This window comes from Paenibacillus sp. FSL H8-0317 (assembly GCF_045040685.1).
GTDB lineage: Bacteria > Bacillota > Bacilli > Paenibacillales > Paenibacillaceae > Paenibacillus.
In genome coordinates this window covers 6631000-6688670 of the sequence record NZ_CP150294.1, presented here as the reverse complement: position 1 = coordinate 6688670, position 57671 = coordinate 6631000, and the positions used below count along the sequence as shown (strand labels likewise).

Here is a 57671-nt window from a genome sequence, read left to right as displayed (position 1 = left end):
TTCAGTGTAGATCCAAAACACTCCGAGCCAGGTCGTCCGGTATTTAACAGGGTCGTACCCCTGAAAAGCTCGTTCCAACTGCCAAAGGCATAAGGTAAAGTCAAGGCGTAGGATCAATGCTACAAGTTAAAGCTATAAGCCTAACCAGTAGACTTAAATTTATAAATGTAAAAGGCGTCTCCATGGCAACAACCCATGGAGACGCCTTTCTCTTTACCTGCACCTATGCTTAATCTTTTGTCTGAATGTTTGAACGTTTTATTTACATCATAACGGAGAGGACAGAAGAAAGCTGGAGAAGCGGAGCGGTCGCCTTTATCCCCGGATTTTATCCTTTGAAAAGGGAATCAAAAAAATTCGGGGATAACAGCGATCGAAAGATTCTTCTGTCATCGGAGTGCTCCAGTGGAAATCTCTTTCAACTTTTTCAAACAAAAGATTATCTGTCCTCATCCAAATTACCCATCTCCGTCAATACAACCGGCTGATAGCCGTTACGTCGATTCGATAACCACATGATGCTAAATCCAACAGCGCCGATGAGCGAGAAGAATACGCCAATGCTATACATGATTTCTGCACCGAAGCTCTGGAACAACCAGCCGCCGAACAGACCCGCAATAACGCCCGAGAGACCGCCCCAGGCCATCGTATATACCGCTTGACCGGAGGAACGATAAGGTCTTGGAATAAACAGCATGGTTAGCTGCGTACCCACATAGAAGTACCCACCAAACGTAATGGAGTGCATCAATTGAATGAATACAATCTCCAGTGGGTTGTTAGCCAGTGCCATGAGCTGCCAGCGAAGTGCAAACAGCACACTGATCAGAATGAGAGATGCTAAGAGCATGCTCATTTTACGCTTGAGCAAGCGGTCGAGCAGCAGGAATACGCCGACTTCGAGAATGGATGAGGTGAAGATGGCCCAGCCGACCATCTGTTTGTCACCACCCATTTCTACAATATATAGTGACATAAACGTACTGTTCATGGCATTAGGCACCGATACGAGTACACCCAGGCCGATAAATGCCATAAAATACGGATTGAACATGACTTTGCCAAACCGCCGAAAAGTAACCACGGGTGTATCCGAAGCGATCGGCTGTCTGGGTAGAAATACGGATAATACAAAGGCGGTGGCAATCATGCATGCAAATATAATGGATACACTGCCGATGCCAAAACGGTCAATGAGCGGTCCGGCTGCGACGGCAGTCAGTGCCCAACCGAGTGAACCCCAGAGCCGGAATGACCCGAATTTTTGGGTTGTACCATCGATATATCCGAGAATCAGACTGTTCGTTTGAGCAAATAATGGACTTTGAAAAAAATAAAAGAAAATCATGGCTACATAAATCCATGTATAAGTGGGCGCATAGAACACACCCTGGGCGAGCACAAATGTACCTCCCATCATAATCATCAGAATGATGCGAATGTTGCGAGATTTATCGCTCCAGAAACCCCAGAACGGGTTGGCAAACAAGGATACAAAAGGTCCAATCGCCATGAGACTGCCAATCTCCAGTTTGGTCATGCCAATCTCTTGCAGGTAAAGCTGCAGGAATCCGGCGAAGATCGAGATGGCTCCATATATGAAAAAGTTATATAGTTTCAGATAAACCAATGAGGGATTGCCTCTTGAAGGTGCAGGTCTGTCCAATTAAGCCATTCCTTTCAAATGCATATTGTTCAATGTATCATTTGTTGAAAGGGGATTCAATGCATAGCGAACGTTTTGAAATTGATGCGGTCATACACATATCGTGATCTGAGGGAGGATAACAACATGAACACGAGGGAATGGACAGGCATCATATTGGCAGGAGGTTTATCCAGCCGCATGGGGACCAACAAGGCCATGCTGGAACTGAACGGTTCCCTAGTACTGCAACATGTTACAAAGGCCATGAGGCCCGCCGTATCCCGTATCATCGTGGCTGCCGGACCCAATGTGACAACCTACGGTGCAATGGGCTACGACTGCGTTCAGGATCACTATCCGGGGAAGGGGCCACTCGCCGGTCTCCACGCGGCGCTGGAAGCTTCCGATACAGACTGGAATCTGGTATGTGCCTGCGATATGCCGCTCCTGCAAACGTCTTTCTTTGATGGAATAAAAAAACTGGTCGAGTCGCATAACTCTTATTCTGCTATCGTTCCACGCGTGGATGGACATGTCCACCCTCTTGCAGGGGCTTACCACATACGAGTGCTCCCTGATCTGGAGCAGCGCCTGATACAGGATCATCTTCGAGTTATGCGATGGCTTGAAGAGATCGGTTGCTGTTATGTCGAAGCAGAAGAGCTTGAGAGAGCGGGCGTTCATCAAGTAGCGATGCAAATGAGTAATATGAACACGCCGGAAGAGTACGAACGTATCCGTAATCAAGATTCTGGACTCGATTCAGATCTGTAAGATACAGGATCACCTGATGATTCTGCATGATGATTGCGATATTGAAGCGGGCTTTGGCCTGTCCAGCGTTTGAATTGTCTGCTGAAATGGGACAGATGGGTGTAACCGAGCTTCCACGCAATTTCCCCGAGCGACAGCTCTGGCTGTTCGATCAATACTTTGGCCTCCTGCAACTTCAAGCTGGACAGGTAAGCCCTGGGCGAACGCCCGTACACCTTGCGAAAGACCTGTAGACCATATCCCGGGCTGATGCCAAACGAGGATATAATCTGCTCTACTTTGACCGTGGATACACTGCTTTCCTTGGTTCGAAGCTGGGCATGGAATGCTTGCTTGATTGCCTCCGCTATAGCTCCCGCATAATGCATGGCTGTTGGAGCTGGTGCATGTGAAGCAGCAACGGAAGTTGTGGATTCCGGTTCATTGTCAGCGGCTTGGGACAACAGGGCGAACAGTTCAAACATGCGGGCCTGCATGATCATTTTGTCAGTGGACGTGTAGGCCTCAGATATGTTAATCATGCCCATCCAGCTCTCCAGCACAACGCGCATCTTCCTATTATCTGCCGTACCTGCTGCGTAGATTCGGCTGTGCTGTGACATCAGCTTCAGGGTGAAGACGGGATCATCCACATTAAAGTGAGCGCTAAAATAAGTCATGCCTTCCGTGGATACACATTGATTTGTATGTTTGAACCCGGGAGGAATGAGAAGAATGGAACCTTCCTCCACGGTATAGGTATAACCATGAATCACACTCTCCTGCGTACCTTCCATGATCAACATAATCTCAAAGCCCGGATGTGATTCCTCCGGCATCGCCCATCCATAGGGTACTTGTTGGCTGTGAGCACCATAAAATTTGATGTTACAGTCGATAATAGGCAGCCAGTGGGCCAACGTATGGTGAGGCATTTCTCGGAGCTGTGATCGGATATCCATCATATTCACCTCGGAAAAGGGTAAAAACAACTTGCCTTATACAATCGGCACCCGTAGTATACTTCATTATAATCAGTTTAACGCAAGGATGGACAATCCATGGAATACATCAGCGTTTGAAGTGGTTGCTGAAAAATTCAAGTTCTTCGACCTATAATAATGTAAACGCTACCATTACGGATTGGAATATGTCAACTCTTGCACACGTCAAGAACATTATATTTTCCACCTAAAAAGGAGATTAAATCATGGACAAATTATTATATGGCGTAGCTTACTATGATGAATATATGCCTTACGAAAGATTGGACAAGGACATTCAGATGATGAAGGATGCAGGCATCAACGTGGTCCGTATTGCAGAATCAACCTGGAGTACCCATGAACCGCAGAATGGCGTATTTGACTTTTCTTCCGTAGACCGTGTGCTGGATGCCATGCATGAAGCGGGAATTCAGGTTATCGTCGGGACACCAACGTATGCTGTTCCAACATGGATGGTCAAGGAACATCCGGACGTGCTGGCTACCACCTCTCAGGGACCTGGTAAATACGGTGCAAGACAGATCATGGATATTACACACCCAACCTATCTATTCTATGCCGAACGGATCATTCGCAAGCTAATCTCTCGGGTAAGCACACATCCAGCGGTCATCGGTTATCAGACAGATAACGAGACAAAGCATTACAATACGGCCGGAGATAATGTGCAACTGCAATTCGTCAAATATATGCGGAACAAGTTCAGCTCCCTGGATGAACTCAACAAGGAATTTGGCCTCGATTACTGGAGCAATCGGATCAATAGCTGGGAGGACTTCCCGTCTGTGGTAGGAACGATCAACGGCAGTCTGGGCGCTGAATTTGCCAAGTTCCAGCGGCAGCTGGTAACCAACTTTTTGGCTTGGCAAGTGGGGATCGTGAATGAATACAAACAGGCAGGACAGTTTGTTACCCAGAACTTTGACTTCGATTGGCGTGGATATTCCTACGGCATTCAAGGGGATGTGGATCATTTTGCCGCATCGAAACCTTTTGACATCACCAGTGTGGACATCTACCATCCTTCCCAGGATGATCTGACCGGCATTGAAATTTCATTCGGCGGAGATGTGGCGCGTTCCACCAAACAATCGAACTATCTGGTACTGGAGACTGAAGCGCAGGCGTTCTGGCATTGGGTTCCGTATCCGGGACAGCTGCGTTTGCAGGCATTCAGTCATCTGGCATCAGGAGCGAACATGGTCGCTTACTGGCACTGGCATTCGTTGCACAATTCGTTTGAGACGTACTGGAAAGGATTGCTCAGTCATGACTTTGAACCGAATCCGGTGTATAACGAAGCGAAGACCATTGGCAGGGATTTTGCCCGTCTCAGTCCGAAGCTTGTGAATCTGAAGAAAAAAAATCGGGTGGCGGTGCTGTTCAGCAATGAGGCCCTGACATCCATCAAGTGGTTTGGTTTTAACTTCACCAGTGACAAGAACTACAATGACGTGGTGCGCTGGATGTACGATGAATTGTATAAAATGAACATTGGCTGTGACCTCATCGACCCATCGGTTGAGAGTTATGCGGAGTATGACGTGCTCGTTGTACCTGCTCTGTATGCTGCTTCGGATGCATTGCTGGAAAAATTAAATCAATTCGTAGAGGATGGCGGACATATTGTCTATTCGTTCAAAAGCGGATTCGCAAATGAGCATATCAAGGTACGCTCTACCCGCCAGCCCGGGCTAATTAGTGAGGCATGCGGGATCAGCTATAACCTTTTTGTAGAGCCAAAACATGTTTCGCTGCGCGATGATCCATTCGAGGTTGGTGAGGAGCAGAACCGAGTTCACACCTGGATGGAACTGATTACGCCGACAACGGCTGAAGTACTCGCTTGGTATGATCATCCACATTGGGGTGAGTATGCGGCAATTACCCAGAATGCCTATGGAAAAGGCAAAGCAACCTATGTCGGCTGTTATACCAGTTCTGCGGTGATCCGTAAGGTGTTGGAACGTGTCATGAAGGAAGCGGGCGTATGGGGAGCTGATCAGGAGCTGGCTTTTCCTATCATTGTGAAGACAGGTGTGAACGATCAAGGGAACACGATTCGCTACTATTTCAATTATGCGGATGAGGCAACATCCTTGGTGAATGCTTATGGAGAAGGGACTGAACTTCTGGCAGGAACCCCGATTGCTGCGGGAGAGAAGATCGAACTGGAACCATGGGGCACACGGATTATTGAACAATAATAGAGTAGGCAATGGATGTTGAACTATAAATTTACACAAAAACGGAGATGACAGAAATAACCTAACGAAGCGAAGCGTGCGCCTTTATCCCCGGATTTTCCCTTTTCAAAAAGGGAATCAGAAAAAATCTGGGGATAACAGCGATCGAAGGTTGTTCTGTCATCGAAGTGTTCGTGTAAATAGCATTAGTTGTAACATTTCCAATCGAATATAAAGACCAAAGCGCCCTCGGCTTCCATGCTGGGGCGTTTGTCTATTTTAGCTCAGGAGTGGATGCGCTGTGTTTACCGAATGTTATCGGAAGCTGATAGATCCTTTCAAACGCAGCATTCGCAATAAATTGATTCTTACCATGACGCTGCTGGCCGTTGTGCCCGTCATTGCCATGACCGCTATGGCAGCTGAGAATACCCGCTCTTCCATGGAAGAGGAGATTATGGAGACCAACCGGGCGAATATGAACTGGGCCTCCATCTATCTGGGTGAACAGTTCGCCCGCATGAACAATATTATCTATTCGATTCAGATCAGTGACGAATTGCATCAATATCTGGCGTTGAACGAGGAAGCACCGGCGGCCAGCCGATTCGATGAACAGAAGGCCATGTTCAATATGCTCAACAGTGTATACTATTCGGCTGGCAATTATGTATTTGGCGTTGAACTCTATCTGAAGGAATTGGACACCCTGTTCACCTTCAACTCCATGGATTCGCGCATCAAGGCGGTATCGGAAATACCGGAAGGATATCATGAGCTTTTTGCACAACATAAAGATTTTACAATTATCAATGATCCGGACGATCCGCAAAAGTTTCATATGACCCGCAGCATGAACCGCTTCGAGGATCAGGCACAGATCGGGGCCATCAGTCTGGAGGTCAAGTGGGCTGAGTTCAACCAGACCCTGGAGCTGCTGGATAGCCGGGGTGACTATGCGGTATACATTGCTGATAGTACGGGCAGTCCGGTCTATCAGCCAAACCAAGAGATTCAGCCGTCTGCGGAAGCACTGGAGAAATTGGCAGGCACAAAAGAAAGTTCGGGCTTCATCCGGACAGCCAAAGAATATGTATTCTTTCACTCCATTGAGCCGTCAGGACTGCGTGTGATCAAGATTGTACCTGCCCATGTCATTAACGAAAGTGCCTTGGACACGATGAAATATGGACTGGTCGTGGGTGGCCTGGCAACCGTCATTTCTGTGGGACTGGCTGCGCTGGTGGCTTGGCGTACATCGAAGCCCATTGTCAGATTGGCAAATTCCATGAAGGGTATTCAGCTGATCAAGGACAGGGAAGTGGTACGAAGCTGCCGGGTAGATGAGATTGGTCTGCTGGAGAAAAATCTGCACGGCATGGCTAGTCGTATTCGGGAACATATTCGCGACAACTACCTGATGAATCTGGAGAAGCAGACGGCCGAGCTCAAAGCACTACAATCCCAGATTCATCCGCATTTCCTGCAAAATACGTTGCAGATGATTGGTGGCATGGTCTACTCGCAAAAACCGGCAGATAGTTACAAGGTCATTCGAGCCTTAAGCGAGATGTTTCGTTATATTGTGCGAGCGCCGGATGGACTTGTTCCTCTACAGTCTGAACTCGATCAGTTGGAGCATTATATGCTGATTCAGAAGCAACGTTTTGCCGGCAGGCTTGAATATACACTGGAGATTACCGGAGAACTTCGGGCGTGTTATATCCCCAAGTTGTCTTTGCAACCCATTGTGGAGAATGCATTTTTGCATGGTCTGGAGAAGAAACAGGGCGAATGGAAGCTGGGTATTGAGGTCGTCTGTGAACCTACAGATGTAACCATTCGAATTCGTGATAACGGTATGGGAATGGATGCTAAGAAACTAATGGAGATGCAGTCCAGACTGGAGCGGTTTACCCGGCAGGCAGATCGGGTGTGGAGTTCAGGTACAAGTATTGGACTGGTCAATGCGGCCTCGCGAATTATAATGCATTTTGGACCTGAGTACGGGATGAGCATGGAAAGTGAATATGGACAGGGGACAAGCGTTACGGTACGAATTCCCTGCAATACAGGAGGCGAAGCCTTGTGAACAAGGAACTGTACAGAGTGCTGCTGGTAGATGATGAACCGTGGAACCGGGATATTCTGCGCAACCTGGGAGATTGGAATGAACTTGGCATGACCGTTGCAGGTGAGGCAGAGGATGGTGAGCAGGCCATACAACTGGTCAAGCAGCATCAACCTCACATTATCATTACGGACATGCGCATGCCCGGCACAGACGGTGTGGAGCTGCTACAAACGTTGAGCGGACAATACCCTCGGATCAAGGTAATCGTAGTGAGCGGGTATGATGACTTCAATTATGCCAAACATGCGATTCGCCATCGGGCTGCAGATTATCTGCTCAAACCGGTGAATCCGGATGAACTGAATGGTGTACTTGCCAAATGTGCAAAAGAATTGGAGAAGGTGGAATCTGCGCCTGAATCATGGGAATCGTATCCCTCTGCGTTTGCTGGTGAGTTTTCTTTGTTTCAGCAGCAGGCTCGCCTGCGGTTTAATGACCTGAACGTTCAGAGTCTGCGGGAATGGTTCCAGCAATTACAGCAGAAGCTGGAACGATGCGAGATTAACAGACCTCGGCAGCTTGGGCGGGTGGCTCATGAATTACAGGCTTTGCTGGATGAGTTGTGCGTCTCCAACGGCTTGTACGAGCGGCCAGTGGCAACAGCGCTGCCTCCTGCGGCTGCACTAACATCTATATCTGCTGCAGTGGAGTGGATATCTGCGCCTTACTATTTGGCTTTGGAGCAGCTGATTGCGCAGCGTAAATTCAAGAACAAGCTGAACCTGGACGAGGTGAAGCAATACATGGAGCAGCACTGTATGGAGATGATTACGCTGGAGCAGCTCGCCCAGATCTTTTTTGTCAGCAAGGAATATCTCAGCAAGGTATTCAAGAAGGAGTATGAGGTGAATGTGACCGACTATGTTGTCCAATTACGTATGACGAGAGCGAAAGAGTGGGTGATGGACGAACAGATTCCGTTCAAGCATGTTGCCGAGATGGCGGGTTATGAAGATGTGTCCTACTTCTATCGGGTTTTCAAAAAGCATTTCGGAGTATCTCCTGGGGAGATGCGGAAGGGACAACCTCGTATGTCAGGCAATTCAAGCAGTAGCACGGAATGAGTCGTTTAATAGAGCATTTACGGCAGGATAAGGTTTAAAATAATCCAATACACAAGTCTAATTTTGTCCAATGAAGCGCTTTCATTTTCTGATATATAATGAGCCTATGAAAGACAAACCAGTTACACACCGGGAGGTCATAAGAGATGAAAGTATGGAAAAGCGTAGCAAGTGCGGTACTGGTCAGTGTTCTACTCGCAGGTTGCGGTTCCAATGCAGGAACGGACAATGGGCAGGAGGAATCGGCGTCCGGCAGCACGGTATCACTCAAAGTATTCGTTGCACAACCTCGGCTGAAAGAACACTACGATAAATATATAGAACAGTTCAAAGCCAAGGAGAAAGCAGAGAAAAACATTGAGGTGAACGTGCAACTGGAGATGCCGCCAGCGGACAATGCCCCTCAGATTCTGAAGACTCGTCTCGCCTCCAATGATGCACCGGATGTGTTCGCCTTGCATGCAGTCAATGAGATTCCACCATTCAGCAAAGCGGGTTATCTGGAAGACCTGTCGGGCCAACCTTTTGTCGATAAGCTGCTGGATTCGGTTAAACCTTCCGTAACGGATGCGGAGGGCAAAATCGTAGCTGTTCCATTGGAAACAGTATCATGGGGCTATCTGTACAATAAAGATATTTTCAAAGAGCAAGGGCTGGAAGTGCCAACGACGTTAACGGAAATGAAAGCGGTCGTGGAGAAACTCAAAGCAGCCAACATTACACCGTTTGAACTGTCCTACAAAGAAGCCTGGATTCCGCAATTATTCCTGCCACTTACCGTGGGTGCATTAACTCAGTCTGAGCACAAAGACTTCGTGGAGAAGATGAATCAGGATCAGGGCTCCTTCTCCGATATGAAAGCATTGTTCGATATCTTCGATCTGGTTAATGCCAATGGAACGGACAAAGCGCTGGAAGTGGGCGGAGATGATGGTTCAGCAGCCTTCGCATCAGGAAGCGCCGCGATGTGGATTCAGGGACCATGGTTTGCCGAAACCATTCTGAAGTCCAACCCGGACTTGAACTTTGGTGTAGCACCAATGCCGATCAATGACAATCCGGATGATACCAAAATCAATCTGAGCACCTCCACTTCACTGGCAGTATCGTCATCTAGCAAAAACAAAGAAGTGGCACTCGATTTCGTGAACTATATTCTCGATGACAAGGATTCAAGTGCATTCTTCGAAGCACTCAAGTTCAATCCGATTGCCAAGATCCATGACTTCAAGAGCTTCCCATGGGTAGACGATGCCCAGAAATATGTGAGTGAAGGTAAAGCTTATGAGGACCCATCCCTCCCTCAAGCGGTGAAAGACGAGTCAGGCAAAGCGTTGCAAGGCTACTACTCTGGGCAATTAAATCAACAGCAGGTTATCGATGCGCTCGACAAGGCGTGGAAATCCTACAACAAAGTCAACAAGTAAGGAGCTGTGAGGAATGGAGTATCCGCTTTTGTTGGCAAATCTCAACGGTCTGAGAGTTTTGTCAACAAATTAGCGGTACTTTGTTTCGTCACAGTCTCCAAGCAGATGATACGGCAGGCAGAACGTTCTTCGTTCCCTCGTTTACAATCATCCGCTTCGAGTGAAAAGGGGGAGAACCTATGGCTACGAATGTGTTCAAGAAGTATCTGTCACTGCTCGCGTTCACTGCGCCTGCCTTTGTCATCTATGCAATTTTCCTGCTGTACCCTACGTTTAGCGGCATGTTCTATAGCCTGACGGATTGGAACGGACTTAATCGGGATTACAGCTTTATCGGTCTGGGCAACTTTGTGGAATTGTTCAAAGAAGATCCTGACTTTCTGAACTCCCTGTGGTTCACGATGAAATATGTAATATTTATGCTGATTCTGCAAAATGGAATTGCCTTGCTGCTCGCTGTGTTGATTGAGTCACGAACGCGCAGCAAAGGGCTATTTCGGACGCTGTTCTTCATGCCTAACATGATCAGTACAATCATCAGTGCTTTCATGTGGACATTTATCTTCTCTCAGGTGCTGCCACAGCTCGCACAGAAACTGGCCTTTTCGTTCCTCGACCAGCAATGGCTGGGTGATCCGAAGTTTTCATTTTACTCCATTCTGATCGTATCGCTCTGGAACGGTGTAGGGTATATGATGATCATCTATCTGGCTGCTCTTCAGGGTGTGCCAAAAAGCCTCAAGGAAGCGGCTGTTATTGATGGGGCCAACGCATTCCAGGTGCTGCGCAATGTGGTGTTGCCAATGATTACTCATGCCGTGACCATCTGTTTCTTCCTTACGCTGAACGGAGCATTCAAAGTGTTTGAAGTGGTGTATGGACTGACGGGTGGTGGACCGGGCAGAGCCACGCAGGTGATCACGATGAACATCTATGAAGAAGCGTTCTCCAACAACTTCAGATACGGCTATGCGAGTGCCAAATCGGTTGTGCTGTTCATCATCGTACTCATCTTTACCCTCATCCAGATCACCGTCATGAAGAAGAAAGAGGTGGAAGCATGAGGATGCAACGACTGAACAGTTATCTGATTCGACTGCTGCTGATTCTGGGCTCTCTCGTTGCCATGCTGCCGATCTACATGGCGGTGGTGAACTCTTTCAAAACACAGGGTGAGATGTTCCAATCCTTTCTCGCGCTGCCAACAACGCTTCACTGGGAGAATTATTCGGACGCGTTTAACAAAATCAATCTGCTGGGCAGTTCGATGAACTCGGCGATTGTATCCTTTCTGGGGATCGGGGGAATTGTCTTCTGTGCCTCACTTGCGGGATACAAGCTGTCACGTACCTCCGGACGTTTGAGCAACCTGATCTTCTTCCTGTTTGTTGCGTCCATGTTAGTACCGTTCCACTCAATCATGATTCCGCTGACACGGGTAGCCAAAGGCATGGGGGTACAGGGAAGCACGTACGGATTGGCCCTGATCTATATCGGACTTGGTGTGAATATGGCAATCTTCCTCTATCACGGGTTTGTGAAGTCTATTCCGCGTGAATTGGAGGAGTCGGCTCAGATGGATGGATGTAATGAGTTCCAGACGTTCTTCCAGATTATCTTCCCGCTCTTGCTTCCGATCACAGTCACCATCGCGATTCTGGACTTCCTGTGGATCTGGAATGACTTTTTGTTGCCACTGCTCATGCTAACCGATGTGAATCGTTATACGCTGATTCTGTCCACGAACATGCTGTTTGGTGAATATAACAAGGAATGGCCGTTGATTCTGTCCTCCCTGGTACTGACTGCAATTCCGGTTATTCTAATCTATGCGTTTTTCCAGAAGTTCATTATGGAGGGTATTGCGGAGGGTGCGGTCAAAGGGTAGAACATTCAAAGGAATCCCGGAGCGCAGCTGGTATTTGCCCGTACTGGTATTCGGCTAAACTTACAAAATTTACGCGAATAGCCTTGATCTGAAGGACATGGTCCTTCCAGGTCAAGGCTGTTTTTTGATTGCGAAGTCAGGAAACAGTATTCGTCGAAGTCAGGATTCAGAATCCATGAGCCTCTGGACAGCCTCTGCGAGGCATTGTAGTCCACGCTCCATCTCATCAGGTGAGGCATAAGCGTAAGACAGCCGAATGTGACTCGCATCCAGCCGGTCGTACAGATAACCCGGGTGGATAAGTACATTTTGCTCCAGACAGGTATGGAACAATTGGCGGATGGAGAGAGGGGAGACCGTGAATTGCAGCCAGATATAGAATCCACCAGCGGGTATTTCCCACTCCGCAATACCATGAAAGTGACTTTGAAGCAGCTCCAGCATGGTATCTCTGCGTCTGCGTAGTTCAGGGCGAAGGCGTTCCATATGTCCAGCGTGATGTCCTTCTGCGAACCACAGGGCAGCAGCTTCTTGGGCGAGTGAACTGGTACCATAATCGGTCTGCATCTTGATATCGGCGAGACGGCGAATGACCGGCTCTGGCCCAACTAGCCATCCGAGACGTAGTCCGGGGCTGACTGCTTTTGACAGGGTACCCATATGCAGCACCCGTCCTTCCTGGTCACGCGCCTTCAGCGATGAGGGAGGAGGAGTATCCAGCCACAGATCACTGTAGGCGGCATCCTCCAGTATGGAGATGCCTAGTGTTCGAGCCGTGGTCATCAGTTCTTCCCGGCGGTGATCACTCATGACAGAGCCGGTGGGATTGTGAAAGCTCGGGATCGTGTAGAGAAGCGAGATGTGGTCTTGATCTTTTACATGCTGCGCAGCTTCCTCCAGACGTGCAATGTGTAGGCCTTCGTCATCCATCGGGATACCACTCATTTTCAACCCTGCCGACTGAAAGGCGTGAATGGAATAGAGATACGACGGTTTTTCCAGCAGAACTGCTGATCCGCGAGGGAGAAGTCCGACCGAAATCAAGTGTAGCGCCTGAAGAGAGCCCGATACAATCAGTATGGAATCTGGAGAGGCTGGAATGCCAGTAGCCTGCAAATGGACTGACAAAGCCTCACGAAGCTCCAGGCTTCCTTGAGGTTCCAGGTAGTTGAGTATACGCGAACGATGGGATAGGGAATACAGAATGTCGTTAAAAGCATCCTGAGGCATCAGCTCCGGGGCAAGCTCCCCTGTACCTAGGCGTATGATGCCAGGCCGGAATTCAGCCTGATTAATCTGCTGGATCTCGGGCAGGTTGGGATAATACCAGCCCTCCTCGATGGCTTCGTTCCAGTTAGGCATGGCTCCGTGAGCCATACCATGCCAACCGGAGCCTGAAATATAAGTTCCCCCGCCATGTCTGCCCTTAATCAGACCAGCGGCGGCCAGATTATCAAGGGCAGTGACCAATGTACTGCGGTTTACCCCCATGGACTCAGCCCATATTCGCTGTGAGGGGAGACGGTATCCTGCTGACCATTCGCCCGTTGTGATTTTCTGCCGGATATAGGCTTCAATCTGGCGATATAAGGGCAAGTCGAGAGAAGGGTTCGGCTTCCACCCCATGTTTAGCCGAGAATCAGAACGTTCCATTACAGGCAGAATCACCTCCGTTTGAATTTACACTTGGTACTTCGATGGCAGAACAACCTTCCGATCGCTGTTATCCCCAGATTTTTAAATTTAATTTTATAAAGGTGAAAATCTGGGGATAAAGGCGAACGCTTCGCTTCTTCAGGTTATTTCTGCCCTCTCCGTTTACGTGTAAATTTTTATTTTTTATATAGTTAGCTTCTGAAATGACACTTTGTAACAAACACTATATCATTTGGTTGGGTCTGATGCCATCCAAGTGGTTGGTTACGTCAGTTATCATCTGCCCTAATATGGAGGACAGAGATAAGGGGGAAGAATGATGGAGGTTGTTATTCATGCAGTGATTCTGGCGTTTGGCCTGATCTTGCCACTGGGTGTGCAGAATGTATTTATTTTTAACCAAGGCATGAGCCAGAGGCGTTATATACATGCACTGCCTGCTGTAATAACGGCAGGGGTCAGTGATACGTTGTTGATCGGAGCAGCCGTTGGAGGGGTATCGCTCATTTTGCTGCAATGGCCATTGCTGGCGAATGTGTTGTATGGAGCAGGAAGTTTGTTTTTGCTGTATATGGCTTGGAGTATCTGGAGGTCGTCCGAATCTGTGGAAGGTTCGCAAACGGTCATGTCAGCAGGGCGACAGATTGCGTTTGCCGCATCGGTATCTTTACTCAATCCTCATGCTCTGCTGGATACGATTGCCGTGATTGGCACCAGTTCACTTCAGTATGAAGGGGTGGAGCGCATTTATTTTGCCCTAACAGCCGCGGCTGTATCGTGGATATGGTTCTTGGGACTTGCAGGCGCAGGCAGGGTGATTGGCAGAACGGATCGAACTGGACGCATCAGTCTGGTGTTTAATCGGTTGTCCGCTGTGGTCATGGTTGGTTTGGCGGTTATGATGCTGTGGAAGCTCATCTATGCATAGAAGGACCGTGATGTAGCGGGCTCATTTTATTTAAAATAAAAAAACTCCCCGTGACGTCTATCTCGCAGGGAGTTCAATGTGGATGCTGAATGTGATTATCAGCATGCCTGGTGATCAAGTTATTGAGTTGGAACTGTAGTGCTCGATAACGCTTTGGTGTTGTGTCTCTTATATATGGTTGGTCATTTGAATTAGGGTCATCGTAATCGGATCTATTCTGCCTTAAGTAGCATGGATTCAATAAACACTTTCAGATCACGGCTTACACTGTTCAACTGATCAATGACCTCGCTGAACTCGGTTACCAGCACCGCTTGTTGATTGCTAGACTGTGAGATGGATGTGATCTCCTGCTCCATCTGCTGAATGGAATGCTGAACATCCTTCAAGGAGCGTTCGATATTCACCGTAGCTTCTTTGGTACCTGTAGAAAGTTTACGCACTTCAGATGCAACGACGCTAAATCCGGCGCCTGCTTCACCTGCTCGGGCCGCTTCGATGGCTGCATTCAGGCCGAGCAGATTGGTCTGTTCTGAGATTTCACGGATGAATGCGGCGACCTTGTTCACTTCACCTGAGTTCTGCACAGCCATGCGGGTATTATCCAAAATCTGCGTGGAAGATGCCGTCAATTGCTCGGATTGGGCGGCTACCGTCTGCACCATATCTGTTAATTTTCCGCTGATACCGCCGATCAATTCAGTGAAGTACTCCAGTTTTTCCTCGTTCTGAAGAGAGAAACCAATGGCAAGTGTGCCCACGATATTTCTTTGTTCATCCCGAAGTGGGGTGGCCGCCGAGTTGATTGATGTGCCATAGAATTTCGCATCAATACGGTTCGCTGAAGTTTCCCCATGTATAAGTGCCCGGCGGAGTGTAGGGTCATCGAGGGAAACAGGGTCTCCTGCCTTGATGCCCAGATCAAGTTCGTTGCTGGGAACATAATACCAGAACTTCTCCGTGTCGGTTACTGCAATCATGATATCGTGTTCTTTCAGCATAATTTTAAAATATGGACTTGCTGCAACGAGTGCTTCAACGATGTTCAATAAGGTTCAGCTCCTATAATGTATGTGTATCATCTAGATGTATTGTATACATCGTCAGAATGAGGTTGATCTTGAAGGCCTGATAAGGACATAACGTATATTAATTAAATTTTCAACAAATGAAACAGGAGAATTGATGATTTTCAGAAATTTATGAAAATATAACGAAAAAGCAGACAAGAACATCATGTTCTTGTCTGCTTTGGGTATTCGCCTATTCCTTGTGACACGCTCCACTTCACGTTATGAATGCTGATTCACGTATGGGGTCACCGCGCCAGCGTTACCTCATCCGTTGTGTGAAGAGGTCATCCTGACGGTAAAGATATATATCGATATGCAGGAATACGCGGTTGAGTTATATTGCGTACTGTTGCTATCCGCCAATCTGGGACATGCGCCGTACCGTCGGCGTGTGAGATTGCATTTTTTGTTCCAAAGCCAGAGCCATCTCATGATTCTTCGGTTTCGTACCCAGCGCTTTGAGGAAAAGTGCCGCCATGGCATTCGGATCATCGACGAAGCGGCGAACATTATACTCATCCGACCAGTAGAGGCAGGCTTTGATATGTCCGTCAGCGGTCAGCCGAAGTCGGTTGCAATTGTCACAGAAGTGATCGCTCACGGGATGAATCAATCCAAATGTGCCTTCGGAGCCCGCGATTTTCATATTGCGTGATGGGCCATTGCCCGCAGGGCCTTTTGTATTTTCTACCGTCCAGCCTGCTTCAGCACATACATCTGTCACGGCTTCCAGCGGCAAATAGGATTTGCGCCATGAATCCGAAGCCTGTCCAATCGGCATATATTCAATAAAACGCACATGAAGAGGTTGATCAATCGTCATTGCAATAAAATCCTTGATTTCATCATCATTGATACCCTTCATCAGCACAACATTCAGCTTGATCGGAGCAAGGCCAGCGGCAGTTGCAGCTTCAATGCCTTTCAGCACCTTGTTCACATCTCCGCCGCGGGTAATCATGGAGAAGCGATCAGCGCGTAGGGAATCCAGACTGATGTTAATCCGGTTCAACCCAGCATCTTTCAACGCCTGAGCTTGTTTGTCCAGCAGAAGAGCGTTGGTAGTCAGAGCAATATCGTCAATCCCGTCAATTGCCGAGATCATGCTGACGAGCTTGTGCAGATCCTTCCGTACCAGCGGTTCGCCCCCCGTGAGCCGAACTTTACGCATGCCCATGGGAGCAAGCACTTTCAGCACCTGTGCAATCTCTTCGTAGCTCATAATCTCATCATGTGGAGCAAACTCCATACCCTCTGCGGGCATGCAATACACACAGCGTAAATTACAGCGGTCCGTAACAGAAATACGGATGTAGTCATGTATCCGGCCAAATGAATCCTGAAGCAGTTCCATGCAGACCACCCTTTCATCGGTTCAGATTGGAAATCTTCTATTAAAAATGATACGACAATTTCAAAAGGAACAGTTGCATCAAATTTTAGCTATTTCTCCAATCCGCGTCAACGATGACGTCAGATGACAGCATTTTTGGCGGGGTGATTCAGATGGAATTGTCCCACGAGTTGTTGCAGAAAAACCGTAATGGCTTCCACGTTATGCGAAGAATGCTGAACCTGCAACATATCCCGGATCAGCTCCATCATCTCTGCTTCTACCTCGGCGGAAGTCGCCCGATTCTGATGGCTGATTGCAGCAATATTCTCCATCAACATGACCACTTGATCCACGACTTGAGTGCGTTCAGGTTCTTCGGCGGTAGCATTTTGCAGAAGTTGCGAAGCGGCCTGAACCAGTGTTGTTCCTTCAGCCAGTACCTGATCACCCTCTGTGATCAATTGAGATGCAGCTCCTGCTGCCGTTGAGATTCGGTCCAGAATCTGATGAATATTTTCAGTTGAAGAGCGGGATAACTCGGCTAGCTTGCGGATTTCCCCTGCCACGACCGAGAACCCTTGGCCATGTTCGCCCACGCGTGCGGCTTCAATTGTAGCATTCAGAGCTAGCAGGTTCGTCTGAGCTGAAATTTCATCAATGACAGCCAGTGCACGGTAAATCTCTTTCATGGTATCTATGAAGGACAGGATGGTACGGTTAGTATCGGATACCGCTCCTGAGATTTGGGTCATTTTATCGCCGATTCGTTCCACTTCCTGCTGGGCCACGCTGATCTGTTCGGTAGCAGAGGTCTCCAGTTGTTGCAGCGTTATGCGCATGTGATCAGCAGCGATCTTGGCCTGGTCGAGATCTTCCAGTTGGGTGCGAATGGCCTGAATCATCGAACCAAGCTTGTAGTTCACACGTTCAGTCGTGCCTTGGGTTGTCTCTGTTGAGGTTCGCATCTGATACTGGTTGTCCATAACGTCTACCGTGGCAAGTTGTACCTTCAGCATAATGCCTTCGAGAGAATCAATCATGTTGTTGATCCACTTCGCCAGTTCACCTGATTCATCTTGGGCAAAAGCAGACGTGTTCAGGCGCTGGGTCAGATCACCCCTGCCTTCGGCGTTAATTCGAATAAATCGGCTGATGCGACGCAAGTCTTCATGAACTCGTTGATATTGGCTACGATGCAGCTGTAGTGCAGTGAAGAATCCAAATAACACGTTAAAAGCGGCCATTGCTACCGCGCTCCAACCACTACCAGTGAAGGCATAGACAAGAGCTGCTCCTGCAACGCCTGACAAAAGCGTGAAGAGACTGTGTTGCTTGAACTGGCGCCAGCCGATGCTTCGTATCCGATACACTTCCTCCAGATCCCCTTCACACATCATGCCCCAGCGATCAGGACAGTGTGGTAGCTGGAAGGTGATGCCTTTGCCGATCACAGAAATATGGCGGTAATCCGAGTAGCCGGGAAAGGCTACGAACAGATTGGAACCATTCTGAATGGTGTTTGCTACTCCGGGGTGTAGTTCTCCGGTCGATGGATCAGTGAACATGAGTTCCAGCTCGGTATGCTCCTTAACGGAAACGATACCCCATTCGGTGGTGACACCATCTTTGAGATTTTCCCCATGTGTAAAGGTACGGTCTTCGAATCGACTTCGGGATAAGGCGGTGCCGGGTTGCAGATGGGGCCGTAATATCGACTCAGCCATAAAGAGGTAATTGTCACCGGAATCGGGATAGATATGACCTGATTCTCGTTGGATCAGGTCACCGAGTACATCCCCGGGAACACGGCTGCATAATGAACCGACATATCGACCTTCCTGCAGGATTGGGGAGATAAACAGCAAGGTGACATCATCGTGAAAAGCGGACGAGCGGGGACCAATATCCAATGTCAGTGGATCAGAATATGGACCATACAAGCATTTTTTGCCATGACGATCTGCTCTGGAGTATTTCAATCCTGGTCCAATTAAAGCTTCGTAATCTTCATAGATCTGTCCAATATGTTTCTTATATGTAGAGAATACCACCTGATTCTGTTCGTTCAGCATGAATAGCTCCGTACTGTCTACGGCTCGAATATAACTGGATTGAAACCATGTATCTAGTTTACTTCGTTGCTGTGAACCTTGTAATACATCTTGTAATCGGACCGACTGTATCTGTTGAAGCAAACGATCCAGGTGATTCCATTGTTCATCTGCCCAGTCCATCATAAGCTGCCGTCTCGTTTCGGCAATTCCCTCAAAAATCTGTTCCACATCTTCCTTCATATGTGCGTTCAACCGATATGATCGCCACAGCGGCAATCCTTTTCTCCATCCCAGCCAATCAAACATCATGACCACCCCGATTTCTGGATTCTCTATTCAATCTTTATACAAGAAAATGAGCAAGAATACGAGGGCATATGTCATATTTTCCGAATATTTAATCAATAAATACAAATGATTGTGCGCTTGTTGTTAGGTGAAATGAATGTTAGCTATCTACGAAGAAAACTCACATGTATGTATCTGAGAATCCGTCTCATTTTACATTGTGTAACATGAACAGGTCCATACTCAAAACACACTGTATAATGTAATCCCCGCCCAAAGCGATATAGTATTATCTAACAAGCAAAACCTGTTACGTTTGTGTATATAAACCTCCCATTCAGCCTTGGTGTGCAATGAAAACAACTTCCCACAAAGGAGAATGCCCATGTCCTCCATATCCTCAGCCATAGTCCCCGAAGCCTGCCATATTGATCTAGATCATGTGTCCGTTGTTTTTGGTACAGGTACACAACAAGTGACTGCCTTGTCGGATGTTACATTCCAGATCCAGTCTAATGAGTTTGTCTCTCTGCTGGGCCCTTCCGGCTGTGGCAAGTCGACTTTGCTCCGGCTGGTGGGTGATCTACTTCAACCTACCTCAGGCACCGTACGCATTGCAGGTCAGGAGCCTGAGCGGGCTCGACTACAGCGACAGTTCGGCATTGTCTTTCAGACACCCGCCTTGTTCGATTGGCGCACCGTTCGTCACAATGTGGAATTGCCCTTGGAACTGCTGGGTACCCGCCGGAAGGAGTGCCGCCGCATTAGCGGTGAACTACTTGAAATGGTGGGGTTGACCCGCTTCGCAGACCATTATCCATGGCAGCTCAGTGGCGGGATGCAGCAACGTGTATCCATTGCACGTGCACTTGCACTTGATCCGCCATTGCTGCTCATGGATGAACCCTTTTCCGCCTTGGACGAATTCACGAAAGAAAAGCTTCAATTGGAGCTGCTTGAGATCAAGCGCTCAACAGGCAAGACCTTCCTCTTTGTCACACACAGCATCCCCGAAGCCGTATTTCTGTCCGACCGGATCATCGTGCTCTCGGCACATCCGGGGCAAGTACATTCCATTCATTCCGTCAATCTGCCTTCCGAACGTCATAGTGAACTGAGAGAAACGGAAGCCTTCTACCACATGATTACAACCATTCGCAACTGCTTCTACGAGGAGCGTGATGAATCTCATGTCCCTGCGGTTCTTTAAACCGGGATATCGATCCTGGGTTGTTATCTGGATTACAGCGGTATTGATACTGTGGGAAGCAACCGCCTGGATGCTCCAACTGTTCCTGTCACCTCAGCAGGCGGCGTCTCACCTTCCTTATCTGCACGAAGTCCTTGCAGCATTGTTTCGTTACTCGAGTACGCTCGCAGAGCAGGGGGCTGTCACGTTTGGCAATGCAGCCATTGGTTTTGGAGGGGGAACGTTGCTTGGTCTGGGTCTGGCTCTACTCATGAGCGGGGCTGTCTGGCTAGAGCGCACGTTATCTCCATATGTTGTCTCCTCACAGATGGTTCCGGTTATTGGTCTCGCACCAATTGTGTACGGGATCATCCACAATGCGGAGTGGGCCCGAATTGTTATGGCCGCGTATGTCACTTTCTTCCCGATCATCATCCATACGTTGAAAGGATTGAAAAGTGCAGCACCAGAGCATTTGGAGCTTATGCGTTCCTGTGGAGCTTCATTGACTGCACGATATATCAAATGTCTGCTGCCCTCTGCACTGCCGGGACTATTTTCTGGTATGAAAATAGCCGCTCCGCTGGCGGTGACCTCCTCCATCGTTGTGGAATTGATGGGGGCCCCCGATGGGCTCGGCGTCCTGATGGTCAGTTCGTTATATTACGGCCATGCCCAAGTTGGCATGTTCTGGGCCACCATCATGCTTAGCATTGGCATTGGCCTGATCTCGTATCTGGCCATCAGTCTGGCTGAACGTTGGCTAACCCCCTGGCAGCCTGAATTCAGGGCCAAAGGAGGCGATGCCACATGAGTGAAGGTAGAGTTTTGCAACGGAAGCGTGATGAAGGTGTGGCTATTGCTGCTGTAACTGGCGCGGCTACGCCCCTCACGGGTTCACAGATAACATCTGCTCCAGGATCAGAAATTCACGGACAACAGGGACAAGCCGAAAAGGCCAGATTGGGTACCAGCGTTCGCAGGCGCTCAATTGTACTGAGCATGCTTCCTTGGGGTGCGGGTGTGTTATTTCTCGCCCTCTGGCAGCTCAGGTTGTTTCATTGGATATTCTCGCTGGAAAGCTACCAACTGCCTGTGCCTTCCGCGATTGCGGCATCCATTCAGGAAAATGCCAATATGCTCTTTCGATACGCGATGTATAGCGGAACCGAAATGCTGGGAGGTTTTTTGTTCGGTTCATTGTTGGGTGCTCTGGCAGCGGCAGGTGCATCGTTCTTTCCAACAAGCGGCAGGGCCGCGGTTACGGTTCTGTCTGCACTTAATGCTGTTCCGATCGTGGCCCTTGCCCCGATTATGAATAATTGGTTCGGTGATGGGATCTGGTCCCGTATTGCTGTTGTCACGGTGATTACAATGGCCGCCATGGCCGTCAGCCTGTTCAAAGGACTGACTTCCATTCAGCCGCAGTACAGTGATTTGCTGAGTGGCCTTGCCGCGAGCAGGATGCAGTTTTTTTGGAAACTGAGACTGCCTCACGCGTTGCCCTCCCTCTTTGCAGGACTGAAGATCAATATGTCGACCAGTATTATCGGGGCCATTGTGGGTGAATTTTTCATCGCGTCCCAGGGGCTCGGATACTTGCTCTCGGATCAGATTCGCCTGGCGAACATGCCTTTGGCTTGGTCCTGCATTGTCATCGCAGCCGCGCTCGGCATTGTGTTGTATGAAGCGGTTGTCTTGGCAGAAAAACGACTCATTCCGTGGAATCGTGCACGCACAGATCACTAACATACATCAGGGTATCAACCATCCATAGATCGTAATACCCTGATAGAGGTTGTTCAAAAAGTCCACGGTACTGAAAAGTAGACTTTTTGAACACGGACTGATGCTTGATAAATCGTATATAAACAGGGGGTTGTTCTGTACATGTACAAAACGTTGAAGCCGGGTTTGCTGGTATTGGTCCTGTTGGTTGTTACGATGCTGGGTGCATGTTCTACGAAGTCCGAGCCGGCTATTGAGCCTGTCGTTGCAAGTTCAGGAGGGTCAGGAGAGGCGGATCAACCGTTAACCAAAGTGAAAATTCAGCTGAAATGGGTGCCGCAGGCACAATTTGCCGGGATCTATGCAGCGAAGGAAAAAGGTTTTTTTGCAGATGAAGGCATTGATGCCGAGATTATTCCAGGTGGTCCGGATATCGTGATAGAGCAGCAGGTGGTCAATGGTGCGGCCGATGTGGGCATTACGGGTGTAGACAGTTTGCTGGTCAGCCGGGATAACGGTCTGCCACTCGTCTCACTCGCCCAGATCTCACAGAAGAGTAGCTATCGCTTGATTTCCAAGAAGTCCCTAGGTATTACTGATCCGGCTCAGATGAAAGGCAAGAAGGTCAGTACCTGGTTTGGCAGTCAGCAGTTTCAGGTGCTCGCGTTCATGGAGAAGAATGGCCTGGATCCGAAGAAGGATATTGAACTGGTGAAGCAGGGGTTCACGATGGATCAGTTTTTCAACGATCAGGTAGATGTGGCGACGGCAACGATCTATAACGAATTTCACGTGGTGCTGGAAAGTGGGATGAAAGAATCCGATCTGGATGTATTCAATATTGAAGATGCCGGTGTTGGGATGCTGGAGGATACGCTGATTGCCAAGAAGGATTGGGTAGACAACAATCGTGAGCTTGCGGTCAAAGTAACCCGTGCCGTTCTGAAAGGTTGGAATTACGCCATCGACAATCAGGATGAAACGGTGGATATCGTGATGAGTAATGTGACGGATGGCAGCACCACCCGTGAACATCAGGTCACGATGCTCGAAGAGATTGCAAAGCTGATCCGCCCGGAAGGATTTACGGAACAGCAAGTCGGCAGCTTTGTGGATGAGTCATTTACCCGAACTGCGGATATTGCACTGAACTATGGCTTGATCAAAAAAGCCGCCAACCTGGATGAAGCGCTGGAGAAAAGTATCTATGAAGAAGCTGTGAAATAAGCGCGTGGAGGAGGATGACGAATGAGTTCTGTGGATCAGCAGCCTCAGCCGCTTGGCAGTACGAAGGAAGAATGGCTGGAGAAGGATCGCAAATACGTATGGCATCACATCTCGCCTCATAACGATCATCCGATGATTGCAGTGAGTGGGGAGGGTAGCTGGATTACCGATCAGGATGGTACGCGTTATCTGGATGCGATGTCGGGACTGTGGTGTGTGAATGTGGGGCATGGCCGTGAGGAGATTGCGCGGAGTGCCTATGAACAGATGAAAGCACTTGCTTATGTACCGATGACACAGAGTCACGAACCAGCGATTTTGCTGGCGGAGAAGCTGAATGAATGGCTGGAGGGGGAGTATCGAATATTCTTCTCCAACTCAGGTTCAGATGCAAATGAGGTGGCTTTCAAAATAGCCCGTCAGTATCACCATCAGAATGGTGAGCCTACACGGCATAAATTCATCTCCCGTCACCGTGCGTATCACGGCAACTCCATGGGCGCACTGGGCGCCACCGGGCAAGCCGCTCGCAAGATCAAATACGAGCCACTCGGCGTAGGTTTCTCTCATGTTCCACCACCGTATTGTTACCGCTGTCCGTTTGGACGAAACAAGGATGGATGCGGACTCGAATGTGCAACCATCTATGAAGAGGTAATTCGTTGGGAAGGTCCTGAGACGGTTGCCGCAGTAATTATGGAGCCAGTGATTACAGGAGGCGGCATGATTGTGCCCCCGCCGGATTATATGCGCACCGTGCAAGAAATCTGTCAGCGCTATGGCGTGCTGCTCATTGTGGATGAGGTAATCTGCGGTTTTGGTCGCTCTGGGCAGAAGTTTGGTCATCAGAACTATGGTGTACAGCCAGATATCGTGACGATGGCAAAAGGCATGACCAGTGCCTATTCGCCGCTATCGGCAACGGCCGTGCGAGCCGATCTGTATGACACGTTCCGCGAACCCGGACCGGATGCCCATTTTCGCCATGTGAATACATTTGGCGGAAATCCGGTTTCCTGCCGAGTTGCACTGGCGAATCTGGAGATTCTGGAACGAGAGAATCTGGTCAGCCGCGCGGAAGAACTGGGACATCTGCTTCGTGAGAAGCTGGAGTCATTGCTGGAGCTGTCCATTGTGGGGGATATCCGTTCATTCGGATTCGCCTGTGGCATTGAATTGATTGAAGCTGATGGTTCTCCTGCGGAGGCGGATAAAGTAATGAAGGTACTCGCCAGTTGTAAAAGGGACGGCATTCTGATTGGCAAGAACGGCGATACCGTGCCGGGGTTCGCAAACATTTTGACGATCTCCCCACCATTTGTCACCACCGAGGATGAGTTGGATCTGATCGCTGGAAGTTTGCTCGTTGCGCTACGTAGTCTGGACGCAGGTTAGTTGCCATACACAGGTGCGACAGACGTTTACGGTTTAGCAAGCGAGATGGAGATTTTCATATCATTACGCGATAAATATGCGAAAGGAGGCGAGGGAGGATGCAGACCACAAGAGGCAAAGTCATTAATCAGCATCGGCTGAATGAGCGAATTGAGCAGTTGTCACAGATTGGCCGAATCGCGGAGACGGGTGTCTGCCGACTTGCCCTGACCCCGGAAGATATGGATGGCATCATTCAGGTTCGTCTCTGGATGGAAAAGGCCGGTCTGACGACACGACTTGATCCGTTTGGCAATCTGATTGGTCGTCTGGAAGGTGCGGATCAGTCGTTGCCGATCCTCATGATTGGTTCCCACATCGACTCTCAGCCCTACGGCGGTCGATATGATGGAGCGATCGGTGTGCTCGGCGCACTCGAAGCCGTGCAATGCCTGATCGAAAGTGGCATTCAACCCCGTATGCCGATTGAGGTGATTGCCTTTTGCGATGAAGAGGGTTCCCGTTTTAACAAAGGCCTGTTCGGCTCACGTGGCATAACGGGTCAGTTGGAAGAGGGCGAACTGGATCGGCAGGATAAAAACGGAGTGACCCGCCGGGAGGCGCTGGAAGCCTTCGGCTGTTCTCCTTCGGATTTTGAAGAAGCAATCTACCCGCCAGGTTCCATTGGCAGTTATCTGGAGCTGCACATTGAGCAGGGACCAGTGCTTGAGGCTCTGGATGCTCCAGTAGGTCTGGTGACAGGCATCTCGGGCCCACTATGGCTTACGGTGACGATGAGAGGCATGGCGGGTCATGCTGGCTCTGTTCCGATGGGGATGCGGCAAGATGCTTTGGTAGGCAGCGCAAAAGTCATTGCGGCGTTTGACGATATGGTGAGAGAAGACCCGGAAGCTCCAACTGTAGGTACGGTGGGGAGTCTGAGGGTGTTTCCAGACTCACGGAATATCATCCCGGAGGAAGTTAGCTTCACGGTGGACTTACGAGATATGGAGATGGAGCGCAGGAACCGGCTTGAAGCCCGATTGATGAACATTTTGGATGACGTGAGTTCCCGATATGGTCTGACTTACTCGCTGACAGAGGATACGAACAGTGAGCCGCGGTATTGTGCAGAGCCAATCATGTCGGTGATTCGTTCATCCGCGGAAGAGATCGGGGTTACTCTGCCAGAATTGATGAGTGGTCCGTTCCATGATGCGTTGGCCCTTTCGCTTGTGTGTGATTATGGCATGATCTTTGTCCGCAGCAAAGACGGCATCAGTCATCATCCCAGCGAATATTCCTCCCCGGAGGATATTGGACTCGGCACGGAAGTGTTGTATCGCACCATTCGGAGGATGTGCAGTGGAGTGAACCAACCAATCATTTTACCTGAGGAGGAGTTGTGACGTTATGGGCAAAATCAGCATCGGATTAATCCAGGCTTCTCATGAAATCGAAGGTTCGGCTCCCGTTGAGGTGCACAAAGAAGCTGCGGTTCAGAAACACATTGCGCTGGTCCGTGAAGCGGCTGCAAGAGGGGCCAAGATCATCGGATTGCAGGAAGTATTCTATGGACCGTACTTTTGCACAGAGCAGAATCCCAAATGGTATGCATCCGCTGAACCGGTGCCGGAAGGACCAACGACCAGACGTTTTCAGGAACTGGCGAAGGAGCTTGCGGTGGTGATTATTTTACCCGTGTATGAGGTGGAGGGCATTGCTTCGTATTACAATACGGCAGCTGTCATTGATGCAGATGGTACGTATCTGGGCAAATACCGCAAACATCATATCCCGCATGTGGAAGCAGGTGAGGGTACAAATGGGTTCTGGGAAAAGTATTATTTCAAACCAGGCAACCTCGGGTTTCCGGTATTTGATACGGCCTACGCCAGAGTCGGCGTGTACATCTGTTATGATCGTCATTTTCCGGAAGGGGCACGATTGCTTGGGTTGGCAGGGGCAGAGATTGTGTTCAATCCGTCCGCAACAGTTGCGGGTACATCGGAATATCTGTGGAAACTGGAACAGCCTGCTCACGCGGTAGCTAACGGCTATTATGTAGCGGCCATTAACCGTGTTGGCGTGGAAGCGCCGTGGAATATGGGTGAATTTTATGGACAGTCGTACCTGGTGGACCCGCGAGGCAGAATGGTAGCGATAGGTAGCCGGGATCAGGATGAGGTCGTTATTGGAGAGATGGATACGGAGATGATTCGTGAGGTACGTAATGTATGGCAGTTTTACCGTGATCGCAGACCGGAAACGTACGAACATCTCGTTAGTCTGTAGGAAGCAGCAACGAGTGATCGGTAAGTGATTCTGTCAGCGGGGTGGCATGTGTAATGCGCGAAAGATTGTTTTAGATAGCGTAGATCATTCTCCAGGAGGTGCATGACATTGATGAACAGCTCAGGAACAACGTTATCCGATTATGGGTGGGAGAGTCGTTTTGCCGAGATGAAACCCGCCATGACAGGCAAGGAAGCGATGGAGGAGTCGAACCGCTGTCTGTACTGTTACGATGCACCTTGTATCAAGGCTTGTCCAACCGACATTAATATCCCTTCTTTTATTAGCAAAATATCAACAGGGCACCTGAAAGGTTCCGCCCGCACCATCATGCATGCGAATCCGGTTGGAGCCAGCTGCGCACGTGTATGTCCCACGGAAGAGCTCTGTGAAGGCGCATGTGTGCTAAACGAATCGTCGAAGCCGATCCGGATTGGTGACTTGCAGCGATATGCCACCGACTGGGCGCGTGCGAAGAATGAGCCGTTATTCCAGGCAGCACCTGCCAATGGGAGAACCGTCGCTGTTGTGGGAGCAGGGCCAGCAGGACTGTCAGCGGCACGTGAACTGGGGCGCGCAGGATATGAGGTGACGATCTATGAAGCCAAACCCAAAGGTGGGGGGCTGAATACGTACGGCATCGTATCTTTCCGTTTGCCCGAATCGGTTGCACTGTGGGAAGTGGAGCAGGTGGAAGTGCTTGGTGTGCAGATCCGTTATGGAGTGCGAATTGGTGTAGATCTCCCTGCTACGCAGTTGCTGGAGCAACATGAAGCGGTCATTCTGGCCTGTGGCATGGGTTCAGTACCCATGCTGGGCATTGAAGGGGAGACATTGGAAGGTGTCTATGATGCGATTGAACTGGTGGAGTCTACCAAGCAGGGTGTTCCACCCGCGCTGAATGGTCTGAAGGTCGCCGTTATTGGCGCGGGTAATACGGCGGTAGATGCAGCGACCTGTTCGGTACGTCTTGGTGCCGAGCGGGTGCAGATGTTATATCGGCGCGGGGAAAGTCAGATGACGGCGTATGCGTTTGAATATACGTTTGCCAAGCAGGAGGGTGTAGAGTTCCGGTGGTTTACGATGCCGCAGCGTATTATTGGAGACGAGAACGGTCGGGTTCAAGCTGTGGAATGTGTGAAAATGGAGCTAATTACCCCGCCTGGTGGTGGGCGTGCGTTGCCTGTGCCTGTGGAGGGATCGGAGTTCATGATTGAATGTGATACGGTCATCCGGGCGATTGGACAGCATCGTTTATTACCATTAATCGAAGCGTTTGGGCTGCGTCACCACTGGGGCGTCGTCGAGATAGAGCCGCATACGTACCGTACCTCGCATCCTCAGATCTATGCGGCAGGAGATGTCATTTTTGGTCAGGGCCAGGGTGAGGCGATGGTTGTCTCGGCTGCACAGCAGGGTAAGCTGGCTGCTGCCGCAGTCATGAAGGCATTGCCTGGACAGGTGGAAGAGACGGCATGAGCAGGCGCTATACAATGTACCGATAACAAACTGCACGTGTTTTAGTAGCTTCCGTGCCGTAAGCGGCAGACTGTAAGTTCAAACAACACCAAGGAGGGATCGTTATGGCTGACTTATCCATTAATCTGGCAGGTATTCGATCACCCAATCCATTCTGGCTGGCTTCTGCACCACCAACCAATACGGGATATCAGGTTCAGCGTGCGTTCGAGGCGGGCTGGGGTGGCGCGGTGTGGAAGACGCTGGGTGAACCAATTATCAATACATCCTCGCGTTTCGCGGCGGTGCATTTTGGCGGACAGCGGGTGGCGGGGTTTAACAATATTGAATTGATATCCGATCGTCCACTGGAAGTGAATCTGCGGGAGATTGCCGAGACCAAGAAGCGTTTCCCGGATCGTGCGGTTGTCGCTTCACTGATGGTAGAGCCTACGCGGGAGAAGTGGCATGAGATTGTGAAAAAGGTGGAGGCCGTCGGTGTGGATGGCTTGGAGCTGAACTTTGGCTGCCCGCATGGCATGGCTGAACGTGGTATGGGAGCTGCCTCGGGTCAGCAACCTGACCTGGTCGAACTACAGACGATGTGGGTGAAGGAAGTGGCGACCACACCAGTGATCGTGAAGCTCACGCCGAATATCACGGATATTACGGCGACTGCCCGGGCAGCCGTAAGAGGTGGGGCGGATGCGATCTCCCTGATCAATACGATTAACTCTCTTGCAGGTGTGGATCTGGATTCGTGGAATACCGTGCCGCATGTGGGCGGCAAAGGAGCACATGGCGGGTATTGTGGTCCAGCGGTGAAGCCAATTGCACTGAACATGGTTGCTGAATGTGCCCGTAATCCGGAGGTGGGTGTACCAATCTCAGGGATTGGCGGCATATCCGACTGGCGGGACACAGCAGAGTTTCTGCTCATGGGTGCTACAGGGGTTCAGATATGTACCGCAGCGATGCATCACGGATTCCGCATTGTGGAGGACATGATTGATGGTCTGAACGATTATTTGGATGAAAAGGGTCTGAGCAGCGTAGCAGAACTCGTAGGTCAGACGGTTCCGCGTTATTCGGATTGGGGCAATCTCGATCTGAACTACAAAGTGGTCGCCCGCATCAACCGCGATGTTTGCATCAACTGCAACAAATGCCATATTGCGTGTGAGGACACCTCGCATCAGTGTATTGATATGTTAACTGACCCATCCGGTTCCTATCTGGAAGTGGTGGAAGAGGACTGTGTTGGCTGTAATCTGTGTTCGATCGTCTGCCCAGTGGATGGGGCGATTGAGATGGTTGAACTTGCACCTGAGCAGGAACCTGTAACCTGGAATGAACGTCAGTCTGCGATTGCCCTGCTGCAATCGGTCAGAGATCAATCAACCAAGGAGGCGATATCATGAGTACTCGCAAATTGATTCGTAACGGTGTTTTGGTCACAGCGTCAGATACCTTTGAAGCAGATATGTTGATCGAAATGGGTAAAATCACACAGATTGGCATCGGGCTGGTGCCTGACGAACAAACGGAAGTCGTGGACGCTTCCGGCTGTTACGTCATTCCAGGCGGGATCGATCCGCATACGCATCTGGATATGCCATTCGGTGGAACGGTAACCGCAGATGATTTTGCGACAGGAACGGCAGCAGCAGCCTTTGGTGGTACAACGACGATCATTGATTTCTGTCTGACACAAAAAGGGCGTCCATTAATCGAATCTCTCCAAGAGTGGCATGCCAAAGCCGAGGGTAAAGCCGCCATCGACTACGGTTTCCATCTCATGATTGGGGAGATGAATGATCAGGTGCTGGAAGAGCTGCCGCAGATTATTGAAGAAGAGGGTGTGTCATCCTTCAAGGTGTTCATGGCTTACAAAAACCAGTTCCAGGCTGATGACGGGATTCTCTTCCAGACGTTGCAGAAGGCAAAAGAGTACGGCGCACTCGTCATGGTTCATGCCGAGAACGGGGATGTTATTGACCTGCTGGTGCGACAGGCGCTCGCCGAAGGGCGCACAGAGCCAATTCACCATGCGCTGACTCGTCCATCCATGCTGGAGGGAGAAGCAACTGGGCGTGCGGCGCGTCTGGCTGCACTTGCGGATTCACAGCTGTATGTGGTGCACGTGACCTGTGCGGAAGCAGTGGAGCAGATCGCACGCATGCGTGAAATGGGCTACCGGATCTGGGGGGAGACCTGTCCTCAGTATTTGACTTTGGATCAGTCGATTATGGATCAGCCGGACTTTGAGGGTGCAAAGTATGTTTGGTCACCTCCGCTACGGGAAGTAGCGCATCAGGAAGTGTTGTGGAATGCATTGAAAAGTGGTCAGTTGCAGACGATTGGCTCCGATCATTGCTCGTTTAATTTCAAGGGGCAGAAGGACTTGGGCAAGGATGATTTTAGCAAAATTCCTAATGGGGGGCCTGTCATCGAAGATCGTCTCAGCATTCTGTATTCCGAAGGTGTAGTCAAAGGAAGGATCACACTGAATCAGTGGGTTGATCTATGTTCGACAAGAGCGAGCAAGTTATTTGGACTATTTCCGCAGAAAGGGACTCTCGCTGTCGGGACAGACGCGGATATCGTTATTTTTGACCCCTCTGTAAACAGGGTGATCTCGGCAGATACGCATCATATGAACGTGGATTACAGTGCATTTGAAGGCATGCAGGTACAGGGGTGTCCGGTGACGGTGTTGTGCCGCGGGGAGTATGTCATTCGAGATCGACAGTATGCCGGAACAGCAGGGGCGGGGCAGTATGTGAAGCGCAACAAGTATGATGCAGGTGCACCTATACCGATGAAACAACCCGTGACGGCAGTGAATGGAGGGAGAAGCTGATGTCGGATCATGATGTGTTTGAGGCCGAGAGGATCGCCATAGAGCGAATGGTTGCACAAGGTTATCGGATCTATGCGGTACGGGAACATCTGGAGGGTGCTCACGTCATATGGGGGCACCCGGATCTTCCCGAAGAGAAACAAGAGCAATACGTGGGCACGGCGTCTGGACGGAAGTGGTTCAGTCACATTTTGATTCGTCAGCTTCAGGAGCAGCGGGGAGCGTAGACCATACTGGAACTCTTCATGCGATCGGGCCGTGTACGTACTCATATGCGTAGATGGCAAGTTCGATCGCGACCCTTTTCTCGGGGAGGATATAATCTTCTCCCAAAAGGGCTTCGATTTTGTCCAAACGGTGATACAGCGTCTGTCTAACGATATATAGAGCGGTGGCAGTCTCTTGCTTGGAGCAGCACAGGACCAAATATTGCTTGAGGGTCCGCAGCAGCTGACCTCCTTTCTCTGCATCGTAACGAATGAGCGGCCCCAGATATTCTTCTATGAAATCATCCAGATTACCGCTCTGCTTCATGCTGGCAATGATACGATAACAATGAAGGTCACTGTAAAAGGGCTGCTGCATCACACCGATGTCCTTCTGAATTCGCAGTGTCTCCTTCGCGGTTTCCAGACTATCCTTGAGACGGGAGAGGTCTGTGCAGTTATGACCGATACCGGCCAGGCCTGAGAAGAGGTAGTGGGTCTGTTCCTGTTCGTGCTGCTGCAGCTGTTCGATGCAGCGCCAGAGACTGCTTTTACGCTGAGATCCAGGTAGTGGGTCGAGAATGATAAGAATGATCTGGTGGTTCAGAACGGTGCTGTAGAGGGTGAAGTTCTCCCGAGCGAACACGGAACGGGCAACGATGTTGCGTTGGATTAATAATTTCTGAAGTTTGAGGCTGTCTGTGTATGCAGGGTTACTGTCGAATAAGATTATGGTAGCTTTACTCGTTGCGAGGAGGGGATTAACGGTGGATACATATTCATGGATTTCCTTTGTGGAGTGGTGTCCGTTAAGCCAATCAATGACCCACATATCTTCTTTGTAGCGGCGTTTCTCTTCCATGTATTTGGTTCGCATCCAGTCCTGGGCAATCGCGGCCGCGCAACGTTCCAGTGCCTGAATGACGAATTCATCCGAAGGTTTGATCGGTATATTTGAATCGCGATCCGGCAGTTTTTGGTGCATCAGCACAAGGTCGGCAAAGGTGTAGTCCAACGCCTGAACAGGCATGTTGATCACATCCAATGTGTTACCTGACAGTTGCATTAAATTCGGAATATCCTCCCCCGCCAAATGTTCCCGCTGCAAAAACCAATCCTGCCGACGAGTCTCCAGCTGCTCTGGAGGGCAATAGGGAACGGCACTTGCTTCCCCTTCAAGTGGATATAACGCCACGGCATATCCGGTTGTACTTGACATTAATCGAAGCAGGGGTTGTACCCCGTCTCCATTCAGAAGAAGTTGGTTAAACGAGGTGGTGAGACTATCGAGTTCGGCAATCATCCGCTGATGACTGCGAATCAGGGTGAAATGCAGATCTTGGGTAATATCGATATAACGGACTTGTTCGTGGAACCAGATCAACGGAAAATCCGCTGCTACTGCAATTTCTTTCATCGCACCGAGCTGCGACTTGGTGTGATCCCCCAGTTCCATACAGAGTCCGGCAGCCCCACGTGCAATTAACTGACGCAAAAAAGACAGGCCTTGCTGCTCACCTTCCTGCCAGCCAATGCCTGTTGTCAGCACCAATTCCCCGCCATTGAGCAAGTCCCCCACCTCGGGAACCTCCATGATATGAACCCAGCGAACATACCGCTCCAGCGCACGATCACTGGCCAGGACTTCTGCCTTGCGAAACACGGGACGTTTTAACATGTCTCTGACTTGAATATGAAGCGTTGTCTCCCCCACACAACCACCGTCCTTCCCCAATTACATGTGATCTATCTGGAGACTGGAACCCCATCAACTTGCATAATTAATCCATATTATAATTCCATTTACAGCCGATGGGCAGAAATCTAACGTTCATTTGTTTCAAATGACAAATAGATCTGTGCTTTTTGTGATTATGATTAAAATGAAGAGTTTATATGTCAGTCTATGTCTCGTGTGAATTTACATAAAAAAGCCCCTTAACATCTATCGGAATTTAATTATTCCAATAGTGCTAAGGGGCGAGAGGTTGGAGAGTGTAGTCTTCATTTAGGCTGTACTCAACCCATTACATGAGACGACTCTCTACTTCTTAATCTTCAATTCTTTTCTTTTTAAATTTCATCAGGAACTCATACACAATCGGTACGATAACCAGTGTGAGCAGCGTGGAGCTGATCAGACCGCCGATTACGGTAATTCCGAGTCCTTTGGAGATGATACCCGCACTTTCTTCCAGACCCGTAACCAGTGGCAACAGGGCACCGATGGTTGCGAGAGCGGTCATCAGAATTGGACGCAGACGAGTTGCACCGGCTTCCAGCAAGGCTTCACGGGTAGACATACCCTCTTTTTCCTTGTGAATAACACGGTCGATCAACACGATGGCGTTGGTGACCACGATCCCGATGAGCATCAGTCCACCCATCATGGCCGAGACGTCAAGCGTACCGCCAGCGATGAACAGACCTACCATAATACCAATGACTGTAAATGGCAGGGAGAACAGGATTGCAAATGGTGCCAATCCGCCGCCGAATGTAACAACGAGCACGAAGTATACAATGGCGATGGCCGCCAGCATGGCGAGACCCAGTTGAGTAAAGGTATCATTAATCTGTTCGGTTGTACCGCCAAACTTCACTTCGACGCCATCAGGCAGATCCAGCTTGTCGATCTCAGCCTGTAAGTTGCTCGAAGCTTTCTGTACATCAGAAGCCAGGATGTTGGCTGTCACTTGTACAACTACCTTACCATCAATTTGCATGATAGAGTTCGGGGATGTACCTTCTTCCACTTTGGCAACATCTTTAATTGGTACTTCGATGCCAAGCGGTGAAGTGACGGTTTCATCCTCAATTTCTTTAATGCTGCTGAATGTTTTGTTGTCGGTTTCTACATATACTTTATACGTTTTGTTATCAATATCGACTTCCGTGAGCACAGGACGTTCACGTGCCGGGCTCAGCGTCATAGCCAATTGGCCTGCAGTCAGACCCAGGGAGCTTAATTTTTCTTGATCTGCCACGAGCGTATACTGCCCGTAGGTGTCAGCGAGTGTAGTATCTGCTTTTTCAAAATTATCCGTATCTGCCTCAACCAGTTTCAGAATTTCATCCGATACAGGTTTGAGTTGCTCTACATTATCGCCATAGATGGACAGGCTCAGGCCGCTGCCACCCAGACCGCCGGACATATCGAGCTCATTCCAGGTTCCTACGGTAACTTCCTTCTTCAGACCTTCGACAAGCTGTTCCTTCACTTTGGTAAAGTCTTTCGTATCTTCGTTATATTCGATATAGAAGAGTGCAGAGTTTCCGCCACCGCCCCCCATACTGCTCAGTGGGTTCGTGCCGCCGATGGAATATTGCATTTTCTCCAGACCTGGTTGTTCCAGCAACCACTTCTCGGCAACGAGTGCTTCTTTTTCGACATCTTCACGCAAAGCTCCGGTTTGTGGGCTGTACGTAATAGTCACGTATTTATCCTGTTGTTCTGGCAAGAAGCTTGCACCGATGAACGGGTACAGGAACAAACTGCCGCCCAGCAAGATCACTGCAATACTGACTGTGATGAGTTTGTGTGAAAGGGTCCAGTTCAGCAGGCGTTTGTAACCTTCTGCCATCTTGCCTGGTTTTTCTTCGTGATTCTGCTTGTTCTTCAACCCTCCACGGAACAGGGTGTGCGCAAGCATCGGCACAATGGTAATGGCAACGATCAGGGATGCCAGCAAGGCGAATACCATGGTCAGTGCAAATGGCAGGAACAGCTCGCCTACCATACCGCTTACCAACGCTAGTGGCAAGAATACCGCAATCGTTACGATTGTGGAAGAAAGGATAGGAACAAACATCTCGCGAGTTGCTTCGCGAACCAGTTCACGGCCTTTCAGTTTCTCACCTTTGAGTGTTAATCTGCGGTAGATGTTCTCGATAACAACGATGGAGTCATCGACAACCCGTCCGATGGCAACCGTCATCGCACCCAGCGTCATCATGTTCAAAGTAATATCCATCATGTTGAGCGCAGTCAATGCCATAAGCAAGGAGAGCGGGATCGAGATAATGGAGATAATGGTTGAACGGATATTACGCAGGAACAGCAGGATGATTAGGATGGCAAACAAGGCGCCAAAAACGGCTTTGCCCAGCATCGTGTTCACCGAGTCCTGAATCGGTTTACCTTGGTCAAGCAGTACAGTCAAATCAGCATTTTTGAACTGCGTCTGCAATTCTTCCGCTTTGTCTTTGACTGCGTTAACGACATCAACCGTGTTGGCATCGTTGGATTTTACAACGGAAATACCGATCGATTCCTTGCCGTCTGTCCGGGAAATGGATTCCGCTTGACCGATGACTTCGATCTTGGCAATTTCACTTAGTTTTACAGTTGGAATGCCAGGTGCGTTGGCAGCGCCCGATGGACTACCTGCACTGGCATTACCGCCAGCAGCTTGCCCTGCAGCCTGGTCTGTTCCTTGTGCAGAGCCAGGAGCTGTACCTTGACCAGCTTCACCAGTTGGCGCTCCAGAGCCTTGTGGGGCTGCGCTTGCACCATTGCCTGTGGAAGCTCCGGCACCGCTGGGTACGACTGGAATGGCAAGGTTTTTCAGATCATCGATGTCGATAATGTTTCCATCTACGACAACGGCCTTCTGGGATTTATCCAGTTCGAACAGTCCCAGTGGCACACGAATGGATGAACCTTGAACGATACCGTTTACCGTATCTTCAGTTAGGCCCAGCTCGGCCATTTTGGCTTGATCAAACTTCAGTTGAACTTCTTTCACATATTGACCGGACACCTGAACCTGAGCTACACCGTCAATATCTTCGAGTGCAGGCTGAATATCTGATTCAACCAGTCTTGTCAATTGTTCGAGGTCACCACCGTCCTTGTCGGACAGGCTTAGAGATACAACCGGGAAAGAGTTAATGCTGAACTTGGAAATGGTCGGCTTCTGCACGCTGTCAGGCAATTGTACTTCATTGAGTGCCTCACGAACGGTTGCCGTCGCGTTGGTCAGATCTGTACCATAATCAAATTCGAGTGTGATCGATGCTGCATTCTCCATGGAAGTGGAGGTAACTGTCTTCACGCCATCCACATTGCGCAGTTTTACTTCCAGTGGCTTCGTGACGTCTTCAACAATTCCCTCCGGTGCAGCCCCCGGATCAATGGCAGTGACATTCAGAAACGGTACGTTGATGTTCGGGATCGTCTCTTGTTTCATCGTCAATCCGCTGTACAAACCTGCGAAAGAGATGATAATCGTCAGAATCCAAATCGCAAACTTGTTGTTCAGTGAAAAATTAATAATACCTTTCATACGATGGTTTCTTCTCCTCTCTGTTTCTCCTGTTTATGTGTGTGACGAGTCAGCTTGGATGAACCGGCTATACATGGCATCCAGAATATGCTGAAGCTCGGAGTGCAAGGGTTGAATGGCAGTTACGTTCTCCAGATTGTGCATCATACCCAGAATAATGGCACGCCGCGGCGTGAATTCCATCATCTCCTGCCTGAGAATGGCAATGGTCTCAAGTACATCATTCTTCGGTTGCCCAGCAGACAATTCGGAGGCAGCAATATCCTGCATTTGCTTGATAATATGAATAGGATGCCGCATCACCGTGGAATCCGGATGAGGTTCGGTAATCCAGGCAGGCCAGTCCTCCAAAGGAATCAAAGGCAAAGGTCTCTGCTTAAGGAATCCGTGCGCTGCATAGTCCATCATTTGCAGTAAATTTGTTGCCATTTTGGTAACAGTAAGGGACGGCATCTCTGTAAACCAGATCTTGACGTAGGAGAGGAACAGCCCCTGTGTTAGCAAAATAAGGTCAATCGTATAAGGTTCAATCTCCGACCCGTACTGCTCCTCCAGCTTATCCTTAAACCAATGTAAGGTACGGACCTCCAGATCTCTTTGCAGCGGATGGCATTGTTCCTTGCGTTGCTGTTCATCATCCATCATCATGCTGCGCATCTGTACTCGCAGAAACTCCTTAAGTTCGGCAACATGGATGAGCAGTGTCTCAATCTGCTTTTGCAGACGTTCACGCGAGGTGAGGCTGGTTTCATGCTCAATCTGTGTCATCTCGTCCATGAGTGTGTACATGCAGTACTCCAGAGTACTGGCTTCTAATTCTTCTTTGGATTTGAACATGATGTAGAGGCTGCCTTTGGACATCCCGCATAATTCTGCAATCTCTTGCATGGATGTTGCAGCACTGCCTTTGGATGAGAATAACTTTAGTGCTGTAGTAATGATGAGCTTTTTCTTCTCATTCATCTCATGTATAGGGTTCATTAACGATGCATTCACCTCATCAGGGAACTTGTGAGTTCTTGAATTGACTTTAAGGTCAAAATAAGTATAAACGATCTGGTTGAAGGAATTCAAATGGGAGTAAATTGGAAAATGTATATGGGGAAAAGAGACTGATCAAAGGGAAGGAGAGACGGCAAGTAACAAGGTGCAGCTTGTATGTACGATATGGATAAGGTATCAAGAACGCTTAAGTTAGTTTCCTCCAGTGAAGGCGTACAAGGCGAGTATAATAATGGCGACTAGAGCGATGAGATAGAAGATGGCCATGCCAATCAGAAGGGTATACCCGGTAAAAGAGCCCATGCATGCCAATAATTTTCTCATGATTACGACATCCTTTCTTACGTAGCAAAGTATAAAGAGGTTCCCTATTTATATCATTCCCCAAAAAAGACGACTTCCTGATTGAAGTCGTCTTTTTTTTGTATTAGAGAATTTAATAGATATCATAATGGAAGCTGAAAATTACACGATAACGGAGTTGCAGAACCAATTTGAAGAAACGAAGTGTTCGCCTTAAAGCTTTCTGTAAGAAAGCTTCTTCGGAAGCATATGCTATCACTGGAGTTATAGAGTGTAATTCAGTTGTTCCGTTATGTGATCAGTTTCAGACCAACGGCTGCCACCAAAATCATCGCGATGAACAGGATACGCTTCGCTTCTTTCCGTTCACCAAACAGGAACATGCCTGTTAACGTACTGCCGACCGTCCCGATCCCCGTCCACACGGCATACGCTGTGCCCATCGGAATGGACGTCATGGCGTAGGACAACAGCGAGAAGCTGAACACAAACGACACCAGCATAAGTACGATGTATGGCCATCCTTTCTTAGTGGAAGCACCATTAATACCGATTACGCCGAAAATTTCACATATCCCTGCACCTACAATTGCCATCCAAGCCATTATACTGCACCTCCTTTAGCTTCCTGCTGATCCGTAACCAGTTTTAGCCCGATTACGCCGCAGAGCAGCAGCCCGATGAGCAATACTTTGGCTAAGCGGAACGGCTCACCGAACAGTACCATTTCCGTAAGAACGGTACCCGCTGTACCAATTCCCGTAAAGACGGCATACACCGTACCCACAGGTAGCCTTTTGGAAGCGGCAATGATCAGTCCAAAGCTGATCACGATGGCAATCCCCGTCAAAGACCACTCCCAGGCATTCGAGGCATGTTTCAGCCCGCTCACCCAGACAATCTCAATAATTCCACCGATAAATACATATAACCAGTTGCGGTTCATGTTGTTGAATCTCCTTCCGGCACAACACTTTGTGCCTCTTCGTTCAAATGATGAATGCCATGCCAGAAGACAGGCCAGGATGCTTCCAGCCGTCTCTTGTAGCGACGGGAACTTCCATAAATAATCTCCACGGTAATCCCGTCGAGGAACGTCATAAATGCAATAGCGGCTTGTTCTGCTGGAATGGCTGGAATATCTTCAGTGCGCATTGCCCTTTGCAGCAGACGAGTCAGTGCACGTTCCATGCCATCGATAAACGGATACACCTGATCCATCACTTCGCCATACAGAGAAAGGGGTGGGTAAAAACAATTACGCAGCATCAATCGAGCCGAAGCATGGGCATTGTATTCTTGTTCGAACCAGATCAACAAGCCTTTCAGCCGCTGCTCCAATGGCAGATCCGCATGATCACGGAAATATTCCAGTGTGTGCCGTTTTACCTCGTGAAAAGCAAAGGCCAGTGTGTGTAAAAACAAGTCATCCTTGCAGCTAAAATGCGCATATATGGACGGTTTTTTAATCCCGACTTCATCAGCAATAGCTCTCAGAGAAGCTCCCTCATAGCCATCTCTTGCAAAATGGAACAGGGCTGCATCCCGAATGGATTGTGCAGTCATTCAATCACCTTCCTAACGGTCGTTAGGTAATTATATTTTCACACTTCACATCGCCTGTCAAGATGAAAATATCCGCCTGCACAGTAGAGTACAGACGGACATAACAGGTATGAATGTGGTTTTTGATCAAAAGGTTGTAAAACCCAGAATCAGTTGCAGCTTATATAGGATACCTTTCAAAAACGTAGTCTTCTCCTGGAACTCATCCAGGTCTAACGTGAATTCGGCATCATTATTATTCCAAATACGCTCGAAATAATTCGCGATATCAAGCGTGAACTTATTATCTGGAGGAGCAGCAACCCATAGATTATTCTCCAGATTGTAGTCATTCAGGTTTCGAGGTGTGAAGTTGGTTGAACCCCCGAGGACAATATGATCACCGGTTGCTTTGGCAAGATAGATCATCTTGGTATGGTATTGCTCCTTGGTGGTGTTATACCAGCGGATCTGAATTTTACCGTCGGATTTATCGTGCAATTCAGCAGCGACAGGACGGTTCGGAATGCCGATCTTCTCCTGACCAAAGGCATTTTCATTTGGATCAAGTACAAGCCGGATCTCGGTTCCTCGTTTTGCGGCTTCCAGCAGGGCTTCCAATACTTTCGGAGAGGCCACATAGAACATGCCCATCCATAAGGTGTCACCTTTGCCAGCCTGATTGATCTCATGGAGTGCAGCGTCATTCACTTTGCCTTCAGTTAAATAGCGAATTCGTAAATCTCCCGTATTCGAATCCGGGGAAGGAGCTGTGTAGGCAGGAACCTGGTCTCCGCCTGAGAAGTCGAGAACAGCTTGTTCTGACTGAAGAATATCGCCAATGATTGGACCTGTTACTTCAAATGCAATGTTCGAGTGGTAGGCACTCGCATCATGAATATTGCCAGAAGAGACAATCGCCGTCTTCTCACTAACAACAACTTTGCGATGATTTGCTTTCACATTGAGCAGCTTGAGATAGGAACGGACCGTTACATCCGGGCCATCCGTGGCCATCAGGTTTTTGATCCAGCCATCTCCGGATTGGCCGAACCATTGGAAGAAGGTACGCCAGACCGCAGAGTATACCGGAGTTGAATCACGCAAAGGGTCCACATCCGTGATGACCACATGAATGCCTGCTTGTTTCATTTGTTCCAGCAACGGATTGGGTGCTGAGTTATAGTTGGTATTTACTTCATCTGTAATGAACCAGATGTCCATATCAGGATGTTGATTTTTTTTTGCAACCAGCGCTTCGGTGAATTCAGTACTCACGGGAGGAAAGTTCTGTCCCTTGTGCTGATAATTATTGAACAGGAACATATCCACCAGGACAAACTGCTCTGCTTCCTCCACAATTTGCATCATGCGCTGGAAAATCTGTTGTTCGTGCTGCATCTGTCCGTCAGATGAAGGGTAGGTGAGGTCATGCAGGAACTCGACTTGATCCACACGATACTCCGGACTTTCGTAGGAAATCCCTGGTGGTAATGGTTTGTAGGTCTGATAGAGCATGACGGCGATGAGCCATAGGACCAATAGGACGAGTCCTGTTCGTATGTATGGAAATTTGCCGCGTGAAGACTTGCGGTCTGATGTATGGCGGCGTAATGAGACCAACGGTGGACTCCCCCTTCTGTACTTGCTGACTTCTATTACCACACGGATGATAACGTTGACGCAGGACAACCCGGTAGAATAACTGATGTAGCGGTAAAATGCATATGGCAAAATTGGCAGGATGTAATCGACAGGTGTCTGAGCGTTGTGTATAATGAGTGTATTATTTTTGTAGAATGTTAGGGTTTTCATATGCCTGACAAGGACGGGGAACCAATGATATAACCTTTGAAATCTGGACATTTAGGAAAGAAAGTGGGTAATAAGGTGTATTCCATCAAACAAGTCGCTGCCATGCTCGGTATCCCGACGGTGACGCTCCGGGCTTGGGAGAATCGGTATAGTGCGGTCACCCCTGAGCGGACGGAATCGGGGTATCGAATGTATACCGAAGAGAATGTTGCGGATCTGCGCTGGTTGAAAGAGCAGGTTGAGCTGCATCAGACCAATATTTCGGAAGCGGTACGGATGTTGAAAGTAAACAAATTAAATCCGCCCGAGGCTGTGCCCATGCCGATCATGGCTCCGGTGCCTACGATGGAAGAAGCCTACGCACGCATGGCAGATCAGATCTATGACTCGCTCTACAACTTTCAGGGTGAACGTGCCAATGGTTTGATTGATTTTGGTTTCACCATGTATGGGTATGACTCGATGTTCTATCATGTGTTGGTGCCCATTCTGGTTCGGGTTGGTGATGCATGGGAGAAAGGCAGGGCTTCGGTGGCTCAGGAACACTTCATGACACAGCTGATTTCACAGCGGTTTTATCAGTTTTTCCATCTGTTCCCGATCTATCCGCATCTGCCCAAAGTTCTGGCGTTGTGTCCGGAAGGGGAGCATCATCAGGTCGGATTGCTGCTGTTCTCTCTCTTTATGCGCAAAAATGGAGCGGAAGTACTGTATCTTGGTGCGAACACGCCAGAAGAAGGTATCTTTCCGATTATCCGGGAGCAGAAGATCAAGTTGGTCTGCCTTTCGATCACAAGTCCAGGGCTTCTTGAACGGTGTGATCAACTTATAGAACGGATTAAAAACGAGTTTCCACATATTCGCTTCGTACTTGGTGGAAAGGGCTATGAGCGTGCAGAACATGCTCGTTACCCGCAATGGATTATGCCAGAGGATTCAGCGGATTGGCAGTCATGGATAGAACGTGAGTATCTCGCAGATCGACCACCTGGTGCGAGGTTTGGACAGGCACATAACTAAACATATCGTATCATTCAATGAATAGGTTAGTGTATAAAGGACATCCTTTGACGAAAGTGATCAAAGGGTGTTTTTTGTGTTTATATATGGATTAGTAGAGTATTTTGACCAACGGGTCATTTTTTGGTTTACAAGGTCGTATAATATTTGTATTATATTTGTATAATGTTTTTGCTAGTTACCGCTTAAAGTGTTCTTGGGTGGTTTAATAATAGGTTAGGGGCTAGAGAACTATAGGAATTCCCTACATAGAAAGGTGAGTGGCATGATACCGAATCAACAACGCAAACGTGCAGCTGTCATTGGCGCAGGTCCGGGTGGACTTGCAGCAGCGATGTTATTGTCCGGTCAGGGGTACGAGGTAGATGTGTATGAGAAACAGCCAGTCATCGGGGGGCGTTCTGCCAGATTGGAACTGGGTGAATATCGATTCGACCGGGGTGCAACATTTTTGATGATGCCTCAGCTGATTGAAGAGATGTTTGACGTGGTGGGACGTAAGTTATCTGATTATGTGCATATGAAAGAGTTAACCCCACTGTACGCACTGAACTTTGGTGATAAGGTGTTCACGCCTTCTCGTAATCGGGAAGATACAGCTGCACAGATTAAGGAATTGTTTCCTGGCAATGAAGACAATTACCTTCGGTTCATGCAAGAAGAAGAAGTGAAGTTTGGCAAAGTCATGCCTTTGCTCCGTCGTCCTTTTGGCAAGCTGACTGACTACTTGCGCAAGGATGCGGTAACAGCTCTACCCAAGCTTGATGTCCACAATACAGTCTATGGAATCTTGTCCCGCTATTTTACAGACGAGCGTCTGCGCTGGGCATTTACATTCCAATCCAAATATCTCGGCATGTCTGCCTGGGATTGTCCGGGTACCTTTACCATACTATCGTTTATTGAGCATCACTACGGATTGTTCCACCCCATTGGCGGCGTGAATCGGATCTTCCAAGCCATGGCTGATGTCGTGGAAGAATACGGAGGACGAATACATACTTCCACCCCGGTGAAACAGGTCATCGTTCGCAATGGTCGTGCAAAAGGTGTGTTGCTTGAGAACGGTGAACGCATCGAAGCGGACCATGTGGTGGTGAACGCCGACTTCGCACATGCGGTGAATCATCTGTTCGAACCGGGCGTGCTTAAGAAATATACCCCGGAGAAAATGAAACGTAAAAAATACTCCTGCTCCACAGCGATGCTGTATCTGGGCGTGGACGGTGAGGTGGCCCTTCCGCATCACTCGATCTATTTTCCCGAGGACTACCGGTTGAACGTTGATGAGATTACCAAGCATAAAATGTTATCAGCCGATCCATCTCTATATATTCATAACCCTTCCAGACTTGATTCGACGCTGGCACCGGAAGGGAAATCTGCTTTATATGTTCTTATGCCTACGCCTAACCTTACCGCAGACATTGATTGGGAGGCAGAGCGGGAGAATGTGCAGGAGGCCATGATGAAACGCATGGAAGGCATTCCTGAGCTGGCCGACATACGCAGCCGTATTGAAGAATGTATGCTGTTCACTCCACTTGATTGGGAGACTGAACTGGATGTGTATCGCGGAGCAACGTTTAATATGGCACATAATTTGGGTCAGATGATGTATCTGCGTCCCCATAACCAGTTTGAAGAGTTGAAAAGTGTATGGCTGGTAGGCGGAGGGACACATCCGGGCAGCGGGTTGCCCACGATCTTCGAATCGGCACGGATCAGTGTCAGACTGATTCAGGAAGAGGACGCACGCACAAGCTCTAAACCATCCTCGTACGTGAAGACGGCAGAAGTCGGAGGGCATTCATGAAGCGGGCCGCTATTGTAGGGGCAGGGATTGGTGGACTTACTTCTGCGCTGTTATTGAACCGTCAGGGCTGGGATGTCACCGTCTATGAACGGGGTTCTCGCGTTGGCGGACGCATTGGATATGAGCAGGAAGGGGAATACCGGATCGATCAGGGGCCAACGATCGTACTGCTGCCGGAGATGTTACTTGGCATACTGGAGGAAGCGGGCGTAGATCGTTCGAAGATTGAGTTACTTCGCTGTGATCCGTTATACAGAGTGCATTACCACAGTGGTCGTGTCATGACCAAGATGACCTCACGAGAAGAACAGACGGCGGAGATTGAACGTTTGTTCCCGGGAGAGAGCCGAGAATTCACACGATTTATGAAAGATATGGACACGTTGTTTCCGGCAGGCCGGGCAGCGTTTCTGGAAAGGGCTTTTCCGCGCAAAAGGGATTTCTTCACCCCTTCGCTCATGTCCCTCATGGGCAGACTGCGTGCACACAAAAGTGTTCGGAAAGCGGTAGGCGATTATTTTCACCATGAGGAATTGCTTGACGCCTACTCTCTGCAAAGTCTATACATCGGTGGATCACCGTTTGGGACGCCAGGAATCTACTCCCTTTTGCCTTACGCAGAGCATGAATACGGCATCTGGATGGTTAAAGGTGGATATGCGGCATTGCCAGCCATTCTGGAACAGGAACTGATATCACGTGGTGGACGTGTTGTGCTGAATTCCGAAGTGACCGGACTCACGATTGAAAATGGTGTGTGTAAAGGTATAGAAACGGCAGCCGGCGCAGAAAATGTGGATGCAGTTATCTACAATGGTGATTTCCCCCATCTATCAGGTTTGCTTGGACAATCACCAGAGGTAGCGTGGAAAAGAAAACCGTATCGTCCCTCTTCCGGATGTGTATTGCTCTATGTGGGTGTGGACAAAACCTGGGAAGATGCAACAACACACCAGTTCTTCCTGCCACCGAGCCTTGAAGGTAGCTTACAGGAAGTGTTCAATCAGCGACGCATTCCGGCAAAGTCCTCATTCTACGTATTTAATCCGGTCGCATTGGATGAAACTGCAGCACCTCCAGGACAGAGTGTATTGTATTTCCTCATTCCGGTGCCTGATGCCGAAGGTGTCGACTGGGATCAAGAGAGCGAAGCATTGGCAGAACGGGTACTGGAAGAAGCGGAGCGACGTGGATTCCCGGGACTTCGTGCAGCGATCAAGTGGAAAAAGGTACGTACACCTGCCGATGCAGAGCGAGACGGGCTCTATGGGGGCGGAAGCTTTGGTATAGCACCTGTATTGTTCCAGTCCGGTGTATACCGACCGCAACCCAAACCATTCCCTAATATAAAGGGATTATATGCAGCAGGAGCATCTGTACATCCAGGAGGCGGAGTGCCAATTGTAATGCAAAGTGCACGTATGGCCGTCAATCAACTCATGAAGGAGATGGGAACATGAATGAAGCGATTTTGAGCAGGTGTGAAGAGTTGATGCAAAAGGGTTCTTCCTCTTTTTATCACGCCTTTAGAGGGCTGCCAAGTCCACGTCGGGAAGCGGTATATGTCATTTATGCCTTCTGCCGCATGATTGATGACAGTGTAGACGAGCCGGAACATTCGCCCTATACGATACACGAGATCCATGACTTGTTTAATCGGCTAGACGATGCGGAAGGTCACTTTATCTGGCCAGCACTGAGATGGTTGTTCAGCAGTTTTCCTCATCTGGATAAGGGGCCATTCTTCCGTCAGATGGAAGGGCAACTCACAGATCTTAAAGTAACGCATTATGCAACGATGCAGGAACTGGAGCATTATTGTTATCTGGTGGCCGGAACTGTAGGTGAGATGTTGTTGCCTGTATTGCGGGATGATAACGGTGCAGAAGTAGCCATGAACGGGATTGCTTTGGGTAAAGGGATGCAGATCGTTAATATTATCCGGGATGTTGGTGAAGATCGGGCCAGAGTGCGCCGGTATGTTCCGCTGGAGATCATGGAGAAGCATGGTTACACGGAGCAGGACTTTGAAGACGGAGTCGTGGACGAACGCTTTATTGCCATTGTTCATGAGTTAAAAGCTGCAGCATTGAACTGGTTCCGTATTGGCATGGATCGTCTGGATACGTACCCAACGGAAAGTGCGTTTTCCATTGAGCTGGCAGCAGCCTTTTACTCCACCATTCTACACGCGGTTGAACGCAACGACTATGACGTATACACCAAGCGGGCATATGTTAGCGATGAATTGAAACTGGAGATGCTGGGTGCGATTGTGAAACGTTACCCGATGCTGGCCTATCAAGCCTCCCGAACGGCGGTATCCTGATGATCCAGTGGCTTTACTGGGCGTGGTATGTCATTGGAGCTACCTTGATGCTAACGATCGGTGTGCCTGACGTATTGTCCTTTTCGAATGGTTTATTTCTAATCTTCTACGCATTGTATGTGCTGGATCTGATCTATCAAGGGCGTAATCGGACAGGTCTGTCCGACCAGTCAGTCATCTGGCTGAAACCCGGACTCTGGGTATCCTCTGTAATCATCTGGCTTGGAGGTATGGGCGTAGAGTGGGTAGGCGTGCATACCCATTGGCCGTTTGGTGAGTATGCTTACTCAGACTTCTTCGGGATTCATCTATTCAGTGTGCCAGTTACACTGGGTTTTGCCTGGATCGCAGTGGTTGGTAACTCGGCGCTGTTAAGTGGCGGCGGCTCAACCTGGACTGGCAAATTGCTTCGAGCAGTGAAGACCGGGTTCTGGGCGATTGTTCTTGATCTGGTACTCGACCCTGTTGCGCATGCGAGAGGATTCTGGGAATGGCAGGCTCCAGGTGGATTCTACGGTGTTCCGTGGACCAATTACATAAGCTGGTTTATCATGGGTGCATTCCTGTCCCTCTTCCTTCCGGCCATGCCTAATGACCGTAGCTCATTGCTGCGTGCGAAATGGTTGTATCAGCTGTTTATTCTTTTGTTCGGCCTGCTTGCCCTCAAGGAAGGGATTACAGGCAGCTTTATCATCGCCATTGCTGGTGTGCTTCTTGCCGAAGGGAGCTGGCTCTATGATTCGCGCCGTAAAATCAAAACCGTTTAATCATATTTTTGCCTTATACAATCATTATTATCTGCTGCGTCGGCGCTTCCGCTCCTTCACGCTTACAGGGTCACTGGACCCGCAGGTGGATATCAGGGACAACTCCCCGATTGATCCGACTCGTCCGGTGATCTATTTTATGAACCACAGCTCCTGGTGGGATGGTCTGCTGCTCTATCATGCGGCCAGGCAGACATCACGAGGAGATCATTATGTGATGATGGAAGAGCAACAGCTTCAGCAATATGCTTTTTTCCGTAAATTGGGTGCGTATTCGATCAATAAGGAGAGTGCGTCCGGTATTCGGACCTCTCTACAGTACACCAGTGAACTGCTGGATTTGGGCAAAAGAGTCTGGGTTTTTCCACAAGGAGAAATTCTGCATCAGGAGGCCAGACCAATTCAGTTCCGTCCAGGCATTGGATTGTTGCTTCGTCGCTCCCCGAATGCCATCGCCGTACCGGTAACCTTGTGCCATGGGATGGTCCAGCATGATCTACCGGAAATATCGATGCAGGCAGGCTCGCCTGTGATAGAAGACTGGAAAGCGTGGAAGAGTGAAGAGATTGCCGCCAGACTCGGTCATGTGTTGGAACGGCAGTTAGACGATCACAGATCAGAGCTTATACGGGTGGGGCAGGGAAGTTTGCTAGATGCGCTTCCGTTGATTCGTCATGTACGTTCGACAAGTGAAAAATACGATGCGGCACGAAAGCGGGTGAACCGTTAGCATGAATGCATCTGAGATCTTCTGGACTGTGCTTACAAGCATATTGGGTATACAGTTGCTGTTCGCTCTATGGAATGTCTCCTGTCTGCCCAAAGTACGGTCATTCCGGGCAGACAAGATAAAACCACCAGACCTGCTGGTCTCGGTACTGATTCCGGCCAGAAATGAAAGACTACATATCGAAGGATGTCTGGAAAGTGTACTCGCGAGCGAGACATCGGGATTCCGGATGGAAGTATTGGTGCTGGATGATCGCTCTGAAGATGAGACAGCGGCCATGGTACAAGCGATTGCGGATCGCGATGCACGTGTGCGTCTGCTGCATGGCGTCGATCTTCCCGAAGGCTGGATGGGGAAATCTCATGCGTGTCACAGGCTGGTTCAGGAGGCCAAGGGAGAATGGTATATGTTCGTGGATGCGGATGTGCGTCTGGAGCCAAGTGCCATTCGGCAGACTCTTGCAGCAGGTTGTGAACAGAGCGGGGGGCTGGTAACCGGTTTTCCTTATCAGGTAACGAAGACGTGGATGGAAAAGCTTGTTGTGCCCATGATGGTTTTCACCATCATTAGTCATCTGCCCATTTTCATGATACGCAGATCATCCAGTCCGATGTTTGTGGCCGCTACGGGGGCTTTTTTGCTGATTCATCGCTCCAGTTACGAAGCATCCGGTGGTCATGCTGTCATTCAGGCACATCTGGTGGATGACATGAGTCTCGCCAAAGCGGTTAAGCGTGCAGGTCATCCGGTGATGCTGACAGACGTGCATGACGTAACAAATACCCGCATGTATCAGAACGGGGCAGAAGTATGGAACGGATATAAGAAAAACATGTACGAAGGTATGGGACGCAAAGACGTGCTACTTCTTGGTACGATGTTAATGTATACACTGATGTATATTTTGCCTCCGCTGGGCTTGATTATTGGACTCCTTATGGGCAGTTCGATGTCCATTCTGTATGGACTATTAGGAACATTATTAGGTATGGCTGTGAAAAGAGTAGCGGATCATGCTGGCGGACAACCCTGGTGGCTTGCCCTTTTGCAGCCGATCAGCATGGCCTGTGTCATTGCCATCGGACTTGCTTCCTGGCAGGCAGGCCGCTCCGGCAAGGGGTATGTATGGAAAGGTAGGCGGTACAGTTGAGAGGTAACGTCATTATAATCGGTGCAGGATTTGGAGGTCTGTCGTGTGCGATACGACTGGCTTCACAAGGTGTGCAGGTGACCATTCTGGAACGGCAGCAACACGTAGGTGGCAAGCTGCAGCAGATTGAGCGGGACGGGTATCATTTTGACCGGGGACCGAGCACGATCACGATGCCATCCACTTTTCGTTCAGTCTTCGACCATGCGGGTGTAACAATGGAAGATTACGTACAGTTATATGAGTTAGAACCACGCACGCGTAATGTATTCGCAGATGGAACAGTGGTGGATTTGTCAGGTAATCGCGGGTGGATGAAGGAGCAGATCGCGGCGTACAGTCCGGAAGATGCAGCTCGTTATGATGCATTTATGGATGAGTCTGCTGCACTGTATGCGGAAGCCAATCGTCATTTTCTGGGTAAGTTGCTGCTGTCTCCTTTTGACAAATACAATCTCCAAATGCTGCGCAGCCTGCTCCGCGTGCGGCCAACGGTGAAGCTGGATAAGTTACTGCGCTCGTATTTCCAACATCCGCATACGATGGCTATGTTCGGACGGTACGCGACCTATGTGGGATCATCACCGTATCAATCGCCTTCGATCTTTGCCATGATGGGTCATGTGGAAGCAGAAGTGGGCATCTACGGAGTCAAAGGCGGAACCTATCAACTGATCGAAGGAATGACTCGGCTGGCACAGGAAAAAGGTGTGCAGATCATTACCGGCACAGAGGTCCGGCAGATTGTTGTTCGGAATGGCAAAGTGGCAGGCGTGGATACGGATCAAGGTTTCCGCGAAGCCGATCAGGTGGTTGCCAATGGAGATGTGCTTAGTGTGAATCGACTGCTGCTCGCACCGGAACATCGGAAAGAGATGAGCGATGCCCGCATACGGAAATATGAGCCATCAATCTCGGGATTTGTGACGCTTGCGGGTGTGCGAAGACAATATGATGCGCTACTGCACCATACGGTGTTCTTCCCGGAACGGTATGAACCGGAGTTTGGCCATATTTTCCGCGACCGTAAAATGCCAGACGATCCGACGATCTACATCTGTTACTCCGGTTATTCGGAAGAAGGCATGGCCCCGGCGGGAGCCAGTAATCTATTCATTCTGGTCAATGCCCCCTACTTGTCGGATTCATGGAATTGGGAGCAGCAGACGGAACGTTATGGAGCGTTTGTGCTGGAACAGTTGGCAGGACGGGGAATCACCGGGTTGAACCAATCCGATGTGCTAATCCGATACACGCCGCGAGATATCGAACGGGATACCTTGGCGCATCAAGGGTCGATCTACGGCATCTCGTCCAACTCAGTGAAGCAGACCTTCATGCGACCAGGCAATCGAAGCAAAGATGTACAAGGACTCTGGTACGTCGGCGGAACCACGCATCCAGGCGGCGGAACCCCAATTGTGACGTTGTCCGGTCAGCTTGTTGGAGAGCAGTTGGCATCGGAAATCTTGAGATAAGTTCGTTGTGGAGATGATGGAGTGAAATGTGTTCTGTTGATCCATGTACGTGTGCATCGTCTCTTCTAACCAGCTTTGAAGATGCGACAGATGATCCGTGCTTTTGAGTAGGTATAAGATAGTGGTGCTCCGGGATTTAAGTGAGACATTTGGTGTCGGGGCATCCTTTCAATAGCTGGTTTGGAACGTTATACTGGATAGAGTTAAACTGCTGAGCTGTAATGCTTATAGGATTAATGTTTTTGTCTTTTGCAAAAGACGTATATACATAGAAGCTAGGAACAGGCAGGTTATCCTGTCGATCCGCACGATTCTCACATAGGAGGTCTCATCATGAATGAACAAGAGCGAGCCGGCGAACGGCTGCTTCCCGAAGTGGCTACGGGAGAACGGAAGCTAGAGCACGTGCGCCTCTGTCTTGAGGAGAATGTGGCAGGAGAAGGGGTAACCAGCGGTATGGAGAGGTATGCGTTTCGCCATCACCCACTGCCGGAACTGGATTTTGAAGAGGTGCATCTGGAGACTACGTTTATTGGCAAAAAAGTACGTACACCCTTGCTCATCAGTTCAATGACGGGTGGAAGTAAAACAACGGGCGCCATCAATGAGCGCCTCGCTCGAGTAGCAAACGCCAGAGGCTGGGCGCTCGGCGTAGGTTCGATCCGGGCTGCCGTAGAACAGCCGGAACTTGCGAGTACCTTCGATGTGCGGCGCTGGGCACCGGACATCCCGGTCATTGCCAACCTGGGTGCGGTGCAGCTGAACTATGGCTTCACCACAGCTGATTTCCAGCGTGCGGTAGATATTGCGGGTGCGGACATGCTCGTGCTTCATCTGAACACGTTGCAGGAAGTGTTTCAGCCAGAAGGTAATACCAACTTCAGCGGCTTATTTCAACGGATTGAGAACTTGTGTCGTGAGTTAGACGTGCCTGTTGGCGTAAAAGAAGTAGGTTTTGGTATCGATGGCGTGACGGCGAAAGGGCTTTATGAGGCTGGCGTTGCGTTTATCGATGTAGCCGGCGCTGGAGGTACAAGCTGGGTGCAGGTAGAGAAGTACCGCAACAATAACCCGGTACGCCGGGCAGCTGCTGAAGCTTTTGCCGACTGGGGCATTCCCACAGCGGAGTGTATACAGGAAGTACGAGCGCTGAATCCAGAGGGCGCTCTGATTGGTAGTGGTGGACTACACACTGGCGTGGATGCGGCCAAAGCCCTCGCGCTCGGTGCGGATCTGGCTGGTTTTGGCCGATCTCTACTCGAATCCGCAGTCGCTTCGGATGATGCGCTGAATAACCGATTGGAACAGGTCGAATTCGAGCTGCGAACCGTGATGTTTGGCATCGGGGTTGGTCGGATCGAGGATTTGAAACAGACGTTACGTCTGGTGGAACGGCGGTAGAGTGAGGGTGGAAATGCAGGTGCGAACCCCAAGCTCACATGATTTCCTTGGGGGATTCGCACCTCGAATTTTGTCGAAAACATCGTTTTCGTGACCTTTTGGCAACACATGTGTTCGTTGAAGGATGTTTTTTATCACAAACTTTTCTGTAATTTGGCATAATGATTGAGAATACGTGATAATGTTTGAATTTGATGACTTTATTACGTATTTTTTCGCAGTCGCACTCCGTGGAGTGCGTGGATTGAAGTCATGCCGAACGGGATTTCAAACGCCAGACCAGTGCGTGGATTGAAATTCCTCGGGTCAACGCTGTTTGTGTCATCTATATTTGGTTCTGTATATGGGGTGCCAAATATAATCAAATCCTTACAAAGTCTTGTCTATCTCATGCTTTAGCATGGATAAGTACGTAAGACTTTTTTTGTTTTAATACAATTTAGAAGTTATGAGAATACAAAAAATCCGTCCAAAGAAAAATGAGGCCACTGAAGAACTTTACTTTTTCAAGTAGTGGATAACGTTTAGCCAAAAAAGAAGACATTTACACCCAAGTATTGGGAGTGATGTCTTCTTTTTTTGGCATTATTCGCTTGTGTTCTCTGTTCTCCTTACTCTGCTAACTTCAATATTCGTTTTAAATTTACAGCAAATATGGCCATTGCACCTTGTAATTGCATGCCAAGTAAACCCGAGGATGTGGCTATATCATACCCGTGTCCATGCTTAAGTTCACTGTTCTTCGCTTCAATTTTGTAACGCTCTTTGGATTTCTTTTTGAAATATTCTGTTTCTTGAAATGCCATTTGTTTGGAATGTTCTTCCGATTTTATCGAAACGGAGTATGTCTTGCTTTTCGCACCTTCTTTGTAGCAACCTTCCTTCAGTGCACAACGCACACATCGCTCTACATCAAAATAATAAGTATCTGTTTGGTTTTTACCGATACTTTTCTTGCCTTGCCGAGCCTGGTGGACGGCCATATGCCCAGTTGGACACACATACAACCCTGCATCCTTGTTAAACAGAAACTCATCTTCCTTTTTACGGTTTCCTTGCGTAATCAGTGGCTTCAATTTCGCTACAAGTGCAATTTCATTTTTGTGGGTGTATACAATATTATCCCTCTCGGAATAAGCTGCGTCTCCAATGACGGTCTTCACCTGCATGCCAGCCGCTTTGATTTATTTGATTAATTCCTGTAATTGTTTTCCATCATTCTTCTCTCCTGTTGTGATAACGGCCGCTGTAATGATCCGCTCCTCAGTCATGGCCAGGTGTGTTTTGTATCCAAAGAAAGCAGAGTCTGCGCTCTTGTGTCCCACTCGTGCGTCGGGGTCTGCTGCCAGGCGAAGTTGCTCGACGTCATCTGAGATCGTTTCTTTCAGCAGGTTCAGAGGCTCTAGAATTTTCGGTACTTGTGCGATCCCAGATTCGGTTTCAACGAAAGTGACAAGCTTCTGGCAATACTCTATTTCATCTTCGAGCTTTTTGCTTGTTGGTTTTGGCTGATTCATCCAAGGTATATATCGCTTTGCGCAACTTCCGCGCACGGTCTTGTAGAATGTCTTGCGGTGACTTCTAGTTGTAGCGCGCTTTTGTATGCGTAGCATCGACGATAATGGCAGGGCTCTTCACAATACTCTGCTCGATCGCAAGCGTCACCGTTTTACCAATGAGCATATCTTTCAATCGCAATTTCCGGAATTTGGTCAGAGAGCTGGAGTCAATATCAGAATCTTCCGGTGCCATACCGAGAAAATATTTAAACGACATGTCATACTTCGAGCGTTCAACGATGTCTACGTCAGACAGTTCAAAGATCGCTTTGAGCAGTAAATATTTAAACATGCGAATAGGATCAATGGCGTTACGTCCATTGTCCAAACAATATTTCGCTTCGAGTTCTTCATAAATGAAAGTAAAGTCCACGAGCTCTGATTTGACGGAGCATATTGTCCTTCGGAACGACGATGTCATACAGTACCGCATAAGGACTCAGGACTAAAGTTTGTTGTTGTCGAATCATCTGCTCTCACCTACTTTTCATGATAACTCAATTTTTCTTGAAAAACTGTACCTTTTTCTAAATTAGAACTTTTTCAGTGGCCTCAAGAAAAATGGATGGATTTTTTATGTTTCTCTTTAAAAGTGAGAAAGCGTTACGCTCCGTTGACAATGTTTAGCCCAGTTTGTTTTTTTACCCATCATCATCCGGTATGTACGCTAACACATCTGAAAGAGTAAAGTCATTTCCTATCATTTCCTGCAGATTGTTCAAAAAACTAAATACAGAAATCAGACAGATGATTGGGTGACCTAGCCGAATGCAAAAGCGGAATCCGCTTTTTGTCAGTATTTTTTTACTTTGCAGTTAATGAAGCAGGGGCGGAGGTTAATTCGATATCTTTCCATTGACCGTCAATTTGTGCCCTAAACTTTGCACGAACTACCAAAGTATATGTCCCAGGAGTTTTTAACTCTAGTACATTTTGTGGCGAAGGTACATACTCACTACCATCATAACTATAACTGCCCCCCGATTTGATGGATGTGCTGATTCCAATACCATTTACTATCGAATTTTCTGTTCCAAGATCTATAGCCTTCTCTTTTTCATCAAAAAGAGTATAGGTAAACATATTTACTCCATGCTCCAATTGAATCGTATCTGTACCTTTATTCCGTAAGAAGGCCTCTACATTAAACGGTTCATTAATTTTGACCTCAGTTGGTGCATCTACATCCAGAAGGAAAAGCGGCTTATTATTCGCTTCGTTAAATGAACAGCCTGAAATAACGAATAGGAGCAAAGGGGCGATCAACTTCAGCATACCCGCAGTTTTCATCTTTAACAGCCTCCGATCGATTAGTTGATATATATTTGACGCTATATTCAGTAAGGATGTTGCAATACGATCGCGCAGATCTTCAATTGTTTTATTCATTACTAACCAGCTGACGGTCAGAGCGGAAAGTATATAAAACACATTTTATACTATTTTTTGTATTTTATGGAACATTTTGCTTGGAAGCAACGTTATTAAAAGTATACCTGGAAAAAAGTTGAGGTATGTGTTGTGCCCCTGCTGCATATCCAGGAAATTTTTTGTTGAAAAGGAGTTGGTTTAAGAATGAAAAGAAAGCTGATCTCAATTGCTACAACGTTTACCATGTCAATAATGCTTTTATCTTCTTCAGCTTTTGCAAATGGTCCTGAACTTGGGGGGGGTCCGAATCCTGCTTCAAATCATTTTGAAATACCCATTGATGCCGGACCTGCTCCAGTTAATACAGTAGCGGTAGCTCAGGATTCCGAGGGTAAGGAGTTTTCCCTGGCACAGAATGATCGTGTCCAATTGCAGGAATACATTGCTGCTAACTTTAAAGATGCTTATGCTGGAGCGTATACCGAAGAAGATGGAACCAATGTAATACTTCTAACTAGCGAAAGCAAAGCTAAAAGCCTTGCGGGTAATAACCTCGAAACAGTGCTGAAGAGTAAAAGCAAAAAGACAGATAAACTGAAATTCAAATATGTAAAGTACAGCGAAAATGAACTTTACGAGGGAAAGGAAAAAATATTTAAAAATGCGGAATCTTTAGACCTTGAAGCCGTGGGAATCGATACCACACAGAATAAAGTCAATGTTTACATTACGCAAGAGAATTTAGATAGCAAAAAGGACGAGATTGTAAGCAACTATTTAAATGAAGATATGATTAATTGGATAGTTGGCGATGTTGAAATTAAAGACAATGCTTATGATTTATTCCCAGGTGAACGTATTGAAAGATACGTTGATGGAAATTCCTGGGGAGTGTGTAGTCTTGGTTTTAATGGAAGAGCGAGTGGAAATGATGTTGGTGTGACTGCAGGACACTGTTCAAACGGCACATACTATGATTTGTCAGATGGATCAGCTTCTATTGGTACAATGTCAAATGCAAATAATAGCTCAAGTTCGAGCTATGATGCTGGTTTTGTGAAATATGTATCAGGAGTGAAGCCAAGTGTATTCCTTAACGGAAGTACAATGACCGTTGGTACTACTGATTATTCCGGGGCGTATAGACAAGTCGGTGATTACGTTAAAATTCATGCTACTTCTAAAGGTGGCACGGGTACTTCCCTTTTGAAAGTAATAGATTCTGATCTAAGTATTCCTGGAAACCCAATGCATTTAGTGAGAACTGAGTACGGTGGGCTAATCGGTGGTGATAGTGGAGGCTTGGTGTATTCCATCGCAAACAATGGAGTAAAAAGTTATGCTCGCGTAGAAGGGATTTATAAAGGGAATTATCTTTATAATGGTACAAAGACAGGAGAAGTTTTTTCGAAATATAGTTATGTCTATGATGGTTTAGGAATGTCAGGGGTTTATACGGATAACAGTTATTAAGCAACGAATTACAGAGTATAATCATTGAGTGTTTGGTATAACCATAGATCGTAATCAGAAGCTTAGTATTAACTAAGCTTCTTTTTTTTGTGCGCCATGCATGGCGATTAACTAGGCGGAGAAAGTCCGCTGTGGGGGTTTGTAGTTACAAACCACGTATTGAGAGCATGAATTGAAATACTTTTGACTGGGTTACCATGAAGTTTCCTCCCGTAGTCAGAGTGCCATAATGTGAACTCGTACTTAGCCGTACTAAACATGGCTAAATACGGGTTCACATTTATCAGGAGTCAGTAACAATACAAAAATCCGTCCAAAGTAAAAATGGACGGATTTTTTTGATTTTCTTTAAAAGTGACATTTCGCTCCATTGAAAATGTTTGTCCAGTTTGTTTTTTTATCCCTTGTGATCATCCGGTATGTACTCTAACACATCGTTAAGAGTGTAGTCATTTCCTGTCAGTGCCCGTAGAGTGTTCACGATATTATTCAAGGTATCTAAATCAAGCCTTTTCGTTTTTCCTTCGCACAAATCATAGATAAGGTTCGGTCTAACTTTTGCTTCTCTAGCCAGTGCATTTTTAGTGACGCTGGCTGCATCTAAAGTGTCGCCCAATCTTATTTTTATAGACATAGCCAATTCCACCTTTCACTTTAATGATAACCTAACGTTAAATGTTTTAAAATAATCACTTGACGTTTATCGTTAAACGTTATAAAGTTTGGGTATATTATCAATAGACGTTAAACTTTTGGCGTTAAATTGTTTGTGGTTTAAAATCAAAATCAATAATGTTTTAAATTTACCTAATGGTTATTTCTCATAATGATTATGAATA

At 48.4% G+C, this 57671-nt stretch carries 46 protein-coding genes and 1 pseudogene (1 of these 47 running past the window's edge); 30 read left to right on the top strand and 17 right to left on the bottom strand.

Annotated features, from left to right (window positions below; genetic code table 11):
- A protein-coding gene (locus MHB43_RS29830) for a glutamine--tRNA ligase/YqeY domain fusion protein (RefSeq protein WP_405130946.1) crosses the window boundary here: on the top strand, positions 1-93 show its 3' portion. 1641 nt of this gene lie to the left of the window's left edge; only the last 93 of its 1734 coding nucleotides appear in the window; its start codon lies off the left edge, out of view; its stop codon occupies positions 91-93.
- Positions 94-439: 346 nt separating this feature from the next.
- On the opposite strand, the gene MHB43_RS29825 is transcribed toward MHB43_RS29830, so the two are convergent.
- Positions 440-1633, bottom strand: a complete 1194-nt coding sequence (locus MHB43_RS29825; protein WP_405130945.1) for an MFS transporter — start codon at positions 1631-1633, stop codon at positions 440-442.
- Between the two features lie 162 nt (positions 1634-1795).
- Here MHB43_RS29825 and MHB43_RS29820 point away from each other — a divergent pair, with 162 nt between their 5' ends.
- The gene (locus tag MHB43_RS29820) at positions 1796-2425 is read left to right on the top strand and encodes a molybdenum cofactor guanylyltransferase (RefSeq protein ID WP_339305959.1); all 630 of its coding nucleotides are present in this window, start codon (positions 1796-1798) and stop codon (positions 2423-2425) included.
- Here the strand turns inward: MHB43_RS29820 and MHB43_RS29815 are convergent.
- A complete protein-coding gene (locus MHB43_RS29815; protein ID WP_405130944.1) occupies positions 2395-3369 on the bottom strand; it encodes an AraC family transcriptional regulator in 975 nt (324 codons plus the stop codon). The two genes, MHB43_RS29820 and MHB43_RS29815, sit on opposite strands and share 31 nt — an antisense overlap.
- 245 nt (positions 3370-3614) lie before the next feature.
- On the opposite strand from MHB43_RS29815, the gene MHB43_RS29810 reads away from it, so the two are divergent.
- From MHB43_RS29810 to MHB43_RS29785, 6 genes are all read left to right on the top strand, one after another.
- Entirely contained in the window at positions 3615-5618 is a 2004-nt protein-coding gene (locus tag MHB43_RS29810; RefSeq protein WP_405130943.1) for a beta-galactosidase, read from the top strand.
- A gap of 280 nt (positions 5619-5898) precedes the next feature.
- Positions 5899-7689, top strand: a complete 1791-nt coding sequence (locus MHB43_RS29805) for a sensor histidine kinase (RefSeq protein WP_405130942.1) — start codon at positions 5899-5901, stop codon at positions 7687-7689.
- Positions 7686-8795, top strand: coding sequence for a response regulator (locus MHB43_RS29800; protein WP_405130941.1), 1110 nt, complete (start codon positions 7686-7688; stop codon positions 8793-8795). Before MHB43_RS29805 ends, MHB43_RS29800 begins: the two co-directional genes overlap by 4 nt.
- 146 nt (positions 8796-8941) lie before the next feature.
- Positions 8942-10222, top strand: coding sequence for an ABC transporter substrate-binding protein (locus MHB43_RS29795; RefSeq protein ID WP_405130940.1), 1281 nt, complete (start codon positions 8942-8944; stop codon positions 10220-10222).
- Positions 10223-10401: 179 nt separating this feature from the next.
- The gene (locus MHB43_RS29790; RefSeq protein ID WP_145324507.1) at positions 10402-11286 is read left to right on the top strand and encodes a carbohydrate ABC transporter permease; all 885 of its coding nucleotides are present in this window, start codon (positions 10402-10404) and stop codon (positions 11284-11286) included.
- Positions 11283-12110 carry a carbohydrate ABC transporter permease gene (locus MHB43_RS29785; RefSeq protein WP_047840740.1) on the top strand — a complete coding sequence of 276 codons (828 nt, stop codon included), beginning with the start codon at positions 11283-11285 and terminating at the stop codon, positions 12108-12110. Before MHB43_RS29790 ends, MHB43_RS29785 begins: the two co-directional genes overlap by 4 nt.
- A 159-nt stretch (positions 12111-12269) precedes the next feature.
- On the opposite strand, the gene MHB43_RS29780 is transcribed toward MHB43_RS29785, so the two are convergent.
- Positions 12270-13763 (bottom strand): PLP-dependent aminotransferase family protein, encoded by a 1494-nt coding sequence (locus MHB43_RS29780; protein WP_405130939.1) that lies wholly within the window; start codon positions 13761-13763, stop codon positions 12270-12272.
- Positions 13764-14082: 319 nt separating this feature from the next.
- Between MHB43_RS29780 and MHB43_RS29775 the strand changes: the two genes are divergently transcribed.
- Positions 14083-14694 carry a LysE/ArgO family amino acid transporter gene (locus MHB43_RS29775; RefSeq protein ID WP_405130938.1) on the top strand — a complete coding sequence of 204 codons (612 nt, stop codon included), beginning with the start codon at positions 14083-14085 and terminating at the stop codon, positions 14692-14694.
- Positions 14695-14906: 212 nt separating this feature from the next.
- Here MHB43_RS29775 and MHB43_RS29770 read toward each other — a convergent pair whose 3' ends face one another.
- The 3 genes from MHB43_RS29770 to MHB43_RS29760 form a co-directional block, all read right to left on the bottom strand.
- Positions 14907-15743, bottom strand: coding sequence for a methyl-accepting chemotaxis protein (locus MHB43_RS29770; protein WP_405130937.1), 837 nt, complete (start codon positions 15741-15743; stop codon positions 14907-14909).
- 376 nt (positions 15744-16119) lie between these two features.
- Positions 16120-17121 (bottom strand): GTP 3',8-cyclase MoaA, encoded by a 1002-nt coding sequence (moaA, locus tag MHB43_RS29765; RefSeq protein WP_076253648.1) that lies wholly within the window; start codon positions 17119-17121, stop codon positions 16120-16122.
- A 119-nt stretch (positions 17122-17240) separates the two neighbouring features.
- Complete coding sequence (locus tag MHB43_RS29760; RefSeq protein WP_405130936.1) at positions 17241-19466, bottom strand: methyl-accepting chemotaxis protein; 2226 nt, start codon at positions 19464-19466, stop codon at positions 17241-17243.
- Between the two features lie 364 nt (positions 19467-19830).
- Here MHB43_RS29760 and MHB43_RS29755 point away from each other — a divergent pair, with 364 nt between their 5' ends.
- The 11 genes from MHB43_RS29755 to MHB43_RS29705 all read left to right on the top strand — a co-directional run bounded on the left by MHB43_RS29755 (position 19831) and on the right by MHB43_RS29705 (position 31806).
- Positions 19831-20655 (top strand): ABC transporter ATP-binding protein, encoded by an 825-nt coding sequence (locus MHB43_RS29755; RefSeq protein ID WP_405130935.1) that lies wholly within the window; start codon positions 19831-19833, stop codon positions 20653-20655.
- A complete protein-coding gene (locus MHB43_RS29750) occupies positions 20636-21448 on the top strand; it encodes an ABC transporter permease (RefSeq protein ID WP_405130934.1) in 813 nt (270 codons plus the stop codon). Before MHB43_RS29755 ends, MHB43_RS29750 begins: the two co-directional genes overlap by 20 nt.
- The gene (locus MHB43_RS29745) at positions 21445-22383 is read left to right on the top strand and encodes an ABC transporter permease (protein ID WP_405130933.1); all 939 of its coding nucleotides are present in this window, start codon (positions 21445-21447) and stop codon (positions 22381-22383) included. The genes MHB43_RS29750 and MHB43_RS29745 overlap by 4 nt, the downstream gene beginning before the upstream one ends.
- 141 nt (positions 22384-22524) lie before the next feature.
- The gene (locus MHB43_RS29740) at positions 22525-23589 is read left to right on the top strand and encodes an ABC transporter substrate-binding protein (RefSeq protein ID WP_405130932.1); all 1065 of its coding nucleotides are present in this window, start codon (positions 22525-22527) and stop codon (positions 23587-23589) included.
- Positions 23590-23610: 21 nt separating this feature from the next.
- Entirely contained in the window at positions 23611-24984 is a 1374-nt protein-coding gene (locus MHB43_RS29735) for an aspartate aminotransferase family protein (protein WP_405130931.1), read from the top strand.
- 98 nt (positions 24985-25082) lie between these two features.
- The gene (locus tag MHB43_RS29730; protein ID WP_405130930.1) at positions 25083-26372 is read left to right on the top strand and encodes a M20 family metallo-hydrolase; all 1290 of its coding nucleotides are present in this window, start codon (positions 25083-25085) and stop codon (positions 26370-26372) included.
- A gap of 4 nt (positions 26373-26376) precedes the next feature.
- On the top strand, positions 26377-27258 hold the full coding sequence (locus MHB43_RS29725; RefSeq protein WP_405130929.1) for a nitrilase-related carbon-nitrogen hydrolase: 882 nt from the start codon (positions 26377-26379) through the stop codon (positions 27256-27258).
- A 111-nt stretch (positions 27259-27369) separates the two neighbouring features.
- The gene (locus tag MHB43_RS29720) at positions 27370-28737 is read left to right on the top strand and encodes an NAD(P)-dependent oxidoreductase (protein WP_405132484.1); all 1368 of its coding nucleotides are present in this window, start codon (positions 27370-27372) and stop codon (positions 28735-28737) included.
- A 104-nt stretch (positions 28738-28841) separates the two neighbouring features.
- Positions 28842-30137, top strand: coding sequence for an NAD-dependent dihydropyrimidine dehydrogenase subunit PreA (preA, locus tag MHB43_RS29715; protein WP_336762533.1), 1296 nt, complete (start codon positions 28842-28844; stop codon positions 30135-30137).
- Positions 30134-31579 (top strand): dihydropyrimidinase, encoded by a 1446-nt coding sequence (hydA, locus tag MHB43_RS29710; protein WP_405130928.1) that lies wholly within the window; start codon positions 30134-30136, stop codon positions 31577-31579. Before preA ends, hydA begins: the two co-directional genes overlap by 4 nt.
- Complete coding sequence (locus MHB43_RS29705) at positions 31579-31806, top strand: hypothetical protein (RefSeq protein WP_062836929.1); 228 nt, start codon at positions 31579-31581, stop codon at positions 31804-31806. Before hydA ends, MHB43_RS29705 begins: the two co-directional genes overlap by 1 nt.
- A gap of 16 nt (positions 31807-31822) precedes the next feature.
- On the opposite strand, the gene MHB43_RS29700 is transcribed toward MHB43_RS29705, so the two are convergent.
- The 8 genes from MHB43_RS29700 to MHB43_RS29665 form a co-directional block, all read right to left on the bottom strand.
- Positions 31823-33499 carry a PucR family transcriptional regulator ligand-binding domain-containing protein gene (locus MHB43_RS29700; RefSeq protein WP_339179986.1) on the bottom strand — a complete coding sequence of 559 codons (1677 nt, stop codon included), beginning with the start codon at positions 33497-33499 and terminating at the stop codon, positions 31823-31825.
- A gap of 337 nt (positions 33500-33836) precedes the next feature.
- A complete protein-coding gene (locus MHB43_RS29695) occupies positions 33837-37073 on the bottom strand; it encodes an efflux RND transporter permease subunit (RefSeq protein ID WP_405130927.1) in 3237 nt (1078 codons plus the stop codon).
- Positions 37074-37106: 33 nt separating this feature from the next.
- Positions 37107-38054: a TetR/AcrR family transcriptional regulator gene (locus MHB43_RS29690; RefSeq protein ID WP_237177381.1), complete on the bottom strand. Its 948-nt coding sequence runs from the start codon at positions 38052-38054 to the stop codon at positions 37107-37109.
- Positions 38055-38267: 213 nt separating this feature from the next.
- Positions 38268-38399 carry a hypothetical protein gene (locus tag MHB43_RS29685; protein WP_272907692.1) on the bottom strand — a complete coding sequence of 44 codons (132 nt, stop codon included), beginning with the start codon at positions 38397-38399 and terminating at the stop codon, positions 38268-38270.
- A 269-nt stretch (positions 38400-38668) separates the two neighbouring features.
- Positions 38669-38983 (bottom strand): multidrug efflux SMR transporter, encoded by a 315-nt coding sequence (locus tag MHB43_RS29680; RefSeq protein ID WP_017691901.1) that lies wholly within the window; start codon positions 38981-38983, stop codon positions 38669-38671.
- Positions 38983-39324 (bottom strand): multidrug efflux SMR transporter, encoded by a 342-nt coding sequence (locus MHB43_RS29675; protein ID WP_221825442.1) that lies wholly within the window; start codon positions 39322-39324, stop codon positions 38983-38985. The genes MHB43_RS29680 and MHB43_RS29675 overlap by 1 nt, the downstream gene beginning before the upstream one ends.
- Entirely contained in the window at positions 39321-39944 is a 624-nt protein-coding gene (locus MHB43_RS29670; protein WP_405130926.1) for a TetR/AcrR family transcriptional regulator, read from the bottom strand. Before MHB43_RS29670 ends, MHB43_RS29675 begins: the two co-directional genes overlap by 4 nt.
- Before the next feature lie 126 nt (positions 39945-40070).
- Positions 40071-41546 (bottom strand): phospholipase D family protein, encoded by a 1476-nt coding sequence (locus MHB43_RS29665; protein WP_405130925.1) that lies wholly within the window; start codon positions 41544-41546, stop codon positions 40071-40073.
- Positions 41547-41813: 267 nt separating this feature from the next.
- Here MHB43_RS29665 and MHB43_RS29660 point away from each other — a divergent pair, with 267 nt between their 5' ends.
- The 9 genes from MHB43_RS29660 to fni all read left to right on the top strand — a co-directional run bounded on the left by MHB43_RS29660 (position 41814) and on the right by fni (position 52429).
- Entirely contained in the window at positions 41814-42758 is a 945-nt protein-coding gene (locus MHB43_RS29660) for a MerR family transcriptional regulator (RefSeq protein WP_405130924.1), read from the top strand.
- Positions 42759-43023: 265 nt separating this feature from the next.
- Positions 43024-44574 (top strand): phytoene desaturase family protein, encoded by a 1551-nt coding sequence (locus MHB43_RS29655; RefSeq protein WP_339185463.1) that lies wholly within the window; start codon positions 43024-43026, stop codon positions 44572-44574.
- Positions 44571-46034 (top strand): phytoene desaturase family protein, encoded by a 1464-nt coding sequence (locus MHB43_RS29650; RefSeq protein WP_405130923.1) that lies wholly within the window; start codon positions 44571-44573, stop codon positions 46032-46034. Before MHB43_RS29655 ends, MHB43_RS29650 begins: the two co-directional genes overlap by 4 nt.
- Positions 46031-46903, top strand: a complete 873-nt coding sequence (locus MHB43_RS29645) for a phytoene/squalene synthase family protein (protein WP_339179965.1) — start codon at positions 46031-46033, stop codon at positions 46901-46903. Before MHB43_RS29650 ends, MHB43_RS29645 begins: the two co-directional genes overlap by 4 nt.
- Positions 46903-47670, top strand: coding sequence for a carotenoid biosynthesis protein (locus MHB43_RS29640; RefSeq protein ID WP_339179962.1), 768 nt, complete (start codon positions 46903-46905; stop codon positions 47668-47670). Before MHB43_RS29645 ends, MHB43_RS29640 begins: the two co-directional genes overlap by 1 nt.
- A complete protein-coding gene (locus MHB43_RS29635) occupies positions 47639-48400 on the top strand; it encodes a lysophospholipid acyltransferase family protein (protein ID WP_339179960.1) in 762 nt (253 codons plus the stop codon). The genes MHB43_RS29640 and MHB43_RS29635 overlap by 32 nt, the downstream gene beginning before the upstream one ends.
- A gap of 1 nt (position 48401) precedes the next feature.
- Entirely contained in the window at positions 48402-49550 is a 1149-nt protein-coding gene (locus MHB43_RS29630; RefSeq protein WP_339179958.1) for a glycosyltransferase family 2 protein, read from the top strand.
- Positions 49547-51028, top strand: a complete 1482-nt coding sequence (locus MHB43_RS29625; protein ID WP_339179956.1) for a phytoene desaturase family protein — start codon at positions 49547-49549, stop codon at positions 51026-51028. The genes MHB43_RS29630 and MHB43_RS29625 overlap by 4 nt, the downstream gene beginning before the upstream one ends.
- Before the next feature lie 333 nt (positions 51029-51361).
- Positions 51362-52429 (top strand): type 2 isopentenyl-diphosphate Delta-isomerase, encoded by a 1068-nt coding sequence (gene fni, locus MHB43_RS29620; RefSeq protein WP_339179954.1) that lies wholly within the window; start codon positions 51362-51364, stop codon positions 52427-52429.
- A gap of 611 nt (positions 52430-53040) precedes the next feature.
- On the opposite strand, the pseudogene MHB43_RS29615 reads toward fni, so the two are convergent.
- Positions 53041-54458 (bottom strand): annotated as a pseudogene (locus MHB43_RS29615) (IS1182 family transposase).
- Between the two features lie 334 nt (positions 54459-54792).
- Positions 54793-55278 (bottom strand): hypothetical protein, encoded by a 486-nt coding sequence (locus tag MHB43_RS29610; RefSeq protein WP_133386110.1) that lies wholly within the window; start codon positions 55276-55278, stop codon positions 54793-54795.
- A 285-nt stretch (positions 55279-55563) separates the two neighbouring features.
- Here MHB43_RS29610 and MHB43_RS29605 point away from each other — a divergent pair, with 285 nt between their 5' ends.
- On the top strand, positions 55564-56832 hold the full coding sequence (locus MHB43_RS29605; protein WP_339179951.1) for a hypothetical protein: 1269 nt from the start codon (positions 55564-55566) through the stop codon (positions 56830-56832).
- A 397-nt stretch (positions 56833-57229) separates the two neighbouring features.
- On the opposite strand, the gene MHB43_RS29600 is transcribed toward MHB43_RS29605, so the two are convergent.
- On the bottom strand, positions 57230-57466 hold the full coding sequence (locus tag MHB43_RS29600) for a helix-turn-helix transcriptional regulator (RefSeq protein ID WP_076253622.1): 237 nt from the start codon (positions 57464-57466) through the stop codon (positions 57230-57232).
- Between the last annotated feature and the right edge of the window lie 205 nt (positions 57467-57671).

Coding starts and splice junctions, on each gene's coding strand:
- MHB43_RS29820 (WP_339305959.1), top strand. CDS start 1,796: ATGAACACGAGGGAATGGACAGGCATCATATTGGCAGGAGGTTTATCC.
- MHB43_RS29815 (WP_405130944.1), bottom strand. CDS start 3,369: ATGATGGATATCCGATCACAGCTCCGAGAAATGCCTCACCATACGTTG.
- MHB43_RS29810 (WP_405130943.1), top strand. CDS start 3,615: ATGGACAAATTATTATATGGCGTAGCTTACTATGATGAATATATGCCT.
- MHB43_RS29795 (WP_405130940.1), top strand. CDS start 8,942: ATGAAAGTATGGAAAAGCGTAGCAAGTGCGGTACTGGTCAGTGTTCTA.
- MHB43_RS29790 (WP_145324507.1), top strand. CDS start 10,402: ATGGCTACGAATGTGTTCAAGAAGTATCTGTCACTGCTCGCGTTCACT.
- MHB43_RS29785 (WP_047840740.1), top strand. CDS start 11,283: ATGAGGATGCAACGACTGAACAGTTATCTGATTCGACTGCTGCTGATT.
- MHB43_RS29780 (WP_405130939.1), bottom strand. CDS start 13,763: ATGGAACGTTCTGATTCTCGGCTAAACATGGGGTGGAAGCCGAACCCT.
- MHB43_RS29775 (WP_405130938.1), top strand. CDS start 14,083: ATGATGGAGGTTGTTATTCATGCAGTGATTCTGGCGTTTGGCCTGATC.
- moaA (WP_076253648.1), bottom strand. CDS start 17,121: ATGGAACTGCTTCAGGATTCATTTGGCCGGATACATGACTACATCCGT.
- MHB43_RS29760 (WP_405130936.1), bottom strand. CDS start 19,466: ATGATGTTTGATTGGCTGGGATGGAGAAAAGGATTGCCGCTGTGGCGA.
- MHB43_RS29755 (WP_405130935.1), top strand. CDS start 19,831: ATGTCCTCCATATCCTCAGCCATAGTCCCCGAAGCCTGCCATATTGAT.
- MHB43_RS29750 (WP_405130934.1), top strand. CDS start 20,636: ATGTCCCTGCGGTTCTTTAAACCGGGATATCGATCCTGGGTTGTTATC.
- MHB43_RS29745 (WP_405130933.1), top strand. CDS start 21,445: ATGAGTGAAGGTAGAGTTTTGCAACGGAAGCGTGATGAAGGTGTGGCT.
- MHB43_RS29740 (WP_405130932.1), top strand. CDS start 22,525: ATGTACAAAACGTTGAAGCCGGGTTTGCTGGTATTGGTCCTGTTGGTT.
- MHB43_RS29735 (WP_405130931.1), top strand. CDS start 23,611: ATGAGTTCTGTGGATCAGCAGCCTCAGCCGCTTGGCAGTACGAAGGAA.
- MHB43_RS29730 (WP_405130930.1), top strand. CDS start 25,083: ATGCAGACCACAAGAGGCAAAGTCATTAATCAGCATCGGCTGAATGAG.
- MHB43_RS29725 (WP_405130929.1), top strand. CDS start 26,377: ATGGGCAAAATCAGCATCGGATTAATCCAGGCTTCTCATGAAATCGAA.
- MHB43_RS29720 (WP_405132484.1), top strand. CDS start 27,370: ATGAACAGCTCAGGAACAACGTTATCCGATTATGGGTGGGAGAGTCGT.
- preA (WP_336762533.1), top strand. CDS start 28,842: ATGGCTGACTTATCCATTAATCTGGCAGGTATTCGATCACCCAATCCA.
- hydA (WP_405130928.1), top strand. CDS start 30,134: ATGAGTACTCGCAAATTGATTCGTAACGGTGTTTTGGTCACAGCGTCA.
- MHB43_RS29705 (WP_062836929.1), top strand. CDS start 31,579: ATGTCGGATCATGATGTGTTTGAGGCCGAGAGGATCGCCATAGAGCGA.
- MHB43_RS29695 (WP_405130927.1), bottom strand. CDS start 37,073: ATGAAAGGTATTATTAATTTTTCACTGAACAACAAGTTTGCGATTTGG.
- MHB43_RS29690 (WP_237177381.1), bottom strand. CDS start 38,054: ATGAACCCTATACATGAGATGAATGAGAAGAAAAAGCTCATCATTACT.
- MHB43_RS29685 (WP_272907692.1), bottom strand. CDS start 38,399: ATGAGAAAATTATTGGCATGCATGGGCTCTTTTACCGGGTATACCCTT.
- MHB43_RS29680 (WP_017691901.1), bottom strand. CDS start 38,983: ATGGCTTGGATGGCAATTGTAGGTGCAGGGATATGTGAAATTTTCGGC.
- MHB43_RS29675 (WP_221825442.1), bottom strand. CDS start 39,324: ATGAACCGCAACTGGTTATATGTATTTATCGGTGGAATTATTGAGATT.
- MHB43_RS29670 (WP_405130926.1), bottom strand. CDS start 39,944: ATGACTGCACAATCCATTCGGGATGCAGCCCTGTTCCATTTTGCAAGA.
- MHB43_RS29655 (WP_339185463.1), top strand. CDS start 43,024: ATGATACCGAATCAACAACGCAAACGTGCAGCTGTCATTGGCGCAGGT.
- MHB43_RS29650 (WP_405130923.1), top strand. CDS start 44,571: ATGAAGCGGGCCGCTATTGTAGGGGCAGGGATTGGTGGACTTACTTCT.
- MHB43_RS29645 (WP_339179965.1), top strand. CDS start 46,031: ATGAATGAAGCGATTTTGAGCAGGTGTGAAGAGTTGATGCAAAAGGGT.
- MHB43_RS29640 (WP_339179962.1), top strand. CDS start 46,903: ATGATCCAGTGGCTTTACTGGGCGTGGTATGTCATTGGAGCTACCTTG.
- MHB43_RS29635 (WP_339179960.1), top strand. CDS start 47,639: ATGATTCGCGCCGTAAAATCAAAACCGTTTAATCATATTTTTGCCTTA.
- MHB43_RS29630 (WP_339179958.1), top strand. CDS start 48,402: ATGAATGCATCTGAGATCTTCTGGACTGTGCTTACAAGCATATTGGGT.
- fni (WP_339179954.1), top strand. CDS start 51,362: ATGAATGAACAAGAGCGAGCCGGCGAACGGCTGCTTCCCGAAGTGGCT.
- MHB43_RS29610 (WP_133386110.1), bottom strand. CDS start 55,278: ATGAAAACTGCGGGTATGCTGAAGTTGATCGCCCCTTTGCTCCTATTC.
- MHB43_RS29605 (WP_339179951.1), top strand. CDS start 55,564: ATGAAAAGAAAGCTGATCTCAATTGCTACAACGTTTACCATGTCAATA.
- MHB43_RS29600 (WP_076253622.1), bottom strand. CDS start 57,466: ATGTCTATAAAAATAAGATTGGGCGACACTTTAGATGCAGCCAGCGTC.